Annotated in this window: 59 protein-coding genes and 1 pseudogene (2 of these 60 only partly in view); 10 read left to right on the top strand and 50 right to left on the bottom strand. The window is 53.5% G+C overall.

Annotation, left to right across the window (positions count from 1 at the left end):
* From ACK2JC_RS04290 to rlmD, 18 genes are all read right to left on the bottom strand, one after another.
* Nucleotides 1-55: the 5' end (the start) of a prepilin peptidase gene (locus tag ACK2JC_RS04290; RefSeq protein WP_368271393.1), read on the bottom strand. Its footprint begins 296 nt before the window's first position; only the first 55 of its 351 coding nucleotides appear in the window; it begins with the start codon at nt 53-55; its stop codon lies beyond the left edge, outside the window.
* 46 nt (nt 56-101) lie between these two features.
* On the bottom strand, nt 102-446 hold the full coding sequence (locus tag ACK2JC_RS04295) for a SpoVG family protein (RefSeq protein ID WP_117634776.1): 345 nt from the start codon (nt 444-446) through the stop codon (nt 102-104).
* 41 nt (nt 447-487) lie between these two features.
* Entirely contained in the window at nt 488-718 is a 231-nt protein-coding gene (locus ACK2JC_RS04300; protein ID WP_118077430.1) for a DUF6133 family protein, read from the bottom strand.
* A 55-nt stretch (nt 719-773) separates the two neighbouring features.
* Complete coding sequence (locus tag ACK2JC_RS04305; RefSeq protein ID WP_117634171.1) at nt 774-1,331, bottom strand: YodL domain-containing protein; 558 nt, start codon at nt 1,329-1,331, stop codon at nt 774-776.
* Nucleotides 1,332-1,462: 131 nt separating this feature from the next.
* Nucleotides 1,463-2,275 carry a hypothetical protein gene (locus ACK2JC_RS04310; protein ID WP_368271394.1) on the bottom strand — a complete coding sequence of 271 codons (813 nt, stop codon included), beginning with the start codon at nt 2,273-2,275 and terminating at the stop codon, nt 1,463-1,465.
* 27 nt (nt 2,276-2,302) lie between these two features.
* Nucleotides 2,303-2,620, bottom strand: coding sequence for a hypothetical protein (locus tag ACK2JC_RS04315; protein WP_320998787.1), 318 nt, complete (start codon nt 2,618-2,620; stop codon nt 2,303-2,305).
* A gap of 164 nt (nt 2,621-2,784) precedes the next feature.
* The gene (locus tag ACK2JC_RS04320; protein ID WP_117634157.1) at nt 2,785-3,360 is read right to left on the bottom strand and encodes a hypothetical protein; all 576 of its coding nucleotides are present in this window, start codon (nt 3,358-3,360) and stop codon (nt 2,785-2,787) included.
* On the bottom strand, nt 3,350-3,640 hold the full coding sequence (locus ACK2JC_RS04325; RefSeq protein ID WP_117634158.1) for an AbrB/MazE/SpoVT family DNA-binding domain-containing protein: 291 nt from the start codon (nt 3,638-3,640) through the stop codon (nt 3,350-3,352). The genes ACK2JC_RS04320 and ACK2JC_RS04325 overlap by 11 nt, the downstream gene beginning before the upstream one ends.
* Nucleotides 3,633-4,061 (bottom strand): hypothetical protein, encoded by a 429-nt coding sequence (locus tag ACK2JC_RS04330; RefSeq protein WP_117634159.1) that lies wholly within the window; start codon nt 4,059-4,061, stop codon nt 3,633-3,635. Before ACK2JC_RS04330 ends, ACK2JC_RS04325 begins: the two co-directional genes overlap by 8 nt.
* Nucleotides 4,061-4,444, bottom strand: a complete 384-nt coding sequence (locus ACK2JC_RS04335; protein WP_320998786.1) for a hypothetical protein — start codon at nt 4,442-4,444, stop codon at nt 4,061-4,063. The genes ACK2JC_RS04330 and ACK2JC_RS04335 overlap by 1 nt, the downstream gene beginning before the upstream one ends.
* Entirely contained in the window at nt 4,431-5,381 is a 951-nt protein-coding gene (locus ACK2JC_RS04340; RefSeq protein ID WP_349769498.1) for a DNA adenine methylase, read from the bottom strand. The genes ACK2JC_RS04335 and ACK2JC_RS04340 overlap by 14 nt, the downstream gene beginning before the upstream one ends.
* Before the next feature lie 15 nt (nt 5,382-5,396).
* Nucleotides 5,397-6,620, bottom strand: coding sequence for a hypothetical protein (locus ACK2JC_RS04345; RefSeq protein WP_368271395.1), 1,224 nt, complete (start codon nt 6,618-6,620; stop codon nt 5,397-5,399).
* A 274-nt stretch (nt 6,621-6,894) separates the two neighbouring features.
* A complete protein-coding gene (locus ACK2JC_RS04350) occupies nt 6,895-8,529 on the bottom strand; it encodes a hypothetical protein (RefSeq protein WP_320998784.1) in 1,635 nt (544 codons plus the stop codon).
* Nucleotides 8,523-8,906 (bottom strand): hypothetical protein, encoded by a 384-nt coding sequence (locus tag ACK2JC_RS04355; protein ID WP_368271396.1) that lies wholly within the window; start codon nt 8,904-8,906, stop codon nt 8,523-8,525. The genes ACK2JC_RS04350 and ACK2JC_RS04355 overlap by 7 nt, the downstream gene beginning before the upstream one ends.
* A gap of 477 nt (nt 8,907-9,383) precedes the next feature.
* A complete protein-coding gene (locus tag ACK2JC_RS04360; RefSeq protein WP_320998782.1) occupies nt 9,384-9,815 on the bottom strand; it encodes a hypothetical protein in 432 nt (143 codons plus the stop codon).
* A 24-nt stretch (nt 9,816-9,839) separates the two neighbouring features.
* The gene (locus ACK2JC_RS04365) at nt 9,840-10,268 is read right to left on the bottom strand and encodes a hypothetical protein (protein WP_368271397.1); all 429 of its coding nucleotides are present in this window, start codon (nt 10,266-10,268) and stop codon (nt 9,840-9,842) included.
* Between the two features lie 91 nt (nt 10,269-10,359).
* Entirely contained in the window at nt 10,360-11,205 is an 846-nt protein-coding gene (locus ACK2JC_RS04370; RefSeq protein WP_368271398.1) for a hypothetical protein, read from the bottom strand.
* 232 nt (nt 11,206-11,437) lie between these two features.
* On the bottom strand, nt 11,438-12,841 hold the full coding sequence (gene rlmD, locus ACK2JC_RS04375) for a 23S rRNA (uracil(1939)-C(5))-methyltransferase RlmD (RefSeq protein WP_320998779.1): 1,404 nt from the start codon (nt 12,839-12,841) through the stop codon (nt 11,438-11,440).
* A 439-nt stretch (nt 12,842-13,280) separates the two neighbouring features.
* On the opposite strand from rlmD, the gene ACK2JC_RS04380 reads away from it, so the two are divergent.
* From ACK2JC_RS04380 to ACK2JC_RS04390, 3 genes are all read left to right on the top strand, one after another.
* A complete protein-coding gene (locus tag ACK2JC_RS04380) occupies nt 13,281-14,486 on the top strand; it encodes a hypothetical protein (protein ID WP_320998778.1) in 1,206 nt (401 codons plus the stop codon).
* Nucleotides 14,487-14,631: 145 nt separating this feature from the next.
* Entirely contained in the window at nt 14,632-15,420 is a 789-nt protein-coding gene (locus ACK2JC_RS04385; RefSeq protein ID WP_320936892.1) for a DUF4253 domain-containing protein, read from the top strand.
* A 158-nt stretch (nt 15,421-15,578) separates the two neighbouring features.
* Nucleotides 15,579-15,932 (top strand): hypothetical protein, encoded by a 354-nt coding sequence (locus ACK2JC_RS04390; RefSeq protein WP_092361643.1) that lies wholly within the window; start codon nt 15,579-15,581, stop codon nt 15,930-15,932.
* 121 nt (nt 15,933-16,053) lie between these two features.
* Here ACK2JC_RS04390 and ACK2JC_RS04395 read toward each other — a convergent pair whose 3' ends face one another.
* From ACK2JC_RS04395 to ACK2JC_RS04415, 5 genes are all read right to left on the bottom strand, one after another.
* Nucleotides 16,054-16,374, bottom strand: coding sequence for a hypothetical protein (locus ACK2JC_RS04395; RefSeq protein ID WP_007710446.1), 321 nt, complete (start codon nt 16,372-16,374; stop codon nt 16,054-16,056).
* 125 nt (nt 16,375-16,499) lie between these two features.
* Nucleotides 16,500-18,845 carry an ATP-dependent helicase gene (locus ACK2JC_RS04400; RefSeq protein ID WP_320936891.1) on the bottom strand — a complete coding sequence of 782 codons (2,346 nt, stop codon included), beginning with the start codon at nt 18,843-18,845 and terminating at the stop codon, nt 16,500-16,502.
* 151 nt (nt 18,846-18,996) lie between these two features.
* Entirely contained in the window at nt 18,997-19,149 is a 153-nt protein-coding gene (locus tag ACK2JC_RS04405) for a hypothetical protein (RefSeq protein ID WP_007710442.1), read from the bottom strand.
* Between the two features lie 105 nt (nt 19,150-19,254).
* Nucleotides 19,255-20,238, bottom strand: a complete 984-nt coding sequence (locus ACK2JC_RS04410) for a hypothetical protein (RefSeq protein ID WP_227169764.1) — start codon at nt 20,236-20,238, stop codon at nt 19,255-19,257.
* A gap of 24 nt (nt 20,239-20,262) precedes the next feature.
* Nucleotides 20,263-21,588, bottom strand: coding sequence for a 2-hydroxycarboxylate transporter family protein (locus ACK2JC_RS04415; protein WP_276950383.1), 1,326 nt, complete (start codon nt 21,586-21,588; stop codon nt 20,263-20,265).
* A gap of 130 nt (nt 21,589-21,718) precedes the next feature.
* Between ACK2JC_RS04415 and ACK2JC_RS04420 the strand changes: the two genes are divergently transcribed.
* Nucleotides 21,719-22,636: a LysR family transcriptional regulator gene (locus ACK2JC_RS04420; RefSeq protein WP_320936890.1), complete on the top strand. Its 918-nt coding sequence runs from the start codon at nt 21,719-21,721 to the stop codon at nt 22,634-22,636.
* Between the two features lie 130 nt (nt 22,637-22,766).
* On the top strand, nt 22,767-23,390 hold the full coding sequence (locus ACK2JC_RS04425) for a DUF1836 domain-containing protein (RefSeq protein WP_092361653.1): 624 nt from the start codon (nt 22,767-22,769) through the stop codon (nt 23,388-23,390).
* A 115-nt stretch (nt 23,391-23,505) separates the two neighbouring features.
* Here ACK2JC_RS04425 and ACK2JC_RS04430 read toward each other — a convergent pair whose 3' ends face one another.
* The 3 genes from ACK2JC_RS04430 to ACK2JC_RS04440 form a co-directional block, all read right to left on the bottom strand.
* Nucleotides 23,506-23,814 (bottom strand): YerC/YecD family TrpR-related protein, encoded by a 309-nt coding sequence (locus ACK2JC_RS04430; protein ID WP_007710423.1) that lies wholly within the window; start codon nt 23,812-23,814, stop codon nt 23,506-23,508.
* A gap of 96 nt (nt 23,815-23,910) precedes the next feature.
* The gene (locus tag ACK2JC_RS04435) at nt 23,911-24,723 is read right to left on the bottom strand and encodes a Cof-type HAD-IIB family hydrolase (RefSeq protein ID WP_320936889.1); all 813 of its coding nucleotides are present in this window, start codon (nt 24,721-24,723) and stop codon (nt 23,911-23,913) included.
* A gap of 62 nt (nt 24,724-24,785) precedes the next feature.
* On the bottom strand, nt 24,786-27,275 hold the full coding sequence (locus ACK2JC_RS04440) for a DEAD/DEAH box helicase family protein (RefSeq protein WP_320936888.1): 2,490 nt from the start codon (nt 27,273-27,275) through the stop codon (nt 24,786-24,788).
* Between the two features lie 160 nt (nt 27,276-27,435).
* Between ACK2JC_RS04440 and ACK2JC_RS04445 the strand changes: the two genes are divergently transcribed.
* The gene (locus ACK2JC_RS04445; protein ID WP_092361657.1) at nt 27,436-28,431 is read left to right on the top strand and encodes an ABC transporter substrate-binding protein; all 996 of its coding nucleotides are present in this window, start codon (nt 27,436-27,438) and stop codon (nt 28,429-28,431) included.
* 63 nt (nt 28,432-28,494) lie between these two features.
* Here the strand turns inward: ACK2JC_RS04445 and ACK2JC_RS04450 are convergent, their stop codons facing one another.
* Nucleotides 28,495-29,859, bottom strand: coding sequence for an AAA family ATPase (locus tag ACK2JC_RS04450; protein ID WP_320936887.1), 1,365 nt, complete (start codon nt 29,857-29,859; stop codon nt 28,495-28,497).
* 913 nt (nt 29,860-30,772) lie between these two features.
* On the opposite strand from ACK2JC_RS04450, the pseudogene ACK2JC_RS04455 reads away from it, so the two are divergent.
* A pseudogene (locus ACK2JC_RS04455) lies at nt 30,773-31,051 on the top strand (ABC transporter substrate-binding protein); the annotation flags it as partial.
* Between the two features lie 98 nt (nt 31,052-31,149).
* On the opposite strand, the gene ACK2JC_RS04460 reads toward ACK2JC_RS04455, so the two are convergent.
* From ACK2JC_RS04460 to ACK2JC_RS04470, 3 genes are all read right to left on the bottom strand, one after another.
* Nucleotides 31,150-32,004, bottom strand: a complete 855-nt coding sequence (locus tag ACK2JC_RS04460; RefSeq protein ID WP_320936886.1) for a sialate O-acetylesterase — start codon at nt 32,002-32,004, stop codon at nt 31,150-31,152.
* Nucleotides 32,005-32,060: 56 nt separating this feature from the next.
* Nucleotides 32,061-32,978 carry an NmrA/HSCARG family protein gene (locus tag ACK2JC_RS04465; protein WP_320936885.1) on the bottom strand — a complete coding sequence of 306 codons (918 nt, stop codon included), beginning with the start codon at nt 32,976-32,978 and terminating at the stop codon, nt 32,061-32,063.
* 272 nt (nt 32,979-33,250) lie between these two features.
* Nucleotides 33,251-34,426 carry an IS110 family transposase gene (locus tag ACK2JC_RS04470; protein WP_368272759.1) on the bottom strand — a complete coding sequence of 392 codons (1,176 nt, stop codon included), beginning with the start codon at nt 34,424-34,426 and terminating at the stop codon, nt 33,251-33,253.
* 283 nt (nt 34,427-34,709) lie between these two features.
* Between ACK2JC_RS04470 and ACK2JC_RS04475 the strand changes: the two genes are divergently transcribed.
* Nucleotides 34,710-35,273, top strand: coding sequence for a TetR/AcrR family transcriptional regulator (locus ACK2JC_RS04475; protein ID WP_227169094.1), 564 nt, complete (start codon nt 34,710-34,712; stop codon nt 35,271-35,273).
* A gap of 97 nt (nt 35,274-35,370) precedes the next feature.
* On the opposite strand, the gene ACK2JC_RS04480 is transcribed toward ACK2JC_RS04475, so the two are convergent.
* The 6 genes from ACK2JC_RS04480 to ACK2JC_RS04505 form a co-directional block, all read right to left on the bottom strand.
* On the bottom strand, nt 35,371-35,769 hold the full coding sequence (locus ACK2JC_RS04480; protein WP_227169095.1) for a cytidine deaminase: 399 nt from the start codon (nt 35,767-35,769) through the stop codon (nt 35,371-35,373).
* 144 nt (nt 35,770-35,913) lie between these two features.
* On the bottom strand, nt 35,914-36,234 hold the full coding sequence (locus tag ACK2JC_RS04485) for a hypothetical protein (RefSeq protein ID WP_368272369.1): 321 nt from the start codon (nt 36,232-36,234) through the stop codon (nt 35,914-35,916).
* Nucleotides 36,227-36,955 (bottom strand): DNA alkylation repair protein, encoded by a 729-nt coding sequence (locus ACK2JC_RS04490; RefSeq protein WP_320936106.1) that lies wholly within the window; start codon nt 36,953-36,955, stop codon nt 36,227-36,229. Before ACK2JC_RS04490 ends, ACK2JC_RS04485 begins: the two co-directional genes overlap by 8 nt.
* Nucleotides 36,956-36,981: 26 nt before the next feature.
* Nucleotides 36,982-37,680 carry a DUF554 domain-containing protein gene (locus tag ACK2JC_RS04495; RefSeq protein ID WP_007710399.1) on the bottom strand — a complete coding sequence of 233 codons (699 nt, stop codon included), beginning with the start codon at nt 37,678-37,680 and terminating at the stop codon, nt 36,982-36,984.
* Nucleotides 37,681-37,877: 197 nt separating this feature from the next.
* Nucleotides 37,878-38,687, bottom strand: a complete 810-nt coding sequence (locus ACK2JC_RS04500; RefSeq protein ID WP_320936107.1) for a Sir2 family NAD-dependent protein deacetylase — start codon at nt 38,685-38,687, stop codon at nt 37,878-37,880.
* A gap of 137 nt (nt 38,688-38,824) precedes the next feature.
* On the bottom strand, nt 38,825-40,117 hold the full coding sequence (locus tag ACK2JC_RS04505; protein WP_118754883.1) for a galactokinase: 1,293 nt from the start codon (nt 40,115-40,117) through the stop codon (nt 38,825-38,827).
* A 206-nt stretch (nt 40,118-40,323) separates the two neighbouring features.
* Here ACK2JC_RS04505 and ACK2JC_RS04510 point away from each other — a divergent pair, with 206 nt between their 5' ends.
* Complete coding sequence (locus ACK2JC_RS04510; RefSeq protein ID WP_320936108.1) at nt 40,324-41,496, top strand: TIGR01212 family radical SAM protein; 1,173 nt, start codon at nt 40,324-40,326, stop codon at nt 41,494-41,496.
* Here ACK2JC_RS04510 and ACK2JC_RS04515 read toward each other — a convergent pair.
* The 5 genes from ACK2JC_RS04515 to ACK2JC_RS04535 form a co-directional block, all read right to left on the bottom strand.
* Nucleotides 41,493-42,887: an amidohydrolase family protein gene (locus ACK2JC_RS04515; protein ID WP_092361677.1), complete on the bottom strand. Its 1,395-nt coding sequence runs from the start codon at nt 42,885-42,887 to the stop codon at nt 41,493-41,495. The two genes, ACK2JC_RS04510 and ACK2JC_RS04515, sit on opposite strands and share 4 nt — an antisense overlap.
* A gap of 39 nt (nt 42,888-42,926) precedes the next feature.
* On the bottom strand, nt 42,927-43,868 hold the full coding sequence (locus ACK2JC_RS04520) for an ABC transporter permease (RefSeq protein WP_107434393.1): 942 nt from the start codon (nt 43,866-43,868) through the stop codon (nt 42,927-42,929).
* Nucleotides 43,869-43,882: 14 nt separating this feature from the next.
* A complete protein-coding gene (locus ACK2JC_RS04525) occupies nt 43,883-44,908 on the bottom strand; it encodes an ABC transporter permease (protein WP_092361683.1) in 1,026 nt (341 codons plus the stop codon).
* Nucleotides 44,890-46,434 carry an ABC transporter ATP-binding protein gene (locus ACK2JC_RS04530; protein ID WP_368274876.1) on the bottom strand — a complete coding sequence of 515 codons (1,545 nt, stop codon included), beginning with the start codon at nt 46,432-46,434 and terminating at the stop codon, nt 44,890-44,892. The genes ACK2JC_RS04525 and ACK2JC_RS04530 overlap by 19 nt, the downstream gene beginning before the upstream one ends.
* Before the next feature lie 121 nt (nt 46,435-46,555).
* Complete coding sequence (locus ACK2JC_RS04535) at nt 46,556-47,644, bottom strand: BMP family protein (protein ID WP_118755017.1); 1,089 nt, start codon at nt 47,642-47,644, stop codon at nt 46,556-46,558.
* Nucleotides 47,645-47,814: 170 nt separating this feature from the next.
* On the opposite strand from ACK2JC_RS04535, the gene ACK2JC_RS04540 reads away from it, so the two are divergent.
* Entirely contained in the window at nt 47,815-48,435 is a 621-nt protein-coding gene (locus tag ACK2JC_RS04540) for a helix-turn-helix domain-containing protein (protein WP_320936110.1), read from the top strand.
* A 130-nt stretch (nt 48,436-48,565) separates the two neighbouring features.
* Here the strand turns inward: ACK2JC_RS04540 and deoC are convergent, their stop codons facing one another.
* From deoC to ACK2JC_RS04585, 9 genes are all read right to left on the bottom strand, one after another.
* On the bottom strand, nt 48,566-49,231 hold the full coding sequence (gene deoC, locus ACK2JC_RS04545; protein ID WP_092361687.1) for a deoxyribose-phosphate aldolase: 666 nt from the start codon (nt 49,229-49,231) through the stop codon (nt 48,566-48,568).
* On the bottom strand, nt 49,228-49,935 hold the full coding sequence (locus tag ACK2JC_RS04550; protein WP_320936111.1) for an HAD-IB family phosphatase: 708 nt from the start codon (nt 49,933-49,935) through the stop codon (nt 49,228-49,230). The genes deoC and ACK2JC_RS04550 overlap by 4 nt, the downstream gene beginning before the upstream one ends.
* A 3-nt stretch (nt 49,936-49,938) precedes the next feature.
* Nucleotides 49,939-50,337 (bottom strand): D-ribose pyranase, encoded by a 399-nt coding sequence (gene rbsD, locus ACK2JC_RS04555; RefSeq protein WP_107434397.1) that lies wholly within the window; start codon nt 50,335-50,337, stop codon nt 49,939-49,941.
* A gap of 113 nt (nt 50,338-50,450) precedes the next feature.
* Nucleotides 50,451-51,830 (bottom strand): ABC transporter substrate-binding protein, encoded by a 1,380-nt coding sequence (locus ACK2JC_RS04560; protein ID WP_320936112.1) that lies wholly within the window; start codon nt 51,828-51,830, stop codon nt 50,451-50,453.
* Between the two features lie 35 nt (nt 51,831-51,865).
* Entirely contained in the window at nt 51,866-52,699 is an 834-nt protein-coding gene (locus tag ACK2JC_RS04565) for a carbohydrate ABC transporter permease (protein WP_007710380.1), read from the bottom strand.
* Nucleotides 52,700-52,713: 14 nt separating this feature from the next.
* Nucleotides 52,714-53,628, bottom strand: coding sequence for a carbohydrate ABC transporter permease (locus ACK2JC_RS04570; RefSeq protein WP_092361696.1), 915 nt, complete (start codon nt 53,626-53,628; stop codon nt 52,714-52,716).
* A gap of 4 nt (nt 53,629-53,632) precedes the next feature.
* Nucleotides 53,633-54,685, bottom strand: coding sequence for an ABC transporter ATP-binding protein (locus ACK2JC_RS04575; protein ID WP_092361698.1), 1,053 nt, complete (start codon nt 54,683-54,685; stop codon nt 53,633-53,635).
* Nucleotides 54,686-54,731: 46 nt separating this feature from the next.
* Nucleotides 54,732-55,652, bottom strand: coding sequence for a ribokinase (locus ACK2JC_RS04580; RefSeq protein ID WP_092361956.1), 921 nt, complete (start codon nt 55,650-55,652; stop codon nt 54,732-54,734).
* Between the two features lie 32 nt (nt 55,653-55,684).
* Nucleotides 55,685-56,445: the 3' portion of a LacI family DNA-binding transcriptional regulator gene (locus tag ACK2JC_RS04585; protein WP_411338457.1), read on the bottom strand. The gene runs 238 nt beyond the window's last position; only the last 761 of its 999 coding nucleotides appear in the window; its start codon lies beyond the right edge, outside the window — the gene reads right to left on this strand; its stop codon occupies nt 55,685-55,687.

The raw sequence follows: 56,445 nt of genomic DNA on the forward strand, positions 1-56,445 counted from the left end.
GGGCGGCGATGCCGCCGCTCACCCAGTCCGGAATCTCCCGCCGTTTCAGATCCACAAAGGCAGCGGCCAGCAACAGATAGAGAAACAGAACTCCCTGCACCCTACATCTGTAGGCTCGGCTGTTCCCCGGCCTGTTCCGCCGCATCCGCCTGAGTAGTGCCAGTCTGCTGGGCAACAGACTGCTCCAGCGCCTGCTGATAGGCCGATAACACTGCATTGTGAAGCTGTTCCCGGAACTCTGCCGTTACCGGGAAACACACTTCCTTATATCCTTCCGTTGTCTTCCGGCTGGGCATGGAAACAAAGAGTCCACGCTCTCCTCCATCCACTACTTTGATCCCCCGGATTCCAATACAACTGTCGATGGTAGCGGATGCATATCCCCGGATACTTCCCGCCTCTCCTGGCGGGTACATGGATGTAATCCTTACGTCTACAGTAGGCATATAAAGTTCCTCCTTCTTTCTTTATCTTTCTGCGTTTTTTGTCAGCCTGCATAGTTGAACATCTCGGTAATGCGCCGGGACAACGTGGGTAACACATTTTCAGAGAATAATGCGTACAGACCCGCCAGCAGCAAAGCACCGATCACCACAGCCATCAAGATTTTGATAGCACTATCGATGAAATTTTCACCGGAACGGTCTGCAATGACTGCCCGTACTTTACACATGTTCCACTCTGCCGCACGTTTTACACGCTCAAATCCTGCTCTCATAAATTAATCCTCCTCTCATGATAAAAGGCAGCCTTTCGCTGCCTGATTTCCATCTTTACAACTGAAGCACCTGGGACTGGATCGGTTCCGGTCCCCCAAATGCAACCGGTTTAAAATCCCTATAGTCCACGTAATAGAATTCACTGGTGTCCTCATCGTATAGCTCAATCACATCTGACACCGAGAGGGAATGTCCCGTATAGCCTGGAACCTCCTGCCCTCCATCAAATTTCTCGTAGATCCTATCCAACTCATTGGTCTCTATTTCCCCGTCATAGACCATGTGGTAATTCTGTGGGGCCGGTTCTCCGAATCTCGTAACCAGCGTATCATAGCCAATGAATTTCATATGGATATTGACATCGGACTTCAACTGCCAGATCCGGCAGTTCTTCAAGGGTTCACAGCCCTGAGTCTCTGCCTGTCCATTCATCAGCCGATCGTATACGCCGCCCTTCCATACCACGGCTTCAATCCCGCCCTGCCGTTCCAGATAGGCTTCCAGTTCCTTTCCCTTAAAGATCGGGTCCACCACCGCCTGGCTCCCGGCAACATATCCGGCTGGGTTTCCAAAGTATAAAATCCTCCCGTTTTCCACCCGAATCCCACGCATGGGCATTCACTCCCTTCTTGTTGTTTCAATCACTTCTTTACTGCCAACGGCGTCTTTCCCAAGCGTTATTACTCCCATTTGCAGCGTCCCTGGCTCAAAAACCATGCCACATCTCAAGTTCCTCCTAACAGTTACAGACTCATGCCTTGTGAAAGAGCGGTACCGCTCTCCTCCTGTTCCATCCTGTTTTTCCCTCCCGATTGGTTCATCCGGTGGGCTGACTGGATCCCTTCATATTTCTCCTTGTGGATAATGGCTGCTTTCACATAGACGGTTTTTCCGTCTTTGTATTTCCGGTAATGTCCTCTCCTGGTGTGAGGCCGCATTTCATACCCCGTTCTCCTAAATCCGCCTCTTCCGCTGTTCTTCTTGCTAAAAAAATAGACAGCTCCGATGGAATCCGGGGCTGCTCCTTCCTGTTTCATATCGAACACCTTGATACTGTTTTTGTCTACAAACCGCTGACTTTGAATCGCCTTTCCTGCATACTCCGACTTTCTGGGATGCTCCTCCAGATACTTGCGCCGTCTCTGCTCTGCCAGTTCCATTTCCTGCAAATAATCCAGGAGACTTAAGAACACCGCCGTCACACCGTCCGTCTTTCCGACCAGGTTTTCAATGGGAATTTTCCTGCTCCCCTTCAACCGGTCTAGGATTTTAATACAGAGATCTTCATCCTTCTCTACCAGATAGGCACAATCTACGCCACTGCTTCCCTGTATGTTAATAATATAATGCACATCATCTGCCACCAGCCGGTTCAGGCTCTCCTTATCTGTTTGGGTCATCTCATAGTAACCGTATTCTTCATAGAGCCGCTCATTGATCAGCAGAAGCTTGGGAACACAGTCATATTCGGTATAATATTTTCCCTTCTCCCTATCGTATTGAAAATGGCGGCTTCTCTGCTCCGGCAGGATGGATGAGGCAGACTTCTCATCCACATACCGCCGTTTCTTCTCTGACTGTCCTTAAAAAAATGGGATCATGAGCAGCATATCCAGATAATGGTCCAGGCGCTTCCGAAACTGCTTCATGTCCCGCCCTGTCAGATCCTTCAGACAGCGTTTTCGGTCCTCCTCCTGGCTGTAAATAAAATCCGCCAGACGTTTTTTCTTGGTTGCCAGCGTTATTAACGCCTGGCTGCGCTCTTTCTTGCTCCCCCTCTCCAGTATCATTTCCGCTGTCAACAGGTCGCTGACTAGTTCTTTCCGCTCCTCCCCTTCCCCCACCATGTGGTTGTAAAACCGGTACTGGGGAAGGTTCATTTTGTCCACGTATTTAGACATCCGCTGCCCTCACTTTCCTACTTCTACCTACTGTATCAACTCAACACCATACCATGCTGTACGCCGGAAAGCGATTCACAAAAACCAACAAACATTGGATAAGAACATGCAGCAGACCTGGCAAAACCATGGGCCGCTCAGTGTGCTAAATCGCAATTCTCTTCTTACATCTGCATTGGTCCCGGACTGCCTTCCAATCCCTGGCGCATTTGATCTAACTCTTCCTGTGTGGGGTAAACCTGCCTGCCATCCCGCACCTCCCAAACACAGAAATCATTCCGGTCACAGAGCATGATCCGGTGCTGATAGGATTTTTGCATTTCCACATATTCCATGGCTTCCTTTTCATTGCAGAGCCACACCCCGGCCGCATACCTTCCATCCTCCAGAAAGCTGTATCCGCTGTACTGGGGTTCATGGTTCTCCAAAGGCAGGGCTCCAAGTGGGCGGATCTGGGAAAGCTGCAGCTTCTCCTCATCCGGCAGCAATTCCGGCTTTAACACCCCAAGCACATGATCCCGAATGCAGCGTTCAAACTCTCCGTTCTTTAAATTCACCAGAAACACAGACTTTCCCAGGGCATTCGCATTGGCTCCTTTCCCGCCTGTGCAGTAATAAAGTTGCCGGCCAAAGCCAGCCTCCTGGGCAGATTCTTTCAGGACAATCACCTTCCCCTTCAGAGAACAGCCACTTCCTGTCTCCACACAATCCCTGTCTGCATAAATCCGACTATCCGACATGGTATTCCTCTTTCTCCCGTACCAGCCCGGACAGGTCTGAAATCAGGCTTAAGCGGACCGCATCTGGCATGGTTTTAATGGCGGCGCGGACGTAGGCTTCTACTGCTTCCGGTGACTGGTCCCCCACCTCCACGATTTCTACCTTACGCACGGATACCTTTCCATCCTGGAGCTGAAGGGCCAGGATATCCCCGCCGCACATACCGGCCGCCAGACGCAGTTCCCGCGGAATTAACACTCTTCCCTTACTGTCCATCACCTTATATACCAGCTTACTCATCGTAGTACCCTCCTTCTTCGATTGTCTTGTACGCTTCCTCCGCAGATATCCCAAACAGGGACAGGATCTCCAGAAGCGGCGCCTGGACCGCCGCCATGGGATCCGTATCACCGATTAAAATCGCCCCCGGAATCGTCTGCACCACCAGCCCTGCATCCATTGGGATATGGGCATCGTTCAGTAAATCATGAGGGACTACCAGCGCTGCCTCCTCCTCATCGGCAATGATATCCGTCTCACAGATCCCCGTTTCCACCTGAAACCGCGGCCCATAGCCGTTAGCTTCTTTTACCGGACTGGTGGGGGCAAACTCCAGCGTTACCAGATTCCCCGGAGGCAGGCACATGCTTTCCAATACACCTGGCGGCAGGATGATGCTTCCATCCTCCGCCACTCTTCCATTGATTTTCACGTTTCTCATCACGCCTCCCTTTCCTCTCCTTCTGCTGTTTTATCCTGCTGTTCTAACTCCCGAATGAATTCCTGAAGTTCCTCTTCACTCACACTAAGCTGCGCGGCCTCCAGTTCCTTCACAAGCGCCGCCAGCCCGCTTATTTCCTCCAACAACTGCTCCAGCCGTGTTCCATTGCAGTACCCGCTGAACGTCCGCAGATAGCCCTTTACGTCCGCATGATACTGCCCGGTTTTCTGATTCCTGACCATGGCAAAGTAACAAGCCGCCAGACAGCTGTCATCCACCTTCACGAAGAGGTGTCCTCCAGCTCCAATAATCAGGCGCTGTTTTCCTTCTGTCTGTTCCTCCAGCCGATGCTTTGCCCACCAGAGTTTCTCAATTCCTTCCATCTTCCGTCTCACCTCCCAACAGCCCGGCAGAAAACAGGTTCATCTGCTGTGGGCCCCATTTCTTCCGCTCCTGGGGATCATAGTTGGTAATGATTACCTCCGGGAATTCACACCCACGGTCATAGCGCTGGGCCAGGTTATTGATCCGGCTGACCGCCGTGATGTGGCAGCCCTCGTACAGCCCCCGGATATAGTCGCAATCGTTATAGCTGACCATCCATTTTCCCTGACAGCCTGCCAGGGTTTCCCGAAGCCTCACATGGTCCTGCCTTGGGAACTCCACCTCATAGTGGTCCTCCGTCATAAAATAGGGCGGATCGCAATAAAGAAAGGCGTTCTCCCGGTCGTACTGCCGGATGAGCGCCTCAAAGTCTTTATTCTCGATGACCGTATTCGCCAGCCGGTCCGCCGCCTGCCAGATCAGATAGAAGGTCTTTCTCACATCAAAGGGCTGACAGCCAAAGGATGTGCAGCCGCTTCCATAGCTGTACCGGATTACCTTGTAAAATGCCGCCGCCCTCTGGACATCCCCCGGCGCTGCGCGTTCCAGAAGGAGGGAACGCAGTTCCTCGAACTCCATGAGCGGCAGGTTATGCCTTGCCAGCTCCAGTTCCTGCGCCAGGAAAGTCCGATTGAACTCCTGCCCCTCTAAAAACCTTCGCAGCACAAGAAATTCATCCCTTCCGTTTAAAGGCAGGAATCCCAGCTGGCGTAAAAACTCCATGGGATGGTTCTTTACACAGGCATATAAATTGGTCAGGTTGGAATTGAAATCATTATAGACCTCCATCACCTTCGGATCCGGCAGTCTCCCGAACAGCACCCAGCCTCCGCCTCCGAACACCTCAATATAACGCTCAAAACTGGCCGGAGACAATTCATACACCGTGTTCCGCAGCGCCTTTTTGCCCCCCACCCAGGATATAAAACTGTTGATACTACCTCGCCTCCTCTATCCCATTTCCTGCGTCATCATGGCATGGTCCTCCGATTGAACTTCCACCAGGTCGGGCTCCTTTGAGACCGCCCCATAGGCTGTGAGCTTCCTTCCGGTCTGGACATACAGTTCTTTCCCATAACCTTCAAAGTCAAACCTCCGAAATGCCTGTGCCTCCAGGTCTGCTCCCATCTGCTCCAGACATTCCCTGCCGTAGGTGGCATAAGTCACCTGTGCCGGATCAAACGCATACTGAGCCAACCTATCTGTCAGCTCAGTAGCCTGCTCTAAACTGGAACAGCTTTCAAACTCAGCCACTGCTTTGTATTTCAGCAGCTCCTTCTCCGTCATGGACGTTACCTTCACCGCCAGGTAGTTCCACCGTTCTATGTCATGATCTTGCCCTGTTAACTGCTCAAAAAGCGGAGCAGCAGAACGCACTTTGGCAATCCTACAATACTTGAATGATTCCAGTCCCAAACTCTCGAACACCTGGACTTTTGTCGCTTCATCATACGGAAGTTCCAACCAAACTCCCACTCCTAAATCTTCCGGGTTCGTTGCCTCTGGGACAAGGTACAGAGAAAACAGAGATTGGTGAATCTCTACCTGTTCCGGAAGCTGCTTCCCGTCATAGACTTCCTGCCACTGATCTGAAACACGGTAGCAGTAGCCCCTGGATGTAAACACGCCGTTTTCCGTTTCTCTTACATATGCTCCAACCTTTTCAGTATCTAAAAGCGGGTAAATGTCTCCTGGCAGCTCCTTTAACAGTGGATCCAGATCATTTTCAATGGTCATTTCCCCGATATCACTGTCACATCGGATCCCTGGGAGGAATTCAAACCGCTCCAGGTTATACAGACCATTGATAACCTGCTTCATATTTTGCTCCGGAAGAACCTTTAAAACCCCTTCATAAACTTCAATCTGCCGCTCTGTCATTTGTGACAGCTTATAAGCTAACAGATTTAATTCCTCCAGTGTATGATTGTAGCGCTCCAGAACCGATTCGATAAAACCCGGCCAGTACCCTCCGCGGTCCAAAAGATAAGGCTCCCCCTCCTTTAGTCTGGCCCTCTGAAACGCATCCTTTACCGCCTCCTGGTGAGCCGGCAGAGAAAGAACACTTCCCTGATAAGCAGGATCTTCCTCAAACTGGAAGGCATAGATCCATACCTTCATGGGTTTACTCATACCTCTCATCCTCCTTTCCTTTTCTCCCTCTTCCTCTTTCATGGTTCACTCCATGCTCATTCCCTGCGAAAATGTCTTCTGGACAGGCTCAGCTTGCACCAAGCGGCATTTCTCCGCTACCTCCTGTACCAGATTAAGCGATTCCTCCAGAGCTCTCTTTTCTGTCTCTAAATCTATATTTGATCGCAATGCTATGATGATCGTCCTTTCTGCCTGCTGCAAATCGCTGCGGACACGTTCATAATACCTCCATCTCCCTCACCTCCTCTTTCAGATTTATCGTTTCACAGCTGTCGACTGGCTCCTTCCCTTCTTTTTATGAGATGCCGCCCATCCCCTCCATGCCTGTCAGTTCCTGCTCCGAGACAATCCCCTTCAGCTCCTGTTCCGTCTGTACACGAAATTTAGAATGGCCAAAATAGACATACAGATCACAATCCGACTCACACTCGATGCCTTCCTGTGAAAAACATTCTCCCCAGCCATCACAAGCTTGTCCGACCCATTCCCGTTTGAGGACCTCCAGTTCTTCCGGATTCAACTCCCCATGGCTCTTGATTTCCAGCACACCCCAAAGATTATATTGATAACGTTCTACGGTTGGGCGCATACTGATTACCCTTTGTTTTAAAAGTTGATTATCCAGGTACTCTCCAAGTCCTTTTTCTGTTTTTAAGATATCATCTGCGGCAATCGCCTCCCGGATATCCTCCTCATAAGAAATCAATCCAACAGAAGAAAGTGAAGAGGAATACTCATCCTCATCCACCAATTCTGCCAACAGCGGACTGTACAGTCTGATAACGGAAGCATTCTCGCTCAGTTCATTGCAATGCCACTCATCACACAGCACGGTTCCCTGTTCCGACCACCTGGTTCCATCCCGCTTCATCAGCGCCTTTCCCAGACTGTTCCAATCCAGGTATGCTTCACAAAACCGGGAAACATACAGCGAACCGTCATCTTTCATCCGCCATCTGGCATAGTCTTCTGGTGTTCTAAATTCTGAAAGGATCTGATAATGATCCAGGTCACTTAAAACATCCGTGGCCTCATCCAGGCTGCGGGGGCATTCCGCGGTTAACACCGCTTTCAGCTTTTCCACGATCTGTTCCGTGCCGTCCAACACCTTTTCTTTTAAAAACCAGGCAAACCGGTTCAGTTCTTCTATCTCACTCCCTACCGGAAGATAATGACGCAGTTCATCAAGCGGTCCTCCGTACTGATTCCATTGGCATTCGGAAAACTCCTGTATCCCCAGTTCCTTTTTTGCCAGCTCCATTTGTTCTTTATCTGCCGGGATTGCCAGAGAAACATTTACCAAACCATTTTGCGAAGGGCGGCGCAGATGAAGCAGAAATAGCGAATTTTTATCATATCCCGGATCCGGAAGGTAGTTCTGATACACTTCTTTATAAACAGTATCCTCACGCTTTAGGACCAGACCACTTGGACAGTAATCCCCTCTGTGGTCTGCAAAATAGGAATCTCGGATCCGTCCAAAATCCAGCATAGGATACAGTACCTCTGGTATCTCAATCTGTTTCCCCCTGCGTAATAGCTCTGCCGCAATTCGCCCCGGATCACTGATATCCTCCAACAGATCATAGAAATCCAGGTTAAAGGAAAGATTGATGATCTCCTTCAGCGTTCCGGGCGCTTCCAATTTAAGCGCCACAGAAAAAATGTCCTGTTCTTTCCTTGTCATATGCCGCAGCCGCAAATCCAGGAAGTCCAGTTCCTTCCGCATCATCTCATCTCCGTAATCCATCCCTGTAATCATCTCTGACAGTAGCTGAACCGATGAAACCAGAGAACGGACCGTCACCGTCTGATTCCCAGCTTTTCCCTCGTCCAGTATCTTTTTGACAGCCTCAAAGTCTGAAGCCGACATAGGAATTCTCATCAGCTCTGAAACCATATCCCCATAGCCAATCCGGATTTCTAACATTCCACTTCCTCCTTTAAAACAGTCCCTATTCCATGCCGGCTGATTAAGACCGCATGGATAATCAGACGCAGCAGTCCGTCATGGAACAGTTCCGGATCCCCTAATTCTGATAAAGACACATAAGATTTTCCAGTACATAATTCCTTAGCCACACAGAACGTTGCATAGCTGTCCAAATCAGCCCCGCGAAGGCGGAATCGGATGAAGTCAATCGTGCGCTCCTGCACAAATGGCCCGGCCTTTTCCCAAAGCCTCTCCTCGCTGCTCAACAAAAACACGGCTGCTGCAAATCCCGGTTCCGTCACAAGCCCCGGATATAGACCACAGCGCATGAGCGCACGAAACCGCCGCCTGTGTTCCTCACTTTTAAAAAACATAATCCCTTTCTCCCCTTCCTCCTGGAGCTTCCCTACCCGGACCGTCAGGGCCGAGCTCGGCAGCTCCTCTGCCAACAGTCTGAGTAAGATCTGATAGAATGCGGGAGGCATTTCCTCATCCGCTGCGGTATACAGATGTCCATCCATTTCCTGTTCTTTTTCTGCTCTCCACACATTGACATACAGGCAGCTTCCAACTCCCGCTGTCTCTCCAGCCTGTCGGCTCCGGATGACCCCGCTTCTACGCGGTCTGAACCCTGGCACCTGCTGCATTTCCCGTTCCAGCTCTGCGATTGACGTTCCTTTCATAAATCTTACAGTCATGGTTCTCAGTCCTTTCTTTCAAATCGGTGGGATTTTGACATAAAAAAAGCAGCTATGCCCTTATTCTAAAAGACATAACTGCGGTTCCATGGTCTCACCAGATGCCAGCACTTTCCTGTCAAAGCCCGCCTGATTAATTTCCATTGCTTCTCTCTAACGGAATACCATGGATTCCAATTCATCCAGCCACCCCATATCCATCTCTTCTGCTTTTGAACTGATACTCTCCATACGGTAACCCAGTTCTTCCAGTCTGCTCTGGACTCCTTTTACACAGTAGTTGGAAAATCCTTCCGCCTCCTGTTTATTTTCATCGTAACAGGAAAACTCATACTCCACCCTTACCTTGTAGCCGTCCAGAAACCGCAGCGTCAGATCGCTGGTGATATATCCCTTAAGACTTTCATCATTTAGGAATGCGGTCTGAATGTCATGTTTAATCTTTTCCTTCATCCCTTCATACATCAGGCAGTTATTCTCTCTGTCATCAAAACCAGTATGAAAGGTTATGGCTGTATTCACTGTATAATCTTTCAATTCATGATTCACCATCTTTCTTTGATGTATTGACCTTGCGAAAACCAATTAATTGGTAATCCCCCTACCCTTTTACTGCTTCATCGACATCCCGCCCAGACCAGCTTCCTCGCCTTCCCATGCAGAATGAGACGGGTGTTCACCCAGCTGTTGAATCTCCTCTGTCTTTTGTGCAGGCGCCTCGTCCAGAAAACCTCCCAACCGGTTCGGAACATAATCAGACAGCCAAGTACCCCCAAACGTCTCATGGCTCTTAATTCTCCATATCGCCAGCTTTCCAAGATCGAGTTTCACATCCTCAAACGGAAACAGCAGGTTGGTCAATCCCTCATGGCAAAATGACTTCACATGCTTAAACTCTGTCCCCTCCAATAAAATGCCTTCCTGTGTTAACAGTTCGTTGATTCCGTCTATCCACTCCTGCGCATCCCCTCCGCAGCCTTGGAGAATCAGTCCCTCCTGATTTGTCATCCTGCGTAATTCATTGGCTATAATCTGCATGAAATTCCCCCTACTTTTTTCTTATCTATTAAAAAGGCCAGCCATTTTTTGATCTGACTGACCTGGAATTTTTATTCGATTACCTTTTCGTTTACATCCCCAATGCTGGTGCCTGCTGATTCTCCATGCTCTGACAATGCTCAGTCACCAAATCATTCAACTCCTCTATGGAACCATACTCCAGCAGCCAATCCCACAGCGTTGGCACTCTGCACTGGATGGCTAACTGTTTACATTCGCTCCAGTTTGAAATTCCCATAGCGCTCTTGAGCGCATCCATTTTGCTTTCGATTGCCGGAAGGCTCAATGTATAGTTATCATAAGGATTCCCTTTATAAATCCATACTTTAAAACTACAAGTCTGTTTGAAATCCGGATCTGGTAACTCATTCCCTCTATAGATGGGCTCCAGTTCTTCTTGAATCCCGCTGGTATAGCCAAATGCATGAAACATACCACCGTGTTTTTTTATATAATCTTTTCCAATCCCTTCATAATTAAATCTGGCTGCCTGTTCCTCCATAGCCATATCAGCGTTTCCCTTCAGCAGATATTCTCCTAATTTTACTTCTGTAGTTGCGCTCGGCAGATATCTGAATTTATCCATGTTGCAGGAGAGATTGATCATATCTTGGATCGTCTCCGGTTTCATCATATCAATCACGGTTCCGAATACCGCCTCATCCTGGCTGTCCATCCATTTCACACGATAGGCCAGGTAGTTCAGTTCCTCCAATCTTTTTTCTGACACCGGGACCTCATACAGGTACTGGCGCAGATTTGGAATGGACGATTCCACATAGGCGGTAGCTGTTTCCAACGGAACTGTATCCGTTCCATTCAGAAGAGAATAAGCTTCTCTCATTTCTTCGATTGTAGCCGGCAGACTGATACCTACACCAGGGCTTACTGTCCGGCTCAAATAAATCTTAAACATTTAATTTCCCCTCTCTATCCCTCCGCATATAGCCGTTTCTATTTTTGATACTCTCTATTAAAAAGGCCAGCCATTTTTGATCTGGCTGACCTGAAATTTTACCCCATATCCTCTTTTACCCGTCTCACATCTATGAAAAGGCCAAAAAATCGGGGTCAAAAACGGCCATTTTTTGCCCGATTTTTTCCTCGATTTTTCGCCAAAAACCACTATATCTTGCGGTTTAACCCTTCTATTTTCCTTCCAAACCACAATTCCGCATCATTATTACCACCTCGACATTCCCCGTCCCCGGAAACATATCCACCGCTCCCCCCTTCTCCACTCTATACCCTCTCTCCTGCAGCACCACCAAATCCCTCGCCAAACTGGTCGGTTTACAGGAAATATAAACCATCCGTTCCACCCCAAACTCAATAATCTTATTCAGAGCCTTCGGATGAATTCCATCCCGCGGCGGGTCCAACACGATCAGATCCGGCTTGTCCTGGATCTCGTCAATTACCTTCAGCACATCCCCGGCCAAAAATTCGCAGTTCTCCAGCCCATTCAGCTTCGCGTTCATCCTGGCAGCCTCCACGGCCTCCTCCACGATCTCCACGCCCACCACCTTTTTCGCCACCGGGGCCAGGATCTGTGCGATGGTTCCCGTGCCGCTGTAGAGGTCGAAAACCACCTTGTCCTTCGTCTCCCCCACATAGCTCCTGGCCATGTCGTAAAGCACTTCCGCCCCCAGGGAATTGGTCTGGAAGAATGAGAACGGCGAGATCCGGAAGCGCAGCCCCAAAAGCTCCTCGTAGAAATAATCCTGCCCGTACAGCACATCCGTGCGGTCGCTCTGCACCACGTCCGCCAGAGAGTCGTTCAAGGTATGCAGAATTCCCGCAAACCTTCCCTCCAGCTCCAATCCCAAAAGCCTCTCCTTCCAGCCCTCTAACATCTGGTCCTCCTGCATGTCCGTTCCCAGGTACTCCGTCTGAGTGGTGGTCACCAGATCCACCAGAATCTCCCCGGTCTTCACTGCGCGGCGCACCAGCAGGTGGCGCAGATAGCCCTTATGGGAGAGTTTTCCCAAAAATGCCGTCCCAAGCTCCGCAAAATATGCCCGCGTGGATTCCAGAATTTTACAGAAATCCCCATGTACAATCCGGCAGCCCGGCGTAGTCACAATATCGTAAAAGCTGCCTCTTTTGTGCATCCCCAACGCCAGAGGTCCTCCCTTAAATTCGTCCCCAAAAGAAAACTCCATCTTATTGCGGTAGCCGTCGGAAATCGGACTACCCTTGATCCCCTGGAATTCATAGCTGCCAGGCTCCACCACCGGGTCCAGCAGGGCCTTCACCTGGCCCTCCTTGATCTTTAACTGCTCCTCATAGGGCAGACTCTGGTACACGCACCCGCCGCAGATTCCAAAATGCTCGCACGCCTCCCCGGGGCGTTCCACCGGCGACGGCTCCAAAATGGTCAGCAGGCGCCCCTCGCTTTTGCCCTTGCGCTTCTTCGTCAACACGCCTTGAATTTTCTGACCCGGAAGGGCATTTTTTACCACAATCCGCTCCCCATCCACCGTTACAATTCCTTTATTTGGAAATTCTATCACATCCACAATCCCTTCAAACAGGTCGCCTTTTTTCATCGTCAATTCTCCTCGTTCATTTTCTTCTGCCGGGTGCCTAACATGGCACATTCGGGTTTCCAGCTTCACCTATTATACCAGAAAGATCCCCGTCAGCCAATCCTTTTCCACATACGGACGAATGCTCCACACATTCCGCTTCTGTATTCCCATTCCCTGTAATATCCAGGAAATCTGCTACAAACCGAGAAAGCTTCGCCGCGCATACAATCCCTGGGCGATCATCTGTCAAAACCAATCCTAAGTCATAACTTTACCGCCATCCCCCCTCACCAGGTCACCCTATCTCCGCAAACATATTTCAGACAACTGCTTTAACGGCCGGTTCCTTGACGGCCCCAGATACTGATTGCCGTTTCAAATCCATTTTGTTATAATGAACTCATCTGTTTTCCATATTTTACCGCGCCCCTTGCGCGCCTTGTCAGGAGGTAACGTTATGAAATATCAATGCAAAAACTGCGGTACATCCCTTGGCTACGACGGCCTCTGCTGGAGATGCCGCGCCATGAAGGAGAGACAGGAGGTACTGGCCTGGACGGATGAGGAAATTCAGGAAAAGCTCCGCCATCTGACCGCCAACGCCGGCAAACTGGACGATTATCGCGCCAGCGAGTACGCCACCCTCTGCCAGCTCATGGAAATCCGCGGCATCTGCCCTCCACAGCTTCAACGGGCCGCCCTTGAAGCCGGGGCCTTCTCCCTGGCCCACCTCTACTACCACGCTCCCGCCGATGTGCGCGACGGGTTAATCCTGCAGCTCATGGAAACCCCGTCGCCCCACGAAGCCGCCTGTCTGATGGAATGCCTGGCCATGCAGGGGGACGACCGGGCGCTGGAAATTCTGCTGGAGCTTGAACGCCATCCGCGCCCCTGGCGCCAGCAGCTGTACGTGGACCCTTCCGTCTACGCCCAGTGTGGCGGCTGGACCTTTGACGGCGAAGGGAACAGACTGCAGCTCAATTTCGATACAAGTTATGCGCTGGTAAAGGAGGAGGCAGGAGCCCTCTCCTCCACGTCTCACTTCCCCCATATTCTGTCCGCCGGTATGTCCGCCTCTGATCCCTCATCCGCCGGCGCCACTCCGGAGAATCCCCCCGCCGGACACAGTTATTCCCCCGTGAAGATCGGCCGCATTCGGCAGGATCGTTGTCCCCACTGCGGCTGCTCAATGGCGGACATGCTGATCCTGGACGGCCGGGATGAACGGCTGGAATTCTTGGGCATCGACGGCATTTTCACCGCCTCCTGCTGCCCCAACTGTGTTGGCTTTTCGGAGGCCAGCTTCTCCCGATACACTCTGGACGGCGGCAGCGAACCGCTGTATTCGGAGCTGGAGATATCGGATGTCGAGGACTATCTGGGCCGGAATGGAATTGAAGAGCTATCCTCCAACTCCTATGTGCTGGACAACCACCCCGTCCCCATCTTTCTCGGCGCAGGCAGCGAGGACTTAAACATCATCGGCGGCTTCGCCAACTGGATTCAAGACTGGCAATATGCCGTCTGCCCGGACTGCGGCAGGCCCATGCGCTACCTGGCCCAGATCCAGTGGGATACAGTGCTGGAAAACATGGAAGGAACTCTCTACATCGAATTTTGTCCCGACTGCCGCGTGGCCGCCATGATCCATCAACAGACCTGACAGTACGCACCATTTCCGAACCAGGCCGCCGGAGCGCTAACCGCTTGGGAGCTCCGGAATTCCAACCGCCCCACCCCACCGGGAGCTCCAACCGCCCCACACCCACCCTAAAAATATCAATTAATCAAACAAGGAGAGCGCAATAATGAAAAAACCGAATACCTTCGCAAACTTAATGCAGTCACTCATCCGCTATCTAAACTGCCCCTGCCAATCCTTCGAACCGATGGAAGACGACGATCCCATCCAGAATGCCTACCGCCAGGCCAGGGACCGTGGCGCGCGGGAGGGATTTCTCCCTGTCCTGGTGGTGGTAAATGAAACCCTCTGGGAATGCCTGGTCATGAACTCCGGCCAGGACGACGATGCGGACGATTTCGCCTTTGACCCCGGCGCGGTGGCAAATTACCGGGACGCGATGCTGTCCGCCCCCTTAAAGAGCGGCCGTCTGGTTCTGGACCATCTGACCGTCGTGCGGCGGGAAGAAGCTTCGGAGGACGATATGGACTGGGACGAAGAAATCCTGGGAGAAATGGCCGGAGGCGAAGCCATTGACCGCTTCTGCGGTTACTGGGATTACTCCACGAAAAAGACATATCCCCTGGTGCTGGCGGAAATCCCGGTCAGCCGCCCCTGGGAAATCTTCGCCTGGCTGCCCTTCGGCGGCTGGAACGAGTGCCCGGACACCCCGGAGCTGATGGCGGTGTCAAAATACTGGTTCGAACTCTACGGAGCCGTCCCGGCAGTCATCACCCACGACGTGCTGGAATATTCCCTGCCCGCGCCCGTTGGGGACGACGCCGCTGTGAAATTGGCTCTGGAGCATTACGCCTGGTGCCCGGATGTGGTGGACCAGGGAAGCGAGGACGGTACGGTGGGAACCCTGGCCGACACCCTGAGACAGTCCACCATCTGGTATTTCTGGTGGGATTGACCCACAGTCCGGCTGGCCGAAGCCGCGGATCGGCCGGTGTATTCCGCCCGGCCCAACGATTCTCAAATCCCCGCCATCTTGCCGCCGTTTCCCCTTCCAGGCGTTCCGCACAGACTGTCATTTTCCGCATAATCTAACCAAAAAGAGGTTTTTCCGCTATGATGACAGAGCGGTATATGATCAACTTTTACAGCGTCGGCGGCAAACCGTTTTGTATGAAGGACGTGACGCAGCTGTGGGCCGCGGCAGCGGCCAACGAGAAGGCTTCCAGCGGCTGCTTTGTAAACGCCGTGGTCGACAAAACGGTTTTAATCTGCGATGCGGATTACAGCTGCGGAGACGACAGCTCCGGCGTGCGCGTGGTGTCCACGCGGAATCCGGTGATCGATGAGAACAGCCGGAACTATTTCGACTCAATCACCAGAGTAATTTTAGAGGTCAAAAAAAGGCTGGATAATCCCCCGGTGGGAATTACCATTGTGAGCGTCAACTACTACTATTTTCAGGGATAAATTTCCTCAAACAGTTCTCATTTCCCCGCAGATATGCAGACAGGCCGGACTTCCCTGCAAGCCCGGCCCCGCCACTTAAAAGGGCCCCCGAAACCGGGAGCCCTCATTCATAATCCGTTCTTTATTCCTCTTCCTTGGAAGCCTTCTTCTCTTCCACCGCCTCGTCCTCGAAGAAATCATCGTCGAAGTCGTCGTCGAAATCATCCTCGAAGTCCTCTAAATAGTCCGGTGTAAAGAAACGGTATACCGCGTATGCGATACCTGCTACCGCCGCCACAGCGCCGATAATGGCTAATACCCACAGGATACAGTTCTTTTTCTTATCTTCTTCCTCTTTTCTATGCAACAGCTCGTTCAGTCTGGTGGAATTCATGATCTCTTCCACACGGCTCATAGCTTCCTTCCCCATCGCATCAAAGCGGTCTCTGTCAAATCGGTTCATATTGCCCACGTCCTTTCCTCCTAACGATTCAGCCTGGTTGAAATGCTTATTAAGTATTATATCATGATCAGGCCTTTTTTACTATCCCAATTTACTCAAATTTTTAGAATTTATCCAGTAGTATTCTAGATTTTTTTCAATTTTGCAAACGACGCAAACATCTTCTTCTGACCTGCTTTGTCGAACTCCACCGTGACCTCATAGTCCTTGGCTCCGTCCTCCACAGACTTCACGGTTCCCTGGCCGAACTTGATGTGGGAAACCCGATCGCCTGGTCCGTAGTCCAAGGACGACTGCTTCTGCACGGTAAATGCTTTCCCGAAGGCCGGTTTCGACGCGGGAGCCGACCCGGCCGGAGCGGTATTCCGGGAAGCATAGGGGTTGTGGCTGCTGCCGAATCCCCTCCCCTCGGCCTTGGGCTGCGCTTTCATGCCGCCCGGGTTCCAGGGCAGGGAGTCGTCCGCGTAAGCGTCCGTTTTCCGTCCGGAAGCCCCTGCGCTCCCGCCGCCTCCGCCAAAGCCGCCGTACCCGGACAGGGCCGGCTCCAGACGGTCAAATTCCACCGCGGAGGCGGGAAGCTCCTCCACAAACTGGCTGGGCTTGGAATAGCGGGTCTCCCCGTTGACCATGCGCTGCCTGGCGGAGGTCATCACCAGCTCCTCCCTGGCCCGGGTGATACCCACGTAGCAGAGTCTGCGCTCCTCCTCGATCTCCGACTTGTCGTCCGCAGTGATGGACATCATGCTCGGAAATAAACCGTCCTCCATTCCCACCAGGTATACCTTGGGGAATTCCAGGCCCTTGGCGCTGTGCAGAGTCATGAGCGTCGCCCGGTTCTCGGATTCGTCCATGTTGTCGATGTCCGCTACCAGGGCCACCTGTTCCAAAAACTCGTCCAGGGAAGGATGTTCGCTGTCCTGCTCATAGCTGACAGCCTTGTTCACCAACTCCTCGATATTCTCCAGGCGGGTCTGGGACTCGATCTCCCCCTCCGCCTCCAGCTCCTGCCGGTATCCGGTCTCGTCCAGGATTCCCTCGATCAGGTCCTGAATGGTGAAATCCTCGGAGTTCGCCCGCACCTTGAAGCTCTCGATCTGGCCCACAAAGGCCTCGATCTTGGCCGCCGCCTTGCCGAGCCCCGGCACCTGGCGTGCCGCCTTCAGCGCGTCGTACAGGCTCATGCCATGCTCCGACGCAAAAATCGTCACCTTGCCCATGGTGGTGGCCCCAATCCCGCGCTTGGGCACATTGATAATCCGCAGCACGGATAAGTCGTCCACACCGTTGGCGATGGTCCGCAGGTAGGCCAGAATGTCCTTGATCTCCTTGCGCTGATAGAAGTTCACGCCTCCCACCAAACGGTAGGGCACATTGTAGTAAATGCACCGCTCCTCCAGAAGACGGGACTGGGCGTTGGTGCGGTAGAGCACCGCCTGGTCCTGGTAGGAGAAGCCGCTGTCCCGAATCTGCCGGGCCACGTAGTCCGCCTCGTCCCGGGCGTTCTCAAACTGTTTGAAATGCACCAGCGTGCCCTCGCTGTTGGCCGTCCAGAGCGTCTTGTCCTTCCGCCCGCGGTTGTGCCGGATCACGCCGTTGGCCGCGTTTAAAATGTTCTGGGTGGAGCGGTAGTTCTGCTCCAGCTTGATCACCCTGGCCCCCGGAAATGCATCCTCAAAGTTCAGGATATTCTCGATGTTAGCTCCACGGAACTTGTAAATGGACTGGTCGTCATCGCCCACCACGCAGAGGTTCTTGTATTTTGCCGCCAGCAGGCTGATGAGCTTGAACTGGGCCAGGTTGGTGTCCTGGTACTCGTCCACCATTATGTACTTGAAACGCTCCTGGTAATAATTCAGCACATCCGGGTTGTTCTGGAACAGTTCCACCGTCTTGACGATCAGGTCGTCGAAATCCATGGCGTTATTCTTCTTTAACTGTTTCTGATACTCCTGGTAGATCTCCCCGATCCGCCGCTGTCTAAAATCCCCGGTGGCGTTTAACAGAAATTCCTCCGGCCCGATCAGCTTGTCCTTGGCCGACGAGATGGCGCTGAGCGCGCCCCGCTCCTTCAACTGCTTGGTGTCCACGTCCAGGGTTTTAAACACCTGTTTCATCAGCGTGCGCTGGTCGTCGGTATCGTAGATGGAAAAGCTGGTGGAATACCCCAACGCCTCGATATGCCTGCGCAAAATGCGCACGCAGGAGGAGTGGAAGGTGCTCACCCAGATGCTCTCCGCGCCGAAGCCCACCAGCTTGTCCACGCGCTCCCGCATCTCCCCTGCCGCTTTATTGGTAAATGTGATGGCCATGATGTTCCATGGGTTGACCTCTTTTTCTTCGATCAGATAGGCCACCCGGTGGGTCAGCACCCGGGTCTTGCCTGAGCCGGCCCCGGCCAGCACCAGCAGCGGGCCCTCCGTACAAAACACGGCCTCCTGCTGCATTGGATTCAGTGAATCGTAAATACTCATTCTTTTCTTACCGCCTTTTGTCCCCCTCGCGGGGTTTGTCCGCCCCGCCGAGGCGGGGCTGCGAATGCTGCAAAGTCTATCTTATAACATTTTCGGCGATTTGTCACCTACCACCTTGCAGGCGCGGCGGACATTCCCTCACGCAGCCGGATCAGCAGGGCCTGCGCTTCGTGTTGGGTCCCATGCCTTCCCGGCGGGAATTGTGGGTCTGGTTCTGGTTCTCCGGCTTCACCTTTTCCGTGATGCTGTTGAACATTTCGTTGGACTTCTTTTGATTGAGTTTTTCCTCTTTGTCTTTTTCCATGTGATCACCTCGTGGATAGTATGGCATTTCCGGAGGGAAAATACACGTGGCGGTGAACGTGTGAAATGCCTGCCGGTTTGTGGCCGGCAGGCACATTGCATTCGCTCAAATCACCGTCAGGCCGTGGCCAATGAGCCAGTCCTGAAGCAGATCCGCGATCTCGAAATTGTTGTATTCCATCATCAGCATATGGGAATTTCCCCGGATTCCCATCTCCGGAAGATCCAGTATCTGCCCGTCTCCTCCCGCCCGGCAGAACCGGCCACAGTATTCCCGCGCCACCTCCCTGGCCTCCTTCCACGCCGGATGCAGATCCGTATAATCTCCAAAGACCCATAACACCGGCACATTCACAGACTCTCCAAAGCGGCCGTTTCTCCCTGCGCCGTATGGCTCCACCGCAATCAGCGCTTTTACCAGCTCCGGCCGTTTTTCCATCACCTCAAACGCCAGAGTGGCTCCCTGGGAGTGGGCCACAATCACGGAAGGACCGGTCCGCTCCAAAAGGCGACAATACGCTTTCACCATAAGCTCCGAGCTCTCCGTCCAGCGCGGCACAAACTGCATGGCATACTGGCGGAAACTGTTGATGGGAAAACGGCTGTTTTCAAACACTTCCCCCTTCTCATAAGACGCTCCCAGCCGAAAGCGTTCAAACACATATGTATAGTTGAACAGCGTCGGAGACTCCTTAAACTCCTCCGCCTCCGGGCACCAGCCTGAACGGCCGCGCTCAACGGCGTCCGCCAGATAGGTTTTCCATCCGCAGCGGATAAAATAGTTCAGCCATCCCGGCCTTCCGTCCGGGGTTGTCTCAAAGGCCTTTCCCGTCATCCCTCCGCCGTGCCACAGCAGCAGTGGGCATCTGCCCTTTACAGTTTCCGGTATAAAATACTGGGCGTACATCTGTCCGGCCCGGCGGATTCCATTGGGATCCACCACGATGCGCCGTCCGCATTTCCCATTCACGTCAATCTCTTTTGCCGGACGGCCGCAGATCTCTACATCCTCCCCTCCAACGTGGAAAGACCCCATATCCTGCAGCCGGATTCCCGACGCAAGTTTTTTTGAACAATCATACAATGACATTTCCAAAATCCACCTTTTTCATTTTTATCCCGCAAATGCGGACATCAGAATACTTGCGATAATCAGCATAACTCCTCCGCCGATCCGGGAAGAAATCTGTGCCCAGGAAAGCAGATTCATGCGCTGGGCCGCGCCCAGAACCGCCACATCCCCGGCCCCGCCGGAATTGGACATGCACAGGGCTGCGGTAATCACCGCCTCCACCGGGAAGAATCCCATCAGCCAGCCCATAAGCGCCGCTCCGGCCATAGCTCCCAAGATCACGAAAAATACCATAATGAAATTGCTGATGGTGAGCACTGCCAGCACATCCGCAATACTCACATACACCACGCCAACGCCCACCATAATCACCCAGGAAAGCTGTCCCGCGAAAAACGACTGCAATTTCCTGGAGCCATCCTTTACGCTCTGCGGAATCAAGCCGAGCATATTGCTGACCGCCAACAGAATCACCATATAGGCGAACGCATGGATGGAAACGCCCATAACCGGCGGAATTATTTTGCTCAATATCACTCCCATGATATAATAGCCGGTAGCCAGCACGAAGCCGGAAGCGCAGGAGCGCGGCGTAACGTTCTCCATTCCCACTTCTGTCACGGTTTCCTGGTGTTCCCTCCGGGACAGCCTCCCCTCGCCCGACAGCTTTGGAAATACGAGGCCGATTTTGTTGACCACCGCCCCCAACACGATGGACATGACCAACCCCAGAGTCAAAATCGGGACTGCAGTGGACAAAAATTCCGCAGCAGGACCCATGCCGGCCGACTCGTAGATCTGGGACATGGGGACGGCCCCCGCTCCAGTCCCAGGCCCCATGATCGGGAGAAAATAGTACAACAGCACTTCTCTGACGGATTTTCCAAAAAGCAGGCCTCCCAGACTTCCCAGCGCCGCCGCCCCGGCCAGCCCCGCCAGCACGGTGGGGATATAGCCCAAAAACGATTTGAGCAGCACTGCCCGGTCGATGGACAGGATGCTTCCCGTGATCAGCACTGCTGCATAAAAGGTGATAAAATCAGTGGTTTTCATCAATTCGCCGATGGACTCCCTGCAGGATTCGCCCAGAAGATTGAAATACACCAGCAACGATCCCCCCAGCAGCGCCAAAAGCGTTCCGCCTCCGATATAGTCTTTCCATACCGGCAGCCTGTCCCCCAACTCGCCCATCACAATCCCGATAATAAACATTGCCCCGATGGATCCCACCATGGAAGAGGGAATGATATCCAGTTGATTGGCCGTTATCACGGTGAACGCGAGAAGCAGAAACAAATACATTGGAATCGCAAACAGTTTGTAACCCCAGAATGAGTGGCCGTCTAAGGCCTGAAATAGTTTCTCCACATTTGTACCCCCTGTCATTTTTCAGTTGTGTTTGTTACATCTTTAGTATATGATAGTCTCATACATAACTCAAAGCGTTTATTCTTATCAAAATAATAGGTTTAGCCTATGATCATGGCAGGGGGAGTATATGGACGATATTGAAATCAAAGATTTACGGTATATGTCGGCGATCGCCAGGCATGAAGGCATCTCAAAGGCTGCGGACGAGCTCTATATTTCCCAGCCCGCTCTCAGCGGCTACCTGAAAAACCTGGAAACCCGGCTGGGAGTTCCCCTGTTTCAGAGAATCGGCAAGCGGATGGTCCTCACCTATTTCGGAGAATGCTTTCTGAAAGAAGGGAACGAAATTCTGCTGCGCCACAAACATTTTACGGAAGAGTTGGATCGAATCCGCTGTGAGGAACGCGGACGCCTGAGCATCGGCTTTCCGATATTGCGGGGAATTTCCCTGCTCCCAGCTACACTGCCCGTTTTCAGCAAACGTTTCCCCAACGTGGAAATCCGTTGTTACGAGGAGGATGCCTCCGCCCTGGACCGCCTGATCCAGCAAGGTGAACTGGATATCGGTTTTTTCAACTGTCCCATTGACAACGACAGCATTGACTACCAGGTGATCAGCAATGAAGAGATCGTTCTCTCCACCTCTCCGGATGATCCCATTATTTCCCAGGCCTTCAACAAAAAAGGCTGTAAGTATCCCTGGCTTGATCTGCGGTTATGCCGGGACCACAAGTTCATTCTCAATTATCCGGAACAACGTACCACTCAAATCGCCGGCCACCTCTTTAAGCAGGCCGGATTCACCCCCAAGGTCTCGCTGCGGATCAGAAGTCTGATGACAACCGTCAGTCTCTCCGCCAAGGGTTACGGGATGGCCTTTTCCTCGGAGAAATATCCCCGGGAGCTGTGCCTGGGAGACAAACCCTACATCCTCTCCATCGGGGAGCCTGTGACGATGATGAATTTGGTAGCCGGCTACCGCAAGGGCATAAAACCTTCCCTTTATGCTCAGACTTTTATTGATATTGCCCGTCAGTTCTATTGACCGCGCGGACAGCCGTGACATGTGCGGACCCCTCCGTCCCACCTCATCATCCCTTTTTTACAACTTATCACATTTCCCACTTGTCATCTAGTATTGAATACTATATAATGGTGACTATGAGGTGATAACGATGAAAACCAACGAAGAACGGCTTCAGGACATGCTGGACTGCCTGGGTTCCCTCTCCCATGTGAAAGCCCGGGAGATTCCGGACATCGATCTGTATATGGACCAGGTGACCACCTTTATGGACGAGCATTTAAAGGACACCAGACGTCACCCGGAGGACAAGGTTCTGACCAAAACCATGATCAACAACTACGCGAAGAACAACCTGCTCCCTCCGCCTGTGAAGAAAAAATATTCCAAAGACCACATGCTGATGCTGGTCTTTATCTACTATTTTAAGAATGTACTGTCCTTTGCGGATATCGAGGAGATTTTCCGGCCCATTACCAGCCGCCACTTCTCCGGCAGGCCCTCCGACGTAAAGCTGGAGGACATTTACGAGGAAGTGTTCACCCTGGCGGCCGGACAGATGGACCGACTGCGGGAGGATCTGATGCAGAAATATGACAAGGCCCAGGGCACCTTCGGGGACTCCGGCCTGGACGGGGAGGAACAGGAATACCTGCGGCTCTTCGCGCTGATCTGCGAGCTGTCCTTTGACGTGTATTTAAAGAAGCAGATGATCGAGCTGCTGGCCGACCAGCTGCGCAGCGAAAGCCCTGACCGGGACCGCAAAAAGAAGTGAGAACGCAATCGCCCGCAGGCTGCGCCGGCGGCCCATTGCATTCAAATGAAAGACAGCCTGTCCGGCGCCAATGGCTCCGTACAGGCTGTTCTCTTATCATACATCAACCATACCGTTATGTCCCGGCAGGTCCGTCCGGCGGCGTAAGTCTTGCAAATACCATATCGTACCCATCGCTCCCATAGTTCAGCGAGCGGTTCACGCGGCTGATGGTAGCGGTGGAAGCGCCCGTCTTCTCCGCAATCTCCAGATAGGTCTTACCCTCGCGCAGCATCTTAGCCACCTCGTAGCGCTGAGAAAGGGAGAGCAGCTCGTTGATGGTGCAGACATCCTCGAAAAACTTATAGCACTCCTCCGGGTTCTTCAGCGTCAGGATCGCGTCGAACAAATGATCTACCGCCTCGGTTTTGATTTTCTTGTTCATGGTTCGGTACCCTCTCCTTGGTCATCTTTCAAACTTCATTCATTTTAGCATATTAAAGTCCGAAAGTCTACCCTTCCCATGAATTTTTAGAATGATTTAAGATAACATAAATTTCTCCACCACATGGGCCACCCCATCCTCATTGTTGGACAGCGTGATATAGTCCGCGGCTTTGCGCAGGGGCAGAACCGCATTCTCCATGGCAACGCCCAGTCCGGCGAACTGAACCATGGTCAGGTCGTTGTAGCCGTCGCCGCAGGCGATCATCTGATCCTTCGTCATCCCCAGCACCTCCAGCAGACGCGCCAGGGACAGGGCCTTGTCGATACCCTTGGGCATCACTTCCAGGAAATACGGCTCCGAGCGGTACACGCTGAAATTCTTGCCCAGCGCCGCCTTCACCAGAGGTTCCACGGTCACCAGGTAGTCGCCGTCGTCCAGCATGAGGAATTTGGGCACCTCGAACCGGACGTAATCTTTCATGCTCTCCACCTGAACCAGCGGCAGATGGTTGATGTTGGACTCCATCACAGCATAGGGACACTGATCGTTGTTGGTTATGATCTGAGTCTCCTCATAGGTCAAAATATCCACCCGGTGCTCCTCCGCCAGGCCGATAATCCGTTCGTTGGCCGCCAGCGGAATCTGCGAGGCGAACACCACCTCGCCGGTGCGGCAGTTGGTGATCATTCCCCCGTTGTAGGACAAAATATAGCTGCCGAAGCGCTCCAGCTCCAGTTCCTTTGCCAGGGGCTCCACCCCCGCCGTGGGGCGGCCTGAGGCCAGAACCACGATTTTCCCCTGTTCCTGGGCGCTCATCAGCGCCTGTTTGGTCCGGGGCGTAATCACCTTGTCCCGGTTTGTCAGCGTGCCGTCCAGATCCAGCACAATCATCTCATAATTGGTCATTCCAGTTTCTCCCCTTGTCGTGCGTAATTTCACCTATTCATTCTACCAGAAACGCAGCCGCGCTACAACTGCAATTTCTCATACCGCTTGCGGTAGTAGTCCATGGTCCGAAAATCGATCACATCCCTCATCTGCCCGGAAAAACCAGGCAGGCGCACCGCCTCATGCAGCTGGGGATTCAGCGCCAGCACCGCCCCTTCCTGCTCCACGAAAAATCCGTTTCCGGACTGCAGCAGGAAATGCACCGGGTTCTTCAGCGCTTCGCTCACACAGCGTTTCTTATCCCAGGTCCTGAAATCGCTGGTGCTCTTGTCCCGTTCCAGATCTTTCCAGTTATTGGCCGTGCTGTAAAATTCCTTGTAGCTCCGGTAAATGTCCTCCTCGTCGATGGCCGTCTTTAAATCCCCGTTATTGTAAAATGCCAGCAGCACCGTCATCTTGTAGGATTTGGACATCCCTGTGGTCTCCAGCAATTCCAGAAATTCGTTGCCGATGCTCTCAAAGACAGCCCGCTCCCGCTCCCCCAACTCCCCAAGGCTGTCCAGGTATCGCAGGTAATGTTTAAAGGGACTGGTCTTCATGCCGGCGCACAGCTGGAATACCTCGTCCTCCATGCAGGTGAACAGATCCATGCGGGTGGGCACTTTGCCGTCAAGCAGCTCCTTGACCCGGAAATACTCCTCCCGGACCCGGTCCTCCCGCTTCGCCTTCTTCTTTGCCATCTCCTGGAACAGGTCGATCAGCCGCATATCAAAATCCACCAGACAGTCGTCCGGGAATTCAAAATCCTGCGGCTCCATTTTCCCGGCCTCGGCGCTGGAATAGGGCTTGCCGCTCAGGAGGAAGGGCGCGGCTCCGGCCTTCTCATAGTTGCCGATAAAGTCCAGCACATTGAGGAATTCCTTACCACGGCTCTTTCGCAGACCTCTGCCCAGCTGCTGTAAAAACACCACCGGAGACTCCGTGGGCCGCAGAAACATGACCATATCCAGCTCGCTGATATCCAGTCCCTCGTTGAACATGTCCACGGAGAAGATCACACGGAGTTCGCCATCCCGCAGCCTACGCACGGCCTCGCTCCGGTCCGCCGCGTACTCCCCGTCACTGTCGCTGTACACCGCGGCGGCGGGAATATTCCGGCGGCAGAATTCCTTTGCCATCTGCTCTGCGTGCTTTCGCGAACAGCAGAAGCCCAAAGCCCGCCTGGACCTGTATTTACAGTAATACCGGTAGATCAGCTCGTAGCGCGTCCCCGCGGTCAGTTGTCCGGTCAGCTCCTCCTCCGCATACCTGCCCTTCACGATGCGGATCTGGGAATAATCCACCGTCTCATCGTAAATCCCATAATAGTGAAACGGCACCAGCAGCCCCTTGTTGATCGCATCCCTTAAATTGATCTCATAGGGGACATTGTAATCGCACAGCTCATAAAGACTCCTGCCGTCCAAACGGTCCGGCGTGGCTGTCAACCCCAGCAGAAACTCCGGCCGGAAATATTCGATGATGCGGCGGTACTGGTCCGTAACCGCGTGGTGGAACTCGTCGATCACAATATAGTCAAAGTAATCCCTGGCAAAATACCGCTCGTTTAAATAGGCGGGTCTTCCCAGGGTTGAGACCGAGGCGAAAACCACGGATTTCCCCGTGGTCTTTTCCCGGCCGGTAAAAAAGCCGTAATCCCGGGACTGGCGCACATTATAAAAGCTCTCCGCCGCCTGTCTCAAAATCTCATCCCGGTGGGCCACAAACAGCACCCGCTCAAAGCTCTGGGAGTCAAAGGCCGCCAGATATGTCTTGCCCACACCGGTGGCGGCCAGGACCAGTCCCTTTTTCGCGCCCTCCCTGCGGCTGTTCTTCAGCGCGTACAGGGCCTCGATCTGCGCGCCCCGGGGCTGAAACAGCGCCTCCACCTTCATTTCCGGTCCGAACTGGTCGTATTTCTCCAAATCCCGTTGAACAGCCGGCTTCTTCCACTCTCTGGAGTACCGGGCCAGCTCCTGATCGTCGATGAGAATCGAATGCCGGTAAAATAAATCCTCAAACGTCTCGTAGAACCGGCTGAAATTCCCACTGTCCCGCAGACTGTCGAAGTGATAATTCCACTCGATCCCGGAGGTCAGGGCGCTGCGGGACATATTGGACGAGCCGATGTAAATTTCTCCCAGGTCTCCGCGATGAAAAATGTATGCCTTGGGATGAAAGGACCGCCCCTTTTCGTTGTAAAACCGCAGCTCCACCTGATCCCCCAGCTGATCCTTGATCAGGTACAGCGCTCCCGGCTGGGTGATTCCCAGGTAGTTGCCCGTGAGAATCCGGATTTTCACCCCGCGGTCCAGAGCCTGCTTTAAATCTGCCAACAGCAGCCGCACCCCGGATTCCATAAGAAAGGACACGATAATGTCGATCTGCTCCGCGCAGGCCATGCTGCGTTTCAACTGGTACAGCAGGAAGCGGTTTTTGTCCCGCCCCCCGGTCAAAACGTCGCAGGGCTCGATGCCCACAATGATTTGTTCCGATTCGTCAAACGCTTCCCTAACCGTATTTTCCGTCATCTGCTCTCTCCCCGGCCAAATTCCGTATCTGCTTCATCCCATTTATCATACCATTATTTCCCAGGCCCGGCAATGGGAAAACATTTCCCAACCCGTTCACACTCCGCCCCGTCCCGCAATACAATGGTACTATGAGACTATGATTATTAAGGAGACGATTATGAGACGACTGCTCACTGTTTTTCTGGCAGGCTCCCTGGCCGCCCTCAGCCTGACCGGCTGTGGAAAGAAGGAGGCCGCCGGCGGGCTCACCCCTGTGACCTTAAACGAAGTGGCCCATTCCATATTCTATGCGCCCCAGTACGCGGCCATCGAACTGGGTTATTTTGAGGATGAGGGCATCGATCTGACACTGGTCAACGGGGCCGGCGCGGATAAAGTGATGACCGCCATGATTTCCGGCGATGCGGACATCGGTTTTATGGGATCCGAGGCCAGCATCTATACTTACGCCAACGGCAATGAGGACTACGCGGTCAACTTCGCCCAGTTGACCCAGCGGGCCGGCAACTTCCTGGTAGGCCGCCAGCCGGAAGCCAACTTTGACTGGAACAGCCTGAAGGGCAAGAAGGTGCTTGGAGGAAGAGCGGGCGGGATGCCCCAGATGGTATTCGAGTATATTCTGAAAAAGCACGGCCTGGACCCCAAGACGGATCTAAACATCGACCAGAGTATCAACTTCGGACTGACCGCCGCCGCCTTCACCAGCAACGACGCGGACTACACCGTGGAGTTCGAGCCCTTCGCCACCGGCCTGGAAATGGACGGAAGCGGCTACGTGGTGGCCTCCCTCGGCACGGAATCCGGCTATGTGCCCTACACGGCTTACTGTGCGAAGAAGAGTTATATGGAGAAGAATCCGGAGATTATTCAGAAGTTTACCAATGCGATCCAGAAAGGCATGGATTACGTCAACTCCCACTCCGCCGAGGAGATCGCCAAGACCATCCAGCCCCAGTTCCAGGAAACGCCCCTGGATAAGCTGACCATCATCGTGGACCGCTACAAATCCCAGGATACCTGGAAGGACGACACCATCTTTGAAAAAGACAGCTTCGAGCTGCTGCAGAACATTCTGGAGGAAGCCGGGGAGCTGCCCCAGCGGGTACCTTATGAAGATTTGGTGACCACGCAGTTTGCGGAGGCCGCGAAGTAAATCCTGATATTTATGCCGGATCACTCATTAATTCCCCGGGCCAATCGATGGCACGGGGAAATTTCAGTCTCCAATATCAAAGGCAATCCTGTCCGCCAGATAAATCGGCACAGTCAATATTTTTCCATCATCCGCCTTCCCGCCACAGGTTTCTCCCTTTAAATAATAAATATAATCTATCTTACCATCCTGGTACAGACGCGTCACGGTGTTACCGGAATGACTGCCAGCTTTCACCTCTACTCCGTAATTCTTATAATCCACAATACTTCTGACATAAAAATCCAGCTCGCCTTTTGTCTTACCATAAGTTGCAAACCACGGCGCATTCCCTGCTATATCCTTTGAAATACGCCTAAGCAGGGTCAAATACACGAAATTCTCTGCAACAATGCCCCTGATCGTTGCTTCATCCGCTCCCGCCCTGGCAACGAAGAAATGCGCGATCCCCACGTCGAGAAAATAGAATCTGTCGTTCTCTTTTATATTTAAATAATCACAGTCAATGCTTTTACCTGCATACCCGATTATGTGAGAGGACCGCAGCCAGCTGATTGCGTGGTTAATCATTTTTTTGGTAAATCTACCGCTTTCCTGCTTATAGACGATTTTACTCAAATCCTCGACTAAATCACCGACCCCCTGCTTCTCCCGAATCAACGTAACCGCAATCCCATGGAACAATTTTTCAAAGGTATCTGTTTCCATCACATCATCAAAGTATCGTTTTGATTCATTGGTAAAAATACTCATCAGACGCCCAAGCTCTGCATCACAGCGTTCCATGCTTTCATGCTCCAGATACATATTGACTACCGACGGATATCCTCCGATTCTCTGATATAATTCAAAGCAAGCTTTTAATTCCCGATATTTTACAGGATCGGAACCTCCGAATAGATCTATATTTTCGTACAGCTCACGTTTTCCAAATGCCTCTGCAAATTCTGCAAATGTCAATGTTTCCAGGGTTAAATCCTCAAAATCGCCGGCCGGAAGAAAGAATTCCTTAGACAACAGTCTGCCCAGATAACTGCCTGTAATAATTGCATAGCAGTCAAACTCTCTGGCAAGCGTTCGTACTAAATTAAAAACTCTGGAGGATTCCTGTATCTCGTCAATGACTATAACAGTATCTTTTGTATCTCTAAAATCACAGTCAAAAAGTTCAAACGCTTTGTGGACAGGTCTTTCTTCCCGCGGCGTTCCCGGTTCCCATTCACCCACTTTATCCAAACACTGTAAAAACTGCTCTCCAGAGGATTCGGCCATACTGATGTAAACCACATGCCGAAAGTTCTCGTATGCAAATTTTTTTAATATATGCGTCTTTCCTACTTGTCTAGCGCCGGATACCTGTAGAACTTTACCGGTATCGTCTTTTTTCCACCTCAACAAATTTTTATAAATATCTCTTTTCAGTTCCATTCTACTTCCGTCCAACCTTTCTTACATTATGTCCCCATTTCAATCCACACAGCCTTCGCAGACCTCGACCGTCTTGCACTAAGACCTTTGTCTGCGATTACGAATTTCAATCCACGAGGTCTTCGCAGACCTCGACGTCACTCACCGTTTCAATGTGGCTGCGGGGTTTATTATTTCAATCCACGAGGCCTTCACAGGCCCAGACCTGAACGTCACCAGCACAGAAAAACATGAGGAATTATTTCAATCCCCAGGGCCTTTGCAGGCTATGACGCATTTGCTTGGGAATCCAGTATCAATTCTCTCACCTTTCAATCCACACAGCCTTCGCAGACCTCGACCCAATCCCCGGTAAACACACCCTTGATAAACTGCATTTCAATCCACGAGGTCTTCGCAGACCTCGACAAAAATTCCGTTAGATGTGGTATAGTAATGGTGTCATTTCAATCCACGAGGTCTTCGCAGACCTAGACGTCTCTGCCAATTTCCTGCATTTCATCCTTGTTATTTCAATCCACGAGGTCTTCGCAGGCTGTGACGATGAACTGGACAACAGGCAGGCTTTCATAAAAGATATTTCAATCCACACAGCCTTCGCAGGCCGTGACAGCAAATGGTTTTTCTGAAAAGCAAACCGAAGCATTTCAATCCACACAGTCTTCGCAGACTGTGCCCCAAGAAGTCATTGGATGGTTTTGATTCTATATGTTTTATCACTATACGGCTCTGTAGAATATGATTATAGAACTTCATGAAATAACAGTAGTAAAGATATCCAAACCATAGCCCTTACCCTTCACTACATTATACCAGTTATTATACAAGCAAAACAACCATAACATTTCTTTTTCATACCTCTTACTTAGACAAAATACGTCTTTCTGTCTCAACTATAATTGAATTAGTATCCTTCGTTCAATCCATCCTAAAAGGCATGGATTACGTCAACTCCCACTCCGCCGAGGAGATCGCCAAGACCATCCAGCCCCAATTCCAGGAGACGCCCCTGGATAAGCTGACCATCATCGTAGACCGCTACAAATCCCAGGATACCTGGAAGGACGACACCATCTTTGAAAAAGACAGCTTCGAGCTGCTGCAGAATATTCTGGAGGAAGCCGGGGAGCTGCCCCAGCGGGTGCCCTATGAGGACCTGGTGACCACGCAGTTTGCGGAGGCGGCGAAGTAGCTGCCTGGCATTTATACCAACTGTACACAAATCCCCCGGGCCAATCGAAGCCCGGAGGATTTTCTTTTAATCTAATAACGCCAAACCATCCTAAATACTCATTCCAGAGTCTGCGCCATCCGCGCTTCAAAATCTCTGTACGATATATGACCTAACGCCATTTGCATACTTAAAAGGAATATTTTCTCGGCCTTTGTGTGTGCTCTCGCTTCAAGAATCAAAAGCTTTTCATCCTCATTTGTTAAAGGTTCTAATATATGTTGCTTGCGGTAAAATGCCTCGAAATACCGCAGACCAAACTTTCTTTGGGAAACTGCATTGATATGAATGCCGTCGGGATTGCAGGTAAGGTCCGCAGCATCCACAAAATAGCAATTATCGTTCTCAAAGGCAAATTGTTTCAACTTCTGATTGATGAGCGTATATTCAGTGCAATTCTTTCCAAAACCTGATCGGCCCAAAAAGTCTCCCAATCCGCCAATGATAATCGGAAGATTGGGTGTATCCAGTTCCTTCCTAAACCCCTGCATGATTCTATGCAATTTTTCATAATATTTTTCGTGCTTGCCTCCCATACCATCAGATTCGCCCTGATGCCACAAAATCCCCGTCAACTGACTGTTTTTCATGGCGAACCGGGCTTCGCTGATCGCGTGGTTATAGAGCGCGTTACCGACATCCCACTCATCGATTTCACTTCCGCCCTCGGCGCATGGTATGAGACCAATCTGGCCTTCTTTGTATTCATGACACCACGCTTCCGCAAATGATGCCGCAAGGCTGATACCAGCGACTGAACGGTCGCAGTTGATGGGCTCGGCCATCATCTGCCACCTTCCGTTGCGCAGCATGACAATTCTCTCATTTACAATCGGTTTTACTTCGTGGAGATAACCACGGCCTGCCATGTTCGATTGACCGATCATCAAAAACGATTTCACTGTATGTTCCATTTCGGATAAGCTCCTTGTTCTCTACATATTTTTTTACTGGTATAAATGCCTGCACTTTACCGGATGAAGATTTTTTCCCGGTGAGTAGCTGCCCACGTTTCGAGGTTGGTCAGCGGGACGCCATACTGCCTGGTTTTATTGATATCGAATCCAAAGCTGGGAGTGACGACCTCCATCCATTCCTGACCGCATACCGTACCTTCCAGCAGACCTCTGCGCACAGCCTCTTTGTGGCTGACGGCCTCATAAACCACGCTTTTTCCAAGCACGCGGCTCAGCGTTTGAGCCGCCTGGGACATCGACAATTCATCTCCAGCAACATCGATATCGCTCCGGTTGAACTCTTCCGGGTTTTCAAATGCTGCGCGGGCAAACTGTGCGGTATTGTCACCGCAGGTCCACTTTATTTGAGTATCAGGCTTTAATACACCGAAAAGTACGCCATCTCTCAGCTCCGGCGCCATTACCTTGGCGGACTCTTCCTCAAAGCTTTCCATGAACAGACATGGATGGAGAATTGTCCAATAACGAAAGCCACCGCTTCTGACAAATTCCTCAATCTGATATTTCTGCTCATAATAGCCGGTCAATGCTTTGTATTTGTTCCAGCGCGGAAATAAGTTGCTGCCTGCAACCGAAGTGTGAACCACCTGCTCAATTCCGGCTTTTTGAGCGGCCTTAACCATATTCGCCGCATTGCGCAGCTCGACAGACGGGTCGCACGGGTCTGCGTATTGGGCGGAAAATATGGCGGAAACACCTCTCATAGCGGGCTCAAGTGAACCGGCATCCGCCAGGTCGCCCTGCACAATCTCTGCTCCTTTTGCCGCAATTTCCTGCGCTGCGGCAGAATGTGGGTTTCTGCTGAGAATGCGAACGCGGTAATTGTGCTTCAGCAACTCCCGCGCAACATTGCCGCCCTGTACTCCTGTTCCGCCAATAATCAATATCGGCTGCCCTGTTGTCTCTATCATAACGATTACCCCCTTTTGGCTTCATTGGCAACATTATACTCCTGTTGTTCTAAAAAATCAATATCTAAGTAATTAAAATTATTACTGTAGTAATGTTATTGATTTTTAGAGTAAAGTATTTTATAATAAAAGACATACTTGAACGGAGGTGACAAACTATAAATAGTCAAGAGGATTTTGAAAAAATTTTCCTTTAGTAAAAATGGGTAACTTTAATAGACCATCTGAATGCAGTGTATTTCAGATGGGAAAAGGGTTATTTATGTAAGTAGCTATCTGAGCTTCAGCGCGTTAAAGTCTACCCCCTGCCTCTCCAATGCATAGATGACTCTAACAAGCTTCTTCGCCACATGGGTGACAGCAACCCTGTGTGGCTTGCCTTCTCCTCGTTTTTTGGCATAGTAAGCAGCAAATGTCATATCGAAACGGATTAGAGGAAGGCAGCAATTAATAAGGACATACCGGAGCTGAGACGAGCCGTGTTTCACCATCCGCCCTCCGTGTGATTCGGTTCCAGAATCGTTTATACCGGGTTCAATACCTGCAAATGCGAGCATCTGGGCCGGTGTTGAAAAGTTTGATATATCTCCGTATTCCGAATAAATGACGGCGGCAGATATAGGCCCGATGCCGGGAACAGACATATAGTGAGGATGCACTTCCTCGATCAGCCGGTTGATTTCCTTTTCAAGTGTGTCAATCTCTTTTATGAGAGACTTATATAGGGCAAGCAGGCTGTTCAGTTCCACATCAAAGATGGAGTTGTTTACGCCGACCGTATTGGCAGCAAGCTCCTTTAACCGAATGAACTGCTGGGGAGAAAATTTTCCTCTTGACAGGGAGCGTAGCTTCTCATAGGCTGCAGAATTCATTTTTACCATTTTTTCAGCAGAACCATAGTTTTCAAGAAGATAGAGAGCAGTCTTGGATAAGCGCTCATGAAAAAACGGCTTGAATTCAGGGAATGTGTGATCCAAGACATTTGTGATTTTCACAAGATAAAAAGAGCGCTGGCGAATGAGCCGATCTCTTAAACGTGTTAGTGACTTTAAGGAATAAGAGTGGTAAAATCCTTTTGAATGGGGTTTGTATTCAACAGTCATTAACCACCGAGCTATTGATTCGCAGTCAACAGAGTCGGTTTTGGTACGCCTGAGAGATGTGGATTTCTTGTATTCCTTGATAAGAAGTGGATTAATTTCCATGAAGCTGTGGTGGGCATTTTCAAGGAAGAGTTCAAGATTGAGGGCATAGTGTGCTGTTGATTCAAACCCTATTTTTATGTTATCTGGATTGGAGAGGGAATTAAAAACAGTAAGCAACTGTTCAAAGCCAGCTTTATCATTTTTAACGGTAAGTTTTGAAACAATCTTTTGATCAACTGCCGATATAATACAGCAATCGTGTTTGTACTTGGAAATATCAATTCCGACAAAGTACATGGCCATAGAGTAATACCTCCTGATAAAAATATTTTGAGCACTGTTGTCTTCCACAGGGAATTCGGTTGTGTAATCACGTAAATAGAAACGTCAGGCGTTAACAAACTGATTAACAGTAATAGACGAAAAGCTGTGGTCTGAGTCACCTCGGAACAGTCAAAGCTGTAAAAAGATAGGTACAGATCCACAGTGCCAAAGTAAATATATCAGATAAGGATTGAATAACCCAGTAGAACCTGGGAGAAAGGAAAATCCAATCACTTTCTAATATGATTGGATTATACGTGCTATGATGGCTAAAAAGGGAGCTACCAAAGAGGCGCTTTTGACGGCCGCCATTGATTTGTTTCAGAAACATGGTTTTGAAAACATCACCATCGATGACATCTGTAAAGAAATTAATGTTACGAAAACGGCATTTTATTATTACTACAAATCAAAGGACGAATTGGTTCGCGATTATTTTTCCGCCGACAACATGCTGAGCAGTGATGAATTAGCCTCTATTCTGAGCGCGCATGACTATGCGAATCAAGTTCTGAGGATTATCGAAACGCGCATCCGCCATGTCACAAAGGCCGGTGTCGCTCTGACAAAAGAGTTGTACCGCATATACCTGAATGACCAGGTTATCCCTGTGCTGCCGGAACAGGGCGGGCTGACGGATATCGTAATCAGCTTGATTGAACGGGCCCAGCAGGAAGGACAGATTAAACGCACCGCCTCACCCAAGATACTGGGCGACTCACTGTGTTGCTTATCCAATGGCATTATCCTCAAATGGATTATGACAGGCGGCGAATTCGATATTACCGATGAGAACCGCTTGCTGTTCGAAGCGCTGTTTTTGTAGCATTAGAGCGTGTCGCAAACTTCTGTTTTATCGCGCAGAAAAGGCGCTGCTGCTCCAGTCGATAATGGATCTACTTTTGCAGCACCCCCTACCATTTTTAATCCTCTACCTTATAGGAAAAGGGCAGCAGCTCCTCTGCCCTAATTTTCTTGTTCTCCCCATTTACGGACAGAATCACTTCACATTCCGGCATGTAATCGTGTAAGATCTGACGGCAGTTACCACACGGCGGTATCATTTCTTCTCCACATTTCCCACGAACCGCGACGATCGTTTCAAAATCTCTTTCTCCATTTGTAATAGCGGTTCCGATTGCAACTTGTTCTGCACACGCCCCATGTAAGGAATAAACATTGACGCCAATATAGATTTTTCCATTTTTACATCGAACGGCTGATCCTACGGTATGACAATAATTCAACTCATCATAATTTAACCGGATCGCTTTTTGTGCCTCGGCTATTAGTTCATAATCTTTGCCTGTCAATTCACGCATTTTTGTGCTCCTTGAATTTTAATCCATATTTCCTTCCAGTTCCATCTTCCCTGCTTTCAGGCGGGTTACAACCCTTGATTGGCTGGGGCGGTTTCGAATGATTCAATTATAATCAGAAGCAAACTCCAATCGACCGCTCCCCAATCACAGACCATGTTCCAACGACGCTAAACTATCATAAATACTTGAAATATGATAGATCCCCTTCCGTTTCCCCAGAACGGCCCAAACCAGTCCGTCACTCTCATCATCAAGGATTTCTGCAATATAGGCGCTGCCATACTGAAACACGCGCCGCGGATATTCATTTTCTGAAAAGTCTGTTTTTGACAGTTTTATCTTATCAAGAATATTACAATTATGCTCTCTGATAAATTTCAGTTCTTCCTCTGAATAATTTACGTCTAATTTAAATACCATGACTGCTCCTGTCGCCGGTTTTACCACATATCTTGCTCTATTCAACCGCAACACAATCTCCCGCCCCCATTTGCGTTTTCGTCGAAATCAAACGAGTCCGGCCTTCAACTTTCACCAAATGTTCCAACTCTTTCATGGCATCTTTCGCAACCCAAATCTGTGCTTTATTTCCGCTATGCAACATTTCATGGGCTGTTAAAAGGGCCTTTTCATTGGAGTCAAAATCTCTCTTTCCAATTTCTCTTAACGCCCAGGACACGGCTTTTTTTACTTGATCCTGTTCAATATCTGAATCCCCCTTGATTTGTTCCAAATACCCGTCCAAAGTGTCGACGGAAAGCTTTTTGTTGTGAACAGCCGCTGTGGCGATGAGCGTGTAAGCCGCTCGTTTTTTGTAAGTATGAGCCGATTTGCTCCATTTATCGATAAAGTCCTCGTAGTCATTCATTTTGGCGATCAGGTTTTTACACAGATGATCGCACAAATCCCATGAAACCACCTCATCCATGAGTGTTTCAATATCGGCGTGTGTGATGTGCTTCTTGTCAAACACAAGAACCGCCAGCAATTTTGCCTCATGATAACCCGTGTTCCACAATTCAAACGCCAGTTCATTGGACTTTCCGGCTTTTTTTGCAATCGCCCGCACCTCGCCCGTTGACACGCCGATACAACACTCCTCCGGTATTCCCATTCTCACAACATTGGCTTTGTATTTTTCAGAAGCCCGCGACTGTAACTCCTCCATAATTTCTCTACATTCCATAAATCCCCTCCAATTTTCAAATCCGCTCAGACCGGCAGCGTCAGCCACCACCGTGAGATAAAGAACACCAGCACCAGCGCCGGCACCATGTTGATCACGCGGAAATAGCGGATCTTGGCAATTTTCAGACCCACCGCCAGGGTAATGATTCCGCCCACCGCCTTGAAATCGCTGACCATCTGCTGGTTCAGCAGCGGCATGAGCAGACTGCCCAGGAAAAACAGCAGCGTGCCGATACACATCTGCGGCACAGCGATCACCCCCACCAGATAACCGCTGGTAGCGCCGAATATGATAGCGGTAAAGAAATCCATGATCGCCTTGGAAATCAGGATGGAGTGATCCCCGGACAGGCCGGAGTTCATGGCGCCGAACAGGCCCGTCCCGCTGAAGCAGAACAGGATGATCATACTGATAATGTTGTCCAGCTGTTCCTCGGACAGCGAGTCCCCGGGCAGCCTGGAAGCCAGGCGTGAGAGCCCGCGGCTCAGGCCGTGCTCGATATTAAAGCATTCCCCGATTAAAGTTCCCAGAATAATGGACATGACCACCGCCGACAGGGCCGAGAGCTGGATGATCAGGTAAATGCCCATGGTGATGGCGGAAAGCCCGAACACCCCGGTGAGAGCGTCGTTGATCCGCTGTGGGATGCGCCCGCCCACCAGGGCCCCCACGATGCCGCCCAGAAAAATGGCGGCGGTGTTGATAAGTACGCCGACTGGCATATGATAACCTCCTTTGCCGGCTTTTCACCGGTATGTAAAATTTTCCCTGTTAAAAAGCTTAACATATGCGTTCCGAAAATGCAATGGGCTGCAAACTTCCCCCGCCGCCACTGCGCAAAAAAGCCGCCGGTCCACCGCATTTCACGGCAGCCCGACGGCTTTTCCCTTTTTCCAATTTTCCTATCGGTCCGTTCCATCTAACCGTTTTGGGCCTCCGGGTTCTCCACCACCCGCAGCCTGCTTTTCAGGAGCTGCCTGTTCCTCTCCCGCTCCAGGTATCCCAACCCGGGGAGCACGTTCTGCGGCATATCGTAGACCACCAGGTCCGCCTTCTCATCCAGGGGCCTTGGAAGGCAGTGGATCATAATCAAACTGCTTCCCTTAAAATAACGGATATACTGGCTGTAGACGTCAGACCGCAGGGAGGTGCCCAGCAGAAGCAGCAGGTCGGCCCGGGATATCTCCTGGGCGGTGCGGCTCATGCTGTTGCTGTCCACCATCTCGCCGAACAGGGAGACGCCGGGGCGGATGACCGCATGACAGTCCTGGCACAGCGGCACGGGTACGGAATTTATCATATAATCCACGCCGTACTGCCTGCCGCAGCGCGGGCAGCGATTGTGGTAAACGCTTCCGTGGAGACAGATCGCATGTTTGCCCCCGGCCTTTATGGGGGCATCGTGCAGGTTGATGGTCACCAGGCACTGCAGCTTTCCGGCCCGCTCCATAGCCGCCAGCTCGTACGCTGCAGGGGAAATCTGCATTTCCTGCTTAAGTATCTCCTCCCGGTAGAACTGAAAGAACCGCTCCGGGTGCCTGGAGTAACAGGCGATATTGAAGAGCTCCTCAGGGGACGCCCCGTATTTCTCCTCAATCTCGTAAGCCCGGTCCTCCCGCTTTAATCCCTTTAAACCCACTTCCTCCATCATGCCGGAACCGCAGAGCGCCACCGTATAGCGGCTCTCCTCCACCATGGTTTTCATGCGCTCCAGTATTTCTCTGTCCATATGGTCTCCTTTCCAGTGGTCCCCGTTCACGTCTTCGCCCCAAGACATTGGTCACATCCGGTACATCCCATATGGCTTCATTATACTGCGTTTGCCAGCGCTTTACCAGACAATAGCGCATAAATATTATATAAATATTATATTAATTCACTCACACAGACCGCTCCGTAAGGCCGGATGCTCATCCGGTAGGCGCTGCCCTTACCCGTGGCCTTCTCGATACAGGAAATATACTCGTCCACCAGATCGTTTGGCAGCATGGCCATGATCACGCCCGCAAATCCGCCGCCGTGAACCCGGCAGGCGCCCCGCTGCTTTTCTGCGATAAACAGCTCAGTCAGAGCCAGAGCCACCGTGATGCCCTGTTCCTGAAGGCTGGCGGTGGTGTAGCAGTTCTGCAGCCATTTCCAGGAAGAATTTCCGGAAGCGGTGATGTTGGTCAGGAAATCTCCAAACCGGTTCTCCTTTAACGCCGCCACCTCGGCCTCCACCCGTTTGTTCTCCTCAAAGAAATGCAGGGCCCGCAGCACGGAGCGGTCTCCGGCGAACTCCCGGATCTCGGCGATGTGTTCCAAAACCTCGGCCTCGCTGACCTGGGCCAGCACCTCTTTGCCGAAGAATTGCGCCACCTTCTTCATCTCGTTGGGAACGGAGGAGTAATCCGCGCTGAGATCCGCGTGGCCCTTGCCGGTCTGCACGATGATCAGACTGTGATTCTGGGAACCGAAGTCAAAGTCGATCTTCTCCACCACCGGATCCGAAGGCTCCAGGAAATCGATGGTGATCAGGCCGCCCACCGCGCAGGCCATCTGGTCCAGCAGGCCGGAAGCCTTGGCCCAGTATTTGTTCTCCGCAAACTTTCCAATGTGAGCGTAGGCCACGGTGTCCATGCGGCCCTCGTTGAAAAAGGTATTCAAAATGGAGCAGAGAAGCATCTCAAAGGAAGCGGAGGAGCTGACGCCCGCGGCGCTGATCACGTTGCTTGTGATATACGCGTTGAATCCGCCCACCGTATAGCCGGACTCCTCAAATCCCTTTAACAGGCCCTTGACCAGGTCCACGGTGCCCGCCAGCTTGGGGCTGGGCTCCAGCTGATTTAAGTCAATGGTAAAGTCCTGGTTGTAGGTCTCGCTGACGATGCGCACCTGGCTGGAGTTGTTCTTTGCAGCCACTCCCACACAATCCAGGTTGATGCTTCCGGCCAGAACCTTGCCGTGGTTGTGGTCCGTGTGGTTGCCGCTGATCTCCGTGCGCCCCGGCGAGGAGAAAAGCTTTACATCCTTGTACTCCCCGAAGGTTTTCTCAAATCCTGCCAGAAGTTCCTGATAGCGCTTCACCTGTTCCCCAACCGCTTCTTTTCCGTAAAGCGCCCCCAGCAGCTTACCGGCCGGTTCGCTCTCCATCAGACGGATCGTTTCCTTCACATTCATGACTTGCCTCTCCTTTTATGTAAAATTTTCGGGCAGGCTCCCTGTCCTCATTGTGACTATTTTAACACAGCCGCTTGCCGGGCTTCAATAGAATATTTTCTTAATATATAGCAAAATTTATCAGTCCGGATTTGCCTCCCTTTCATTTTCTGCTATAATCAAATTCAAAGCCCTGCCCCGCCGGGCCAAACTACAGGAGGTAAAACATGGACTGGAACCAAAAACCCTATCACTCCCTGGACTATGAGCTGAAACGCCGGTTCGGGCGCAAAATCTACAAGCTGTCCCTGGACGGAGGCATGACCTGCCCCAACCGGGACGGGACTCTGGGAAACCGGGGCTGTATCTTTTGCAGCAGCGGCGGTTCCGGAGATTTCGCCGCCAAAGCCTGCCCGGACGTGTGGGAGCAGATCGAGGCCGCCAAGGCCCGTGTGCGCCGGAAAATGCCCCCGGGAAGCAGCGGCACAACGATCGTCCCGGGAAGCAACGGCGCAACGACCGCCCCGGAAAGCAACGGCGCAACGACCGCCCCGGGAAACAGCGGCGCAACGATCGCCCCGGGAAGCAACGGCGCAACGACCGCCCCGGGAAGCAACGGCGCAACGACCGCCCCGGAAAGTCGCGGCAACGCAAGTACCGCCTCTGAATGCAACGCAAGCGCAAATACCTCCCCCGAAAGCCGCGCCGCCCCACCCCCCTCCTATATCGCCTACTTCCAGTCCTACACGAACACCTACGCCCCTCTCCCCCGGCTGCGCAGCCTCTTTGAGCGGGCCGTCTCCCACCCGGACGTCGCCTTGCTCTCCGTGGCCACCAGGCCGGACTGCCTCCCCGATGAGACCGTCTCCCTGCTGGCCGGTTTGAACCGCAGGAAGCCGGTGTGGGTGGAGCTGGGATTACAGACCGTACACGAGGACACAGCCCGGTTCATCCGGCGCGGGTACGGCTTTCCCGTGTTTGAGGATGCCTGCCGCCGCCTGAAGGCGGCCGGCATCACCGTGGTGGTCCACGTGATTCTCGGCCTGCCGGGCGAGGATCGGGAACGGATGCTTGAAACCATAACCCGCATGGCGGATTTCTCCCGGGCCGGGCTCATCGACGGCATCAAGCTGCAGCTTCTGCACGTGCTAAAAGGGACGGATCTGGCGGATTATTACCAGAACCATCCCTTTCCCATCTTTTCCATGGAGGAATACATTGATTTTGTCATCGACTGCGCCGAGCTTCTGCCCCCGGAGCTGGTGATCCACCGCCTCACCGGCGACGGCCCCAAGTCCCTGCTCGTCGCGCCCTCATGGAGCGGCAACAAACGGCTGGTGTTAAACACGCTGGCCAGGCGCTTTAAAGAGCGGAATACCTGGCAGGGGCGTCTCTCCTAGTTCGCCGTCCAATACTCCTTAAACTGCCCCCGAAGCACCCTGGTGCAGGCGGCCTCGCCCTCCCGGGCCAGCCGCTCCTCATCCACGCCGGTCAGGCGGCCGTCCGCGAACACCACCCTGCCGTTTACCATCGTCAAATCCACCGGGCCCGTTACGCCGCCCCGGGCCAGCAGGTTAGCGGGATCGTGAACCGCCCCGGCAAGCTCCAGCTTCTCAGTGCCGACCATAAACAGATCCGCTCCCTTTCCAGGTTCCAGAGAGCCCAGATCCGTGCGTCCAAGGGTCTTTGCCCCGTTCACTGTGGCGATTTTCAACAGATCGTAGGAGGACAGGCTTCCGCCTCTCGCCTTACTGTGGAAGGCCTGCATGAGATAGGCCATGCGCAGGGAATCCAAAAGGTTGGAGCTGTCGTTGGTGGCGGAGCCGTCGCAGCCCAGGCTGATCAGCATGCCCTCACGCTGCATGGCCCTCATGTCCAGAATGGGGAATCCGCCCAGAACCGCCGGCGCCGGGCAGTGGGAGACGCCGGTCCCCGTGCTTCCCATCACCTTGTACTCCTCCGGCTGCAGCTCCCAGCCGTGGGCGATCCAGACGTCCGGTCCCACAAACCCGATCTCCCGGCACCAGTCCAGGGTGCGCTTGCCGTAGCGCTCCACCATGATCTCATTTTCTCCCTCTCCCAGATGGGTGTGTAAATGCACGCCCTTGTCCCGGGCCAGCTTCACGGATTCCACAAAGGTTTCCTTGTAGCTGTTCATGGGCTGGCAGGGCGCGATCACCACCTGACGCATAGAGAAGGGAGCGGGATCGTGGTACGCCTCAATGATGCGCTCACAGTCCTTTAAAAACTCGTCCGTAGTCTCCAGCATCTCCTCGGGTATGGTGCTCCCCAGCTCTCTCGGCAGAGTGTTGGTGCCTCTGCCCATGTGATAGCGTATGCCCAGCTGCTCCGCCGCCTCAAACTGCCGGTCCGCCGGAGTCTTGCCGGTGGACCGGGTGTAACAGTATTGATGGTCAAATGCGCAGGTACAGCCGTGTTTCAGCAGGTCCGCCATGGCGGTCAGGGAGCTGTAGTAGATCACATCCCCGTCGATCCGGGCAAAAATCGGGTAAATCTTGTCCAGCCACTCCGGCACCGACATGTTGGGATAATCGATGGTCATCATGTTGCGCACAAAGGTCTGGAAAAAGTGATGATGGGTGTTCACCAGCCCGGGATAAACGAATTTTCCGGTCCCGTCGATCACATGGGCCCCCTGCTCCGGCAGCCCGCGGCCGATCTTCTCGATTCTTGGGCCGTCGATCAGCAGATCCGCCCCGTAAAACACCTGGTCCAACTCATCGCAGGTCACAATGGCCCGCGCGTTCTTGATCAATATTTTCTCTGACATAAACTTCTCCTCCTCGATTCACCGCTAAACTTTGGACAACTACCTGGAACCCCGGATATAGGGTACCGCCAGGCTCTCCGGCTCGCTGCGCTTTCCGATGGAGCCCAGCAGGGCCAGTAAGGTAATCATGTAGGGCAGCATGGCCAGCGCCTGGTTGGGGATGGCGATCCCCAGGGCCTGAAGCCGGATCTGGAGCGCGCTCGCCCCGCCGAAGAGCAGCGCCGCTCCGAACATGCCAAGCGGCGTGTACCGGCCCAGAATCACCGCCGCCAGGGCGATATAACCCCGCCCGGAGATCATATTTTCCGTAAATTTTCCAAGCTGGACCAGCACCAGGCTGGCTCCGCCGATGCCTCCCAGGACGCCGTTCACCGCGATGGCGGCCCACTGGTAACGGTAAACGGGAATCCCCGCCGCATCCGCCGCCCTCGGGTGTTCCCCCACCGCCGTGAACGCCAGGCCCGCGGAGGTCTTTTTGTAAAATACCACCGTCAGCGCGATCAGCCCGTAGGCGGCGTAGGTCAGGATATCCTGGTTGAAAAAAGCGTTTCCGATCAGCAAAATGGAGCCGAGGACCGGAATTTTAAAGGTCCCAAAGGTTCCGATCTGCTGATAAGCCTGGCCCGTGCTCATCAGCTTATAGAGAAAGCTGGTGAGGCCCAGCATGAACATGTTGAGGGCGATTCCGCTGACGGACTGGTTCTGCTTCAGATGAATGCAGAGAAATCCATGGATCGCGCTGACTAAAAGTCCCCCCGCCATGCCCGCCAGCAGGCCCGGCAAAAGCCCGCCTCCGTAGTACGCCCCGGCAAAGGAGAAAAACGCGCCTCCCAGCATCACGCCCTCCAGCCCGATATTCAAAATTCCCGCGCGCTCCAAAAACACTTCGCCAAGCCCTGCGTAGATCAGAGGGGCGGCCATGCGCACGGCGGCCGTGAGAAAGGCCGTTAGAAAACTCATTGTCAAAATCTGTTCCAGCATTATGCCCGCCTCCTTTACGCCTTCGCCGTCTTTTTGTACAGCGCGTTAAACATGGATTTCCCCAGAATCAGCAGCACGACCAGGCCGGTCAGGATGTTGACGATGGCCGATGGGATGCCCAACTGGCGCTGCATGGAATTGGCGCCGATCTGCATGGCCGCAAACCCCACCGCCGCTACCAGCACGCCCGCCGGATGGTTGGAGGCCATAAGGGCCACCAGCACCGCCGTGTAGCCGCAGTCGGAGGAGATGCCCTCCAGCAGCTTCTTCTGTACGCCCAGCACTTCGATCACCCCGGCCAGTCCGGCCAGCCCGCCGCTCAAAAACGCTGAGAAAACAATATTCTTCATCACTGAAATTCCATTGCATTTGGCCGCCCTTCGGTTAAAGCCCACCACCTTAAGCTCATACCCGAAGGTGGTCTTTTCCAGCAGAAACCACACCGCAAGCACCGCCGCCAGCGCGATGAAGATTCCAGCGTTCAGGCGGGTGGGCGGCATCAGCAGCTTAAAGGCCGCGCCTGCCTCGATCCTGGCGGACTGGGGAACGCTGCCGGCCGGGTCCATCAGAAAGGTGCGCACCGCCAGCCCGGTGAAATTCAGCGCGATGTAGTTGAGCATGATGGTGACAATAATCTCGGAAATTCCGAATCTGGCCTTCATCACAGCCGCCACCAGCGCCCAAAGCCCACCGGCCGCAAAGCCCAAAAGCAGGGCAAGAACCATCCGTGCCGGGCCCGGGACCTGTGGAAAGCTGAGGGCGATCCAGGCGGCCGTCACGGCCCCCATGTAAAACTGCCCTTCCGCCCCGATATTGAAAAATCCCGTCTTAAAAGCCACCGCGCAGCCTAACCCCGTCAGGATCAGGGGCGCAGCTTTGATAAAAATTTCGCAGAAACCGCTTAAATTTCCAAATATCCCCTGAAAAAACATCTGATAAGCCGCAGCCGGGCTTACGCCGCACACCAGCATAAGGCCGGTACAGGCGGCCACCGCGATCAACGCGGTCATAAAAACCGTGGTCAGCTGTTGTTTTCGCATAAGGCATCATCCTCCTTTCCCGTGATTCCACCCATGAGAAGGCCGATTTTGTGGGGCGTCGCCTCGCTTCCCGGCAGGATTCCCGCGATTCTTCCGCCGAACATCACGGCCACGCGGTCGCTTAAGGACAAAATCTCCTCCAGATCCGCCGAGATCAGGATCACGCTCTTGCCAAGGTCGCGCTGCCGGATCAAAAGCTCCCGGACAAACTCCGTGGCGCCGATGTCCAGGCCCCTGGTGGGCTGGCTGGCGATGATCAGGCGGGAGCGGTCCGTGATCTCCCGGGCCAGGATCACCTTCTGTTGGTTTCCGCCGGACATCAGGCGCACCTGGGTGTCCTTCCCGGACCTGCCCGAGGTTTTGATGCGGTAGTCAGAGATGGCCCGGTTTGCCGCCTCAGCGGCCGCCCGACGGTTCAGCACCCGGAAACGGGAAAAGGGCTGCTGCCGGTATTCCCGCAGAATCAGGTTGTCCCCCACCGTCATTGGCAGCACCAGCCCGTCCGCGTGGCGGTCGTCGGAGATATAGGAGATCCCCATGGCAAACCGCTTCTGAACGCTCAGGCGGCCGATCTCCCTTCCCTCGAAGGTGATGCTGCCCTCCCGGAGCTTCCTCACCCCGGCGATGATCTCCGCCAGTTCCTTCTGGCCGTTTCCGTCCACCCCGGCGATCCCCAGAATTCCCCCCTCCCGCACCGCCAGACAGACGTCGGAGAGCAGGGAGGCCTTTTTGTTCCGGTGGATGGACACGTGGGACAGCACAAGGCGCTCCTCTCCCGGTTCCCGCCCGCCGCTTCCGGCGCTTTCCTTCAGCTCCCGGCCGATCATGGCCTGGGAAAGCTCCTCCGGGTTGGTGTGGGCCGTCACCAGGCTGCCCACCCGTTTTCCGTCCCGCAGGATGGTCACCCGGTCGCTGATGCTCATGATCTCGCTCATGCGGTGGGTGATAATGATGATGGCGTAGCCCTCCTCCTTCAGCCTGCGCAGCACGCCGAAGAAATGTTCCGTCTCCCCCGGCGTCAGAACCCCTGTTGGCTCATCCAGGATCAAAAGCTCCACGTCCCGGTACAGGGCTTTCAGGATCTCCACCCTCTGCTGCTGCCCCACCGACAGGCTGTAAACCGCGGCGTCCGGGTCCACCTCCAGGCCGTAGCGGGCGGCCAAATCCAGGATTTTTTCCCGAGCCGCGGTCCGGTTCAGAAACAGGCCCCCGGCTTCCAGTCCCAGGATAATATTGTCCATAACCGTCATTTTCTTTACCAGGGAGAAATGCTGGTGTACCATGCCGATTCCCTGGGCAATGGCGGCTCCCGGCGACTCAAAGCGGACGCTTTGGCCCTTCCAGAGGATTTCCCCCTCATCCGCCTGGTAAATGCCGAACAGAATATTCATCAATGTGGTCTTGCCTGCCCCATTTTCACCCAGCAGGGCGTGGATCTCCCCCTTCTCCACCGAGAGGTCCACCGCCTCGTTGGCATAAACTCCGGCAAAGGCTTTGCTAATGTGCTTCATCTCCAGTATTGCCATGAACTGTTCTCCCTTCCTGGTCCCTCAAAGGATTCTGCGTTCGGATATGGAGACAGGGACGATATTCTGGTTTTACCGTCCCTGTCTCCTGCTTCGGATCTGTTGTCCGGGAAAGACCCGGTTAGTTGCGGGCGGTGGTATCGCAGGGAACCACAAATTCTCCGGAAATGATAGCGGCCTTGCGGTCCTCGATCAGCTTTTTCACGTCCTCCGGGATCGCGCTTTCCAGATCGTGATAGGGCGCCAGCTCCACGATGCCTTCCGCCATACCCAGCTGCTTCACCGCACCCTCGAACCTGCCGTCCATAATGTCGGACACCGCAGTCTTGATCAGCTGGGGCACATTGTAGATGGCGGAGGTCAGAACCGCCTTAGGGGCCAGATCGTACTGATCGTAGGAGTCGCCGGTGGCGTAAATGCCCGCGTCCGTGGCGGCGTTGAGGGCGCCGGTTCCGCTCTCGTTGGCGCAGTGGCCCAGCACGTCCACGCCGTTTTCGATCATCGCGGTGGCCGCTTCCTTAGCCAGGGCGGTATCGGTGAAGGAACCGGTCCACGCGGTCTGAACCTCGATCTGGGGATTCACCTCTTTGGCTCCGTCCTCATAGGCGTTCATGATCTTTACCAGGGAAGCGCCCTGTACCGGGCCGATAAAGCCCAGCTTGCCGCTCTGGGACATGCTGGCCGCCAGCATCCCCTCCAGATATCCGGTCTCCTCGCACTTCATCACATAGGAAGCCACATTGGCGGCAGAAGCTTCGGCCTCGATGCAGATGAATTTCACGTCCGGGTACAGCTCCCCAACTTCCAGGGCCGGGTCGCCGAACTGGAATCCATGTCCGATGATCACGTCGTAGCCGTTGGCAGCGTAATCGGTGAAGGTCGCCACCATGTCCGCCGCGTCCAGATTCTCGGTGTAAGCCACCTCGCAGCCCAGATCCTGTTCCACCAGCTTCAGCCCGTCGTAGGCGGACTGGCACCAGCCCATGTCGTTGACCGCCCCGGTCACGCACAGCGCCACCTTTAATCCTCCGCCGGACGTCTCCCCGCCGGACGCCGCCTCTGTTTCGGCCCCGCCGTCCTCAGCCTTGCCGGCAGCCGTAGAATCTGCGGCCGACTGGTTTTTCTGGGCCTCCGCCGGTTTAGAACCGCAGCCAGCCAGCAGAGACGCCGCCATCGCCAGTCCCAGCAGCAAAACAACACTCTTTTTCATATCCTTGTCCTCCTTGGTAATGATGTTCATTTAAATGAATGTTCCTTTGTGTTCATTATAATGAACGCCCATGGATTTGTCAAACACATTTTCACCGGAATTCAAAATTGACAGATCGGCGCCGCTGTGGTTAAATACAAGTAGACTATAAAAAAGAAAGAAGCAAACCTATGTCATCACTGAATCTGCATAAAATCGGAGTGCTGCTGAAAAACCAGCGTTTAAGCCTGGGATACTCCATCCGTGACCTGTCGTCCTTAAGCGGCGTGGCGGCCGGCACCATCAGCCAGATTGAAACCGGAAAAACCTCCCCCAACCTGGTCAGCGTCCACGCGCTCTGCGAGACTCTGGGGTTTCCCATCTCGGCCCTTTTCGTGGAAGAAAATTCCGATCAGATCAAACTCGTTCGTAAAAATGAACGTTCTTCCTTCGTTCGCAACACCAGCAACGGCCGTGAGATTCTGGAAACCCTGATCACAAAGGGGGACTCCCAGATGTGGGGCGGCCACGTGGTCATGCCCGCGGAAACGGATTCCGGCGCCTTCTACTATCACGACGGCGAGGAACTGGTCTATATGCTGAGCGGAGTTTTAGTCTTTGAGCTGGAGGGGCACGCGCCCTACACGCTGCAGCCGGGAGACACCCTGTATTACCCCAATGAGATCGGACACCGCTGGGAGAACCAGACCGGCGAGGCGGCGGAATTTTTGATCATCTCCACCTCGGATTTTAAGAAGTTTGAGGAGAGCGCTGAGGGCGAGATCGACGTGAAGGACCCTGGCGCCGTCTAGGACCGGCGTGTAGGTCAATCCCCCCCGCGCCGGAAGAGAGCAACCGTCAGAGAAAAAGGCCCCCGGCCGCTGCCGCCTGCGTGTAAACGCGGCGTACCAAGCGGCCAGAGGCCTTTTATTAAATAACACCTTAATACCCGGAACTATTCTCCCCCTTAATCAACTGAATCGCCGAGCTGGTCCCCAGACGGTCCGCCCCCGCGTTTATGAAATCCTCCATATCGGCGATGCTGCGGATTCCGCCCGCCGCCTTCACCTTCACCTGGGGACCCACGTTGGCGCGAAGCAGCTTCACATCCTCCAGATTGGCCCCCGCGCTGCCGAAGCCGGTGGAGGTCTTGATGAAGTCAGCCCCCGCCTCCGTCACGCAGTGACAGAGTTCGATCTTCTCCTCCTCCGTCAGGTAACAGGTCTCAATGATCACCTTCAGCACGTGGTCTCCCACCGCCTTTTTTAAGGCGCGTATCTCCTCCGTAACCGCGTCGAACCGTCCGCCCTTGGCGTCCCCGATGTTGATCACCATATCGATCTCGCTGGCGCCGTCCTCCAGGGCCTTCTTCGCCTCCGCGACCTTCACCTCCGTCACCTGGTATCCCAGCGGGAAACCGATCACCGTGCAGATCGTCACCTGATCGCCGTAAGCTTCCCGAATCCGGCCGATGTAGCTGGGCGGAATACAGATTGTAGCCGTGTGGTAGGCGATGGCGTCCTCGCAGATCTGACGGATGTCCGCCCAGGTTGCATAGGGTTTCAACAGTGTGTGGTCCACTTTTGCCAACATCTCTTCATTACTCATATCGCTTCACATTCTCCTATCCAATTTTCCAGATTTTGTATTAACGTTTCTCCCTCAATCCCCCTTGGAATACTCCTTCCGCCGGGAACCCGGGCTAATGTCTCCGCCCGCCCTCCGACCACCAGGGCTGTTTTCGCCGCCAGAAGCAGGGGCAGGTCGGAGTCCGAATCACCGGCCGCCAACAGCGGAGGGCAGCCAAAACGCTCCGCCAGCTCCCGGACCTTGCGCTCCTTGTGGAAACCGCAGTTTTCCAGGGCGTTTCCGGTGAGCCGCCCGTCCCGCAGTTCCAGCCGGTGGCCGTAGGCCTCCCCGATTCCGTATTCCCCGAAATACGCTCCGATCATGTCCACCGGCGCGCCGGTAATCACAATGGGCCGTATCCCCCTGTCCTTCAACCAGCGAAACAACACCGGGGCAAAGGCCAGCTGCCGGGTGCGGTCATAGCGGTGGTACTCGCTTCGCAGCGCCACGTAGCGCTCCACCCGGGTCCCCCGGATGCCCTCCTCGTAGTTTTGGCAGCTCTCCCGCGCCAGCACGTCGTGGGAAATCCGTCCTTCCCGGTAATCCGCCACCAGCCGGTCGTGACGCTTCAGCACCCGGGCGGAGAGGATTTCCCCCCGTTCCCGCAAAAAACCGATCCACTCAAACAGCGTGTACCCCTCCCGCAGCGTGCCGTCCCAGTCGAACAGCGCGTAGCGCTCCATAGGCTAATACGCGCAGCCCGCCACCAGGATCACGCTGGGATAAGGCGTAAACTCTCCGGTACGGATGATGCCGCGGGCCTGCTTTGTCTGTTCCTTTAACTCCACGTGCGGCACGTATTCCACCGGAACTCCCTGGGGCAGCGTCTTTAAAATTTCCTCGTGCATGGCCGGGCTGACGGTCTTAAGCTCCTCCGCCAGAATGGCCTTCTCCACCACAATGTGTTCCAGAATCTCCGTGAGCACCGGAATGTAGCCGGGTTCATTTTCCTTCCAGGCCAGATCGATGCGCTCCACGCCCAGCGGCATGGGCAGCCCGGCATCGCTGACCACGATCGTGTCCTTGTGGCCGGTCTCCGCCAGCAGGCGGGCGATATTGGGGTTTAATATTCCTTTTTTCAGCATTTTGTCTCCTTTTCTCAAACAGGTGGGCCGCGGCAGCCCAATTTCATTCAAACTCGTCAAAAACAGCGGCAGCCGCTGTACAGCTGCCGCTTTGGCAATCAAATCTGCAATATTTACTGGTTCAGAAGAAGCTTGGCGCGGTTGGAAATATCCTTTACCGCAACCTCACCGGTGTAGGACGGATCCAGCAGAATCTGGCTGATGGCGTCGTTCAGAACATCGTAGTAATACTCGGTGTAGTAGGGGTGGTACGGACGCTCTTTCACACAGTTTAACATATCGCAGGGAACCTGGTAGGCCGGGTTCTTGGCGATGATCTCCTTAAACGCGGTGCTCTCTGCGGCCGCGGGGCTGGTGGGCAGATATCCGGTCAGGGAAGCGAACTTGCCCGCAACCTCCGGATCGCACAAGTATTTCACGAAATCCCAGGTCGCCGCGTTCTCCTCGTCGGAGAAGCCGTCAAACATCACGATGTTCGCGCCGCCGCTGCCAACGCCCTGCTCGGTATTGGCGGGAAGCATGGCAACGCCCAGTTCAAATTCAGTGCTCTCGGTCAGATAGTTGATGTCGCCGGAGGAGGAGTAGATGATGCCAACGGTTCCGCCGATGAAATCGTTTCTGCAGGAGTCAAAGCTGGTGTAGTCCTCGCCCGCCGGGGTTTTCATCAGGCCGTCGTTCATCATGCCCTTTAAGAAATCGATGGCCTCGATGCCCGCCTCGTTGTTGAAACCGATGTCCGTGCCGTCCTCATTTAAGGAGGTGCCGCCGCACTGGAACACCAGACTCTCCAGGAACATTCCGTCCGCCGGGATGGAGAAACCCCAGCGCTTGCCGTCGATGGATAGCTTCGTGGCCGCATCCTTTAACTCGGCCCATGTGGTGGGCGGAGCCTCGGGGTCAAGTCCCACTTCCTTGAACATATCCTTGTTGTAGTACATGATATAGGTGGAACGGTTAAATGGCAGGGAAGCCAGGGCGCCGCTCTCATCGTAGGAAAAGCTCATCAGGCCTTCGTAGAAGGAGCCCAGGTCTAATCCGTCCTTCTCAGCGAACGGTTTTAAATCCAGCACCTTTCCGGTGTTGAAGAAGGGTTTGATTCTGGAAACCTCCAGCTGGCATAAGTTGGGCTGGTTGCCCGCCGCCAGAGCGGTCTGGGCCTGGGCCGCAGTCTCGTTGTAGTCGCCCTGGTAGGATACGGTCACCCACACCTTGTCCTGGGAATTGTTGTAATCGCTGACAATCTTCTCGATGTTCTCCAGATGGGAGCCCTTTAACCCCTCCCAGAAGGACACCTGGATGCGGCCCTCGCCGCCCGCCGCGCCCGTATCCGCTGCCGCCGTGTCCCCCGCTGCCGCCTGGGTGGTCTCGCCTCCCGCCGGAGCCGGTGTGGGGGCCGCTGTCTCGGCCTTTCCGCCGCCGCAGCCAGCCAGCATCCCAGCGCACATGGCCGCCGTCATCATCATCGCCGCTGCCCTTAAAGTCCTCTTTTTCATTAGAAATCCTCCTCTTTTAAAATGATATATGAAACTTACTTAATTCCCGAGTAAACAAACGCCTTGCGGATCTTGCCGCTGGCAAAGCCGTAAACCACCAGAATCGGAAGCACCATCATCAGGTTGCCCGCCATCACGATGGGCCACTGGCTGGCTCCCTCGGAACCGGTCAGAAGCGTGACTCCGATGGGAAGCGTACGGTAGGTATTGTTGCTGGTCATGACCAACGGCCAGAAGTAGGAGTTCCAGGAAGAGATGAAACTCAGAAGGCCGATGGAGGAGATGGCCGTGCGGGCCATCGGAATCATGATCCGCACAATGATCTTCCACTCGCTGGCGTCGTCCAGCCTGGCGGCCTCGATGATCTCCTGCGGAATCTGCAGGAAATACTGCCGCAGCAGGAATATGCCGAAGGCATTTCCAATGAAGGGAATGATCATGGGGGCGTAGCTGTTTAACAGCCCCACTTTGTTGAACATCAGGTAGGACGGCGCGAAGGTGATCTGCTGCGGTAGCATGAAGCCCAGAAGGACAAACGCGAAGAACAGATTCTTGCACCGGAAATTGTATTTGGCAAAGCCGTAGGCCGCGGGCACCACCACGATAAACTGCAGCAGCACCACGCTCAGCGCGATGATCAGCGAGTTCTTGAAGAACAGGCCGAAGGGAATCTTTTCCATCACTGTGCTGAAGCTCTCAAAGGTGATCTGGCTGGGAATCAGCGTGGGCGGAAAGATCATGGATTCCTTCTGCGTCTTGAACGCCGTAATCACCATCCAGTAAAAGGGAAATACCATGATCACCACCAGAAGGCATTTCATGACCAGGTCGATCACCCGGGTGACGATATTTTTTGCCCCGTTATTCATAACTTAACCTCCCTCTATTGATAATGAACCCGTTTCTCCAGCACCTTGAAATACAGGAACGTGAGAACGCCCACCAGGATCAGAAGCAGCAGGCTGGCAGCGCTTCCGGTACCCAGCTTGCCGAACTTGTAGGTCTGCTCGTAAATGTAGTACACCAGCGTGTTGGTGGAGTTGAGCGGACCTCCGCCGGTAATCAGGTTCACCGCGTCAAATATCTGGAAGGATGAGATCGTCGCTGTGATGGACACGAAAAACAGCGTGGGCGAAATCATCGGCAGGGTGATTCTGAAAAATGTCTTGTAGGCCGGCGCGTCGTCGATGGAGGCCGCCTCGTAAATCTCCTGGGGCACGCCCTGGAGCGCCGCCATGATTAACAGGGTGTAATATCCGGCCTGTTTCCACACCATGACCAGAACCAGGGAAAACAGCGCGGTTTTCGGGCTGGTGAAGAACGGAAAGGCGTTCAGCCCGATGGCGGTGATGATGGAGTTCAAAAAGCCCACCTGGGAGTCGAACAGCCACAAAAACACCATGGACACGGATACCAGCGAGATGATGTGGGGCGTGAAAATAACCGCCTGCACAAACCCGTTAAATTTCTTGTGAAGCTTTCCGTTGAGCCACACGGCCAACAGCGTGGCCACCGCGATCGTCAGCACCACCACGATCACGCTGTAAAACACCGTGTTCATCAGCACCTTCAGGAAGCTGGGCGTGGAGAACAGATAGCGGAAATTGTTCATGCCCACGTACTTGCTGTCCGGCGAGATCAGGTTGCCGGAGTGGAAGGCCCAGTAAAGGGTGAAAATGATGGGGTAGACCGTAAACAGCGAGATCAGAAACACCGCCGGAGCGACCAGGGAAAACCCTTTGATATTGGCGAATTTCTGCTGGTTTGGGTCGTGGAACTTCTCCTTTGTCTTAGCCATCTGATCACCGCCCCTCTCTCACGCGTGCGCTGATCTCCTCCACCTGCCGCCTGACGGTCCCGTCAAGAGGCGCACGGTTGGACTCCGCGTCGAATATGTAAAGGTTGCTGTATTTCACATAGACCGTCACGTCCCGCTCCATCACGTCGTCCTGGGACTTTACGCTGATGGCGCCGAAATCGCAGGTCATGGAGTAAATGCACTCGGATCCCAGATTCTCCTTGGTCACCACATGCACGTTCATCCGGAAGGCCGGCTCCCCCTCGGGGCGTTCAAACAGCACGCGCTCCGGCCTGAAGCCCAGCTGGTAACCGTCCGCCAGGGCGTTCTGCAGAATATTCATGGGCGGGGTTCCGATGAACCGGGCCGTGTAAACGTTCTGCGGGTTCTGGTACATTTCCGTGGGAGCGCTGCGCTGCATGATGATGCCCTTGTCCATCAGGATAATGTTGTCGCCCATGGACATGGCCTCCACCTGGTCGTGGGTCACGTAGACAAAGGTGGTTTTGAGGCGCTCGTGCATCTGGATCAGCTCCACGCGCATCTGGGTCCTCAGCTTGGCGTCCAGGTTGGACAGCGGCTCGTCCATCAGAAATACCTTGGGCTTTTTCACCATGGCCCGGGCCAGCGCCACACGCTGTCTCTGGCCGCCGGAGAGCTTGGACGGCTTCCGGTCCAGATAGGGCGTCAGGCCCACGGTCTCGCTGATCTCCTCCACCAGCTTCCTGCGCTCCTCCTTGGGAATTTTCTTGTTTTCCAACCCGAACTCGATGTTCTGGCGGACCGTCATGGTCGGATACAGGGCGTAATTCTGGAATACCATGGCGATATCGCGTTTGCCGGGAGGCAGCACGCCGATGTCCGTATCGTCGATGAAAATGCGGCCCGAGCTGGGCGTTTCCAGACCGGCGATCATGCGCAGCGTGGTGGACTTTCCACAGCCCGACGGCCCTACCAGTACGGTGAAGGACCCGTCCTCGATCTCCAGGTTCAGATCGGGAATGATCACGTCTTTTCCGTAGGTTTTATTGATGTGTTCCAGTTTAATTGATCCCATGATTACCCCTCCGTTTTCTATCGCTTAAGCTACGGCCTCGTCCCGCTTACCTGCGGCCCTCCTCCGAATTTAAAAATGCATCGATTTCCTCTCTCGTCGGCATGGCCGGGGAGGTTCCGATTTTCCGCACGGCCAGGTTGCCCACCACGTTTCCGAACTCCACGGCCTCGAACACATCCCTGCCTTCACCCAAAGCCGCCAGGAATCCGCCGCAGAACGCGTCGCCCGCGCCGGTGGTGTCCACCGCTTTGGTGGAGGCGTAAACCGGCACCCTGCGGCTCTTAACGCCGTCGTTTACGTACACTCCGTCACCGCCCAATGTGATGACCACGTTCTGCACGCCCCGGTCAAAAAACCACCTGGCAGCCTCCTCGCAGCCCGCCTCCTTCACCGGAATCCCGGTGATCAGCTTGGCCTCCACCTCGTTGGGGATCACCGCGAACAGACCGTTAAACAGTTCTTCCGGAAGCCTGGCCGCGGGAGCCGGGTTCAGGATGACCTTCACGCCCTTTTCCCTTGCAAAGGCGATCACCCGCTCCAGCGCCCACTGGTTGATCTCCAGCTGAAGCAGCAGATAATCGCAGGCCTCAATCTCCGGGTACAGCCGCTCAAGGTCCGCCTGGTTAAAGTCGTCGCTGGCGCCCAGGAACACGGAAATCATGTTCTGCCCCGTGCTGTCGTCCACCATGATCAGTGCCGCTCCGGTTGGAACCGTCTCGCTGAAACAGACGTTGGACTGGTCCATCCCGTCCCGCTCCATCCAGTTTAAGGCCACCTGGGCGAATTCATCCCTGCCCAGCTTGATGGCGGCGCGCAGATCAGCGCCTGCCCGGCCCGCGGCCACCGCCTGGTTGAATCCCTTTCCTCCCGGTCCCATCTTAAAAAAACTGCTCTTTACCGTTTCCCCTTTTTCCGGGAAATGCGGGGACCTGGCCATCAGATCCACCACGAAGCTTCCCAACACCATCACTCTGCTCACGTTGTCTCTTCCTTTCTCTTCTATTCGTATACGCTCAATTTGGGCATCAAATCCATTCGGATTCCGGAGCGGATCACGCTGCTCTCCGGAAGCTTGGGCTTCTGCAGCAGAATCTCAGCCGCAGCCCGCCCCATCTCAACCGTGGGCCGGTCCACCGTGGCGATCTTTAAATCCATCACCTGGTCGATCAGATCCAGCTTGTCAAAGCCCGCCACCTGGATGTCCTTGCCGATCTTCACCTTGTGAGCGGCCAGGACCTTGACGCAGCCCATGGTCATCAGATTGTTGCAGCAGAACACCGCCTGGGGCAGCTCTCCCTGCAACATCATTTTCTCAGCCAGGGCGTATCCGCTCTCCAGGCTGAAATCCCCCTCGAAGAACAGCTTTTCATCCGGCGTCATTCCATATTTTTCCAGAGCGTTCTTGTACCCCTTAAGCCGCTCTCTGCCCGGCTTGGAGTACCTGGGGCCGCTGATAATGGCGATCCGCGAGTATCCCTTCTGGATTAAGTAGGACGTGATCTCAAAGGCGCCCTGGGTGTTATTGATGAACACGCCGTCAAACGCGGAGTTCTTCACGTCCCGGTCCACCAGGACCACGGGCACGTTTAAGTCCGTCAGCATCTTTTCGATCTCGTAACCGCCCTGTCCGCAGTCGGATATAGGGGTAATGATCAGGCCGCACAGCTTCATGCTCTGCATCAGGGCCAGCGCCCGCTTCTCCTGATTGAAATCCTCGCTGGTGTCCATGACCACCACTTCCTTGTGCATGGTCTCCGTCA

The sequence above is a fragment of the Enterocloster lavalensis genome, assembly GCF_046603895.1.
Taxonomy (GTDB): domain Bacteria; phylum Bacillota; class Clostridia; order Lachnospirales; family Lachnospiraceae; genus Enterocloster; species Enterocloster lavalensis.

Coding starts and splice junctions, on each gene's coding strand:
- ACK2JC_RS04295 (WP_117634776.1), bottom strand. CDS start 446: ATGCCTACTGTAGACGTAAGGATTACATCCATGTACCCGCCAGGAGAG.
- ACK2JC_RS04300 (WP_118077430.1), bottom strand. CDS start 718: ATGAGAGCAGGATTTGAGCGTGTAAAACGTGCGGCAGAGTGGAACATG.
- ACK2JC_RS04305 (WP_117634171.1), bottom strand. CDS start 1,331: ATGCGTGGGATTCGGGTGGAAAACGGGAGGATTTTATACTTTGGAAAC.
- ACK2JC_RS04315 (WP_320998787.1), bottom strand. CDS start 2,620: ATGTCTAAATACGTGGACAAAATGAACCTTCCCCAGTACCGGTTTTAC.
- ACK2JC_RS04320 (WP_117634157.1), bottom strand. CDS start 3,360: ATGTCGGATAGTCGGATTTATGCAGACAGGGATTGTGTGGAGACAGGA.
- ACK2JC_RS04325 (WP_117634158.1), bottom strand. CDS start 3,640: ATGAGTAAGCTGGTATATAAGGTGATGGACAGTAAGGGAAGAGTGTTA.
- ACK2JC_RS04330 (WP_117634159.1), bottom strand. CDS start 4,061: ATGAGAAACGTGAAAATCAATGGAAGAGTGGCGGAGGATGGAAGCATC.
- ACK2JC_RS04335 (WP_320998786.1), bottom strand. CDS start 4,444: ATGGAAGGAATTGAGAAACTCTGGTGGGCAAAGCATCGGCTGGAGGAA.
- ACK2JC_RS04345 (WP_368271395.1), bottom strand. CDS start 6,620: ATGAAAGAGGAAGAGGGAGAAAAGGAAAGGAGGATGAGAGGTATGAGT.
- ACK2JC_RS04350 (WP_320998784.1), bottom strand. CDS start 8,529: ATGTTAGAAATCCGGATTGGCTATGGGGATATGGTTTCAGAGCTGATG.
- ACK2JC_RS04355 (WP_368271396.1), bottom strand. CDS start 8,906: ATGTTTTTTAAAAGTGAGGAACACAGGCGGCGGTTTCGTGCGCTCATG.
- ACK2JC_RS04365 (WP_368271397.1), bottom strand. CDS start 10,268: ATGCAGATTATAGCCAATGAATTACGCAGGATGACAAATCAGGAGGGA.
- ACK2JC_RS04370 (WP_368271398.1), bottom strand. CDS start 11,205: ATGTTTAAGATTTATTTGAGCCGGACAGTAAGCCCTGGTGTAGGTATC.
- rlmD (WP_320998779.1), bottom strand. CDS start 12,841: ATGAAAAAAGGCGACCTGTTTGAAGGGATTGTGGATGTGATAGAATTT.
- ACK2JC_RS04380 (WP_320998778.1), top strand. CDS start 13,281: ATGAAATATCAATGCAAAAACTGCGGTACATCCCTTGGCTACGACGGC.
- ACK2JC_RS04385 (WP_320936892.1), top strand. CDS start 14,632: ATGAAAAAACCGAATACCTTCGCAAACTTAATGCAGTCACTCATCCGC.
- ACK2JC_RS04390 (WP_092361643.1), top strand. CDS start 15,579: ATGATGACAGAGCGGTATATGATCAACTTTTACAGCGTCGGCGGCAAA.
- ACK2JC_RS04395 (WP_007710446.1), bottom strand. CDS start 16,374: ATGAACCGATTTGACAGAGACCGCTTTGATGCGATGGGGAAGGAAGCT.
- ACK2JC_RS04400 (WP_320936891.1), bottom strand. CDS start 18,845: ATGAGTATTTACGATTCACTGAATCCAATGCAGCAGGAGGCCGTGTTT.
- ACK2JC_RS04405 (WP_007710442.1), bottom strand. CDS start 19,149: ATGGAAAAAGACAAAGAGGAAAAACTCAATCAAAAGAAGTCCAACGAA.
- ACK2JC_RS04410 (WP_227169764.1), bottom strand. CDS start 20,238: ATGTCATTGTATGATTGTTCAAAAAAACTTGCGTCGGGAATCCGGCTG.
- ACK2JC_RS04420 (WP_320936890.1), top strand. CDS start 21,719: ATGGACGATATTGAAATCAAAGATTTACGGTATATGTCGGCGATCGCC.
- ACK2JC_RS04425 (WP_092361653.1), top strand. CDS start 22,767: ATGAAAACCAACGAAGAACGGCTTCAGGACATGCTGGACTGCCTGGGT.
- ACK2JC_RS04430 (WP_007710423.1), bottom strand. CDS start 23,814: ATGAACAAGAAAATCAAAACCGAGGCGGTAGATCATTTGTTCGACGCG.
- ACK2JC_RS04435 (WP_320936889.1), bottom strand. CDS start 24,723: ATGACCAATTATGAGATGATTGTGCTGGATCTGGACGGCACGCTGACA.
- ACK2JC_RS04440 (WP_320936888.1), bottom strand. CDS start 27,275: ATGACGGAAAATACGGTTAGGGAAGCGTTTGACGAATCGGAACAAATC.
- ACK2JC_RS04445 (WP_092361657.1), top strand. CDS start 27,436: ATGAGACGACTGCTCACTGTTTTTCTGGCAGGCTCCCTGGCCGCCCTC.
- ACK2JC_RS04450 (WP_320936887.1), bottom strand. CDS start 29,859: ATGGAACTGAAAAGAGATATTTATAAAAATTTGTTGAGGTGGAAAAAA.
- ACK2JC_RS04460 (WP_320936886.1), bottom strand. CDS start 32,004: ATGGAACATACAGTGAAATCGTTTTTGATGATCGGTCAATCGAACATG.
- ACK2JC_RS04465 (WP_320936885.1), bottom strand. CDS start 32,978: ATGATAGAGACAACAGGGCAGCCGATATTGATTATTGGCGGAACAGGA.
- ACK2JC_RS04470 (WP_368272759.1), bottom strand. CDS start 34,426: ATGGCCATGTACTTTGTCGGAATTGATATTTCCAAGTACAAACACGAT.
- ACK2JC_RS04475 (WP_227169094.1), top strand. CDS start 34,710: ATGATGGCTAAAAAGGGAGCTACCAAAGAGGCGCTTTTGACGGCCGCC.
- ACK2JC_RS04480 (WP_227169095.1), bottom strand. CDS start 35,769: ATGCGTGAATTGACAGGCAAAGATTATGAACTAATAGCCGAGGCACAA.
- ACK2JC_RS04490 (WP_320936106.1), bottom strand. CDS start 36,955: ATGGAATGTAGAGAAATTATGGAGGAGTTACAGTCGCGGGCTTCTGAA.
- ACK2JC_RS04495 (WP_007710399.1), bottom strand. CDS start 37,680: ATGCCAGTCGGCGTACTTATCAACACCGCCGCCATTTTTCTGGGCGGC.
- ACK2JC_RS04500 (WP_320936107.1), bottom strand. CDS start 38,687: ATGGACAGAGAAATACTGGAGCGCATGAAAACCATGGTGGAGGAGAGC.
- ACK2JC_RS04505 (WP_118754883.1), bottom strand. CDS start 40,117: ATGAATGTGAAGGAAACGATCCGTCTGATGGAGAGCGAACCGGCCGGT.
- ACK2JC_RS04510 (WP_320936108.1), top strand. CDS start 40,324: ATGGACTGGAACCAAAAACCCTATCACTCCCTGGACTATGAGCTGAAA.
- ACK2JC_RS04515 (WP_092361677.1), bottom strand. CDS start 42,887: ATGTCAGAGAAAATATTGATCAAGAACGCGCGGGCCATTGTGACCTGC.
- ACK2JC_RS04520 (WP_107434393.1), bottom strand. CDS start 43,868: ATGCTGGAACAGATTTTGACAATGAGTTTTCTAACGGCCTTTCTCACG.
- ACK2JC_RS04525 (WP_092361683.1), bottom strand. CDS start 44,908: ATGCGAAAACAACAGCTGACCACGGTTTTTATGACCGCGTTGATCGCG.
- ACK2JC_RS04530 (WP_368274876.1), bottom strand. CDS start 46,434: ATGGCAATACTGGAGATGAAGCACATTAGCAAAGCCTTTGCCGGAGTT.
- ACK2JC_RS04535 (WP_118755017.1), bottom strand. CDS start 47,644: ATGAAAAAGAGTGTTGTTTTGCTGCTGGGACTGGCGATGGCGGCGTCT.
- ACK2JC_RS04540 (WP_320936110.1), top strand. CDS start 47,815: ATGTCATCACTGAATCTGCATAAAATCGGAGTGCTGCTGAAAAACCAG.
- deoC (WP_092361687.1), bottom strand. CDS start 49,231: ATGAGTAATGAAGAGATGTTGGCAAAAGTGGACCACACACTGTTGAAA.
- ACK2JC_RS04550 (WP_320936111.1), bottom strand. CDS start 49,935: ATGGAGCGCTACGCGCTGTTCGACTGGGACGGCACGCTGCGGGAGGGG.
- rbsD (WP_107434397.1), bottom strand. CDS start 50,337: ATGCTGAAAAAAGGAATATTAAACCCCAATATCGCCCGCCTGCTGGCG.
- ACK2JC_RS04560 (WP_320936112.1), bottom strand. CDS start 51,830: ATGAAAAAGAGGACTTTAAGGGCAGCGGCGATGATGATGACGGCGGCC.
- ACK2JC_RS04565 (WP_007710380.1), bottom strand. CDS start 52,699: ATGAATAACGGGGCAAAAAATATCGTCACCCGGGTGATCGACCTGGTC.
- ACK2JC_RS04570 (WP_092361696.1), bottom strand. CDS start 53,628: ATGGCTAAGACAAAGGAGAAGTTCCACGACCCAAACCAGCAGAAATTC.
- ACK2JC_RS04575 (WP_092361698.1), bottom strand. CDS start 54,685: ATGGGATCAATTAAACTGGAACACATCAATAAAACCTACGGAAAAGAC.
- ACK2JC_RS04580 (WP_092361956.1), bottom strand. CDS start 55,652: ATGGTGTTGGGAAGCTTCGTGGTGGATCTGATGGCCAGGTCCCCGCAT.